This is a genomic window from Ramlibacter sp., from assembly GCF_035554825.1.
In the GTDB taxonomy this organism is placed as follows: domain Bacteria; phylum Pseudomonadota; class Gammaproteobacteria; order Burkholderiales; family Burkholderiaceae_C; genus Ramlibacter.
Window position 1 is genome coordinate 1 of record NZ_DATMHS010000060.1, and the last position, 41,709, is coordinate 41,709.

The window sequence follows — 41,709 nt, forward strand, 5'->3', positions numbered from 1 at the left end:
AAGAGCTACACCATCGAGGTCACCGGCAACCAGAGCAAGAACGACGCGTTCCTCGAGGCGATCGACCGCACCGCGATCCTGGAGACGGTGCGTACCGGCGCCAGCGGCATCGGCCGCGGCGAGCGGATCCTGCGGGTCTAGCTGTCATCCCCGTTCGCGCGGCGCCCGCGACGGCGCCGTGCGGACGGGTCCTATTCGGGGCTCAGCCGCTGCCCGTTCGGGCTGAGCTTGTCGAAGCCCCCGCTCGCGCGGGGAGTGTGTTGAGCAGGCTTCGCCAGGCTCAGGACGAACGGCACATTTGCAATCAAGGAGAAAACCATGAAGGTCTATTACGATAAGGACTGTGATCTGAGCCTGATCAAGGGCAAGACGGTCGCCATCATTGGCTACGGCTCGCAGGGCCACGCGCACGCGCAGAACCTGAACGACAGCGGCGTCAAGGTCATCGTCGGCCTGCGCCGCGGCGGCGCCTCCTGGCCGAAGGTCGAGAAGGCCGGCCTGAAGGTCGCCGAGGTGGCCGAGGCCGTCAAGTCCGCCGACGTCGTGATGATCCTGCTGCCCGACGAGCAGATCGCCGAGGTGTACAGGAAGGACGTCGAGCCGAACATCAAGCAGGGCGCCTCGCTCGCGTTCGCGCACGGCTTCAACGTGCACTACGGCCAGGTCGTGCCGCGCGCCGACCTCGACGTGTGGATGGTGGCTCCGAAGGCGCCCGGCCACACGGTGCGCAGCACCTACGCGCAAGGCGGCGGCGTGCCGCACCTGGTGGCCGTGCACCAGGACAAGACCGGCAAGGCGCGCGACCTGGCGCTGTCGTACGCGATGGCCAACGGCGGGGGCAAGGCCGGCATCATCGAGACGAACTTCCGCGAGGAGACCGAAACTGACCTGTTCGGCGAGCAGGCCGTGCTGTGCGGCGGCACCGTGGAGCTGATCAAGGCCGGTTTCGAGACCCTGGTGGAAGCCGGCTACGCGCCCGAGATGGCCTACTTCGAGTGCCTGCACGAGCTCAAGCTGATCGTGGACCTGATCTACGAGGGCGGCATCGCCAACATGAACTACTCGATCTCCAACAACGCGGAGTACGGCGAGTACGTGACCGGCCCGAGGGTCGTCAACGAGCAGACCAAGCAGGTGATGAAGCAGGTGCTGCGCGACATCCAGACCGGCGAATACGCCAAGAGCTTCATCCTGGAGAACCGCGCCGGAGCGCCGACGCTGCAATCGCGCCGCCGCCTGATGGCCGAACACCAGATCGAGGTGGTCGGCGAGAAGCTGCGCGCGATGATGCCCTGGATCAAGGCGAACAAGCTGGTCGACAAGAGCCGCAACTGAGCGCCACGGGCGAATCACCGGAGGCCGCCCCTGGGCGGCCTTTGTATTTGCTCTTACACTTCGCGCCATGCATCCTGGCCACGATCCCGAATCCGTCTCGCCCCAAGGCATTGCGGTGCGCAAGCGGCGCAAGGGAATCTACATCCTGCCCAATCTGTTCACGCTCGCGGCGCTGTTCGGCGGCTTCTACGCGATCGTGATGGCGATGAACGGCCGCTTCGACCTGGCCGCCGTCGGCGTGTTCTGCGCGATGGTCCTCGACAGCCTGGACGGCCGCGTGGCGCGCATGACCAACACGCAGAGCGCGTTCGGCGAGCAGATGGATTCGCTCTCCGACATGGTCTCGTTCGGCGCCGCGCCGGCGCTCATCGCCTACGAGTGGGCGCTCAAGGGCCTGGGCCGCTGGGGCTGGGTGGCGGCGTTCGTCTACTGCGCCTGCGCCGCGCTGCGCCTGGCGCGCTTCAACGTGAACACGGCGGTCGTCGACAAGCGCTACTTCCAGGGCCTGCCCTCGCCGGCGGCGGCGGCGCTGGTGACGGGCCTGATCTGGGTGATGAACGACCTGGGCTGGCCGGGCGCCGACCTGTCGTGGGTGATGTTCGGCGTGGCGCTGTATTCGGGCCTGACGATGGTCACCAACGTCCCGTTCTACAGCTTCAAGGACCTGCACATGAAGCGCAGCGTGCCGTTCGCCGCCATCGTGCTGATCGCGCTGATCATCGCGGTGATCAACATCCATCCGCCGATCGTCCTGTTCGGCGTGTTCGTGATCTACAGCCTGAGCGGCTACGCCGTCTATGCGTGGCGCAAGGCCAACGGCCTGCACTCGAGCGTCATCAGCACGTCGACCGACGAGCCCGACGAGCGCGGGTTGCACAAGTAGCCGGCCCGTGCCGGCCGGCCGCCGTGCGCGAACCGTGCGCCCGCCGCCGCCCCCGCCGGACTTGGGGAAACCACCATCCGCAGTTGTGTTAAAGTGATCCGCATGTCCCTGATTTCGCTGGCCCTACTGCTATCCACCCACGGGCGGAGACGGTAGCGCACGCGCATTCCTTCCAACGGCCCGTTTGCACCAGCAGCGGGCCGTTTGCTTTTGGGGCTGCTGGTTCACCGAAACACGACAGAGAGAAGATCATGTTGAAGAACCCTGCCGGCAAGTACCGCGCCTTCGCCCCGGTCCGCCTCGCCGACCGCACCTGGCCCGACGCCGTGCTGGCGCGGCCCCCGCAGTGGTGCAGCGTCGATCTGCGTGACGGCAACCAGGCGCTCATCGAGCCGATGGACGTCGCCCGCAAGCTGCGCCTGTTCCAGACGCTGGTCGACATCGGGTTCAAGCAGATCGAGGTCGGTTTTCCCTCGGCGTCGCAGACCGAGTGGGACTTCGTGCGCAAGCTGATCGAGGACCGGCTGGTGCCCGACGACGTCACCATCCAGGTCCTCACGCAGGCGCGCGAGCCGCTGATCCGCCGCACGTTCGAAGCGATGCGCGGTGCCCGCCGCGTCATCGTGCACCTGTACAACGCCACGGCGCCGGTGATGCGCGAGGTGGTGCTGGGCCTCGACCAGGACGGCATCGTCGAACTCGCGACCAGCCAGGCCCGCCTGTTCCGCGACATCGCGGCCGAGTACCCCGGCACCGAGTGGATCTTCCAATACTCGCCCGAGATGTTCTCCAGCACGGAGCTGGAGTTTTCGCGCCGCGTGGTGGATGCGGTCACCGAGGTGTGGCAGCCGACGCCGCAGCGCAAGTGCATCGTCAACCTGCCTTCGACGGTGGAGCATTCCACGCCCAACATCTTCGCCGACATGATCGAGTGGATGCACCGCAACCTGGCGCGCCGCGATTCGATCGTGCTGTCGGTGCATCCGCACAACGACCGCGGCACCGGCACGGCCGCCGGCGAGTTCGCGCTGATGGCCGGCGCCGACCGGCTCGAAGGCTGCCTGTTCGGCGGCGGCGAGCGCACCGGCAACCTGGACCTGGTGAATGTCGCGCTGAACCTCTATTCGCAGGGCGTGCATCCGGGCCTGGACTTCTCCGACATCGACGAGATCCGCCGCACGGTGGAGCATTGCACGCAGATCGCCGTGCATCCGCGCCATCCGTACGCGGGCGACCTCGTGTACACGTCGTTTTCCGGCTCGCACCAGGACGCGATCAAGAAGGCCTTCGCCGCGCGCCGGCCCGACGCCGCCTGGGAGATGCCCTACCTGCCGCTCGATCCGAAGGACCTGGGCCGCAGCTACGAGGCGGTGATCCGCGTCAACAGCCAGTCGGGCAAGGGCGGCATTTCCTACCTGCTCGAGAGCGAGTACGGGCTGGAGCTGCCGCGCCGCCTGCAGATCGAATTCAGCCAGGTCGTGCAGGGCGTGATGGACGCCACCGGCAGGGAGCTGACCGCGCAGGACCTGTTCGAGCTGTTCGAGCGCGAGTACGGCGTGCGCAGCATCGCGGCGCCCCGGCACCAGGTGCTGGAAGAGCGCGCGGGCGGCGCCGGCAACCTGGTGCGCCTGGCTGCCGAGATCGAGGTGGGCGGGCGCGCGATTTCGGTGCAAGGCGCCGGCACCGGCCCGATCGACGCCTTCGTGCAGGCGCTCGGCGCGGCCTGCGGCACGCCGATCCGGGTGCTGGACTACCACGAGCACGCCATCGGCGGCGGCGCGCACGCCCAGGCAGTGGCCTATCTCGAGCTGCGCGTGGGCGACCGCACGCTGTTCGGCGTGGGCATCGACGCAAACATCGTCTCCGCGTCGCTGAAGGCCATCGTCTCGGGCCTGCAGCGTGCCGAAGGCGGCAAGGCATGGGAACGGGCGTTCAGCTCGGTCCCGGCAAAATGAACAACCCATTGCGGGGGCTTCCCATGGCAGACAAGCTGATCATTTTCGACACCACCCTGCGCGACGGCGAACAGTCGCCCGGGGCCTCGATGACGCGCGACGAGAAGCTGCGCATCGCCCGCCAGCTCGAGCGGCTGAAGGTCGACGTGATCGAGGCCGGCTTTGCCGCCAGCTCCAACGGCGACTTCGAGGCCGTGCAGACGATCGCCAATGCGATCAAGGACTCGACGATCTGCTCGCTGTCGCGCGCCAACGATCGCGACATCTCGCGCGCGGCCGAGGCGCTCAAGGGCGCCGCCCGCGCGCGCATCCACACCTTCATCGCGACGTCGCCGCTGCACATGGAAAAGAAGCTGCGGATGACGCCCGAGCAGGTGCTGGAGCAGGCGAGGCAGTCGGTGCGCTTCGCCCGCAACCTGTGCGGGGACATCGAGTTCTCGCCGGAAGACGGCTACCGCAGCGAGGTCGACTTCCTGTGCCGGGTGCTGGAGACCGTCATCGCCGAGGGCGCGACCACCATCAACGTGCCCGACACGGTCGGCTATGCCGTGCCCGAGCTGTACGGCGAATTCATCCGTACCTTGCGCGAGCGCGTGCCCAACTCCGACAAGGCGATCTGGTCGGTGCATTGCCACAACCACCTCGGCATGGCCGTCGCCAACTCGCTGGCCGGCGTGAAGATCGGCGGCGCGCGCCAGGTCGAGTGCACCATCAACGGGCTGGGCGAGCGGGCCGGCAACTGCTCGCTGGAAGAAATCGTGATGGCCGTGAAGACGCGGCGCGACTATTTCGGCCTCGATGTCGGCATCGACACCAAGCACATCGTCGCGGCCAGCCGCATGGTCAGCCAGACCACCGGTTTCGTCGTCCAGCCCAACAAGGCGGTGGTGGGGGCGAACGCGTTCGCCCATGCGAGCGGCATCCACCAGGACGGCGTGCTCAAGGCGCGCGACACCTACGAGATCATGCGGGCCGAGGACGTGGGCTGGAGCGCCAACAAGATCGTGCTGGGCAAGCTGTCGGGCCGCAACGCGTTCAAGCAGCGGCTGCAGGAACTGGGCGTGGCGCTGGACAGCGAGGCCGACGTCAACGCGGCATTCGCCAAGTTCAAGGAACTGGCCGACCGCAAGAGCGAGATCTTCGACGAGGACATCCTGGCCCTGGTGGCCGACGAGTCCGTGACGCATGAGCACGAGCAGTACGGTTTCGTCTCGCTCTCGCAGCACAGCGAGACCGGCGAGCGGCCGCATGCCGCGATCGTCTTCACGGCGGCCGGCAAGGAAGTTCGGGGCGAGTCCGACGGCAACGGTCCGGTCGACGCTTCGCTCAAGGCCATCGAGTCGATCGTCCGGAGCGGGGCGGAGATGGTGCTCTATTCGGTCAACGCCATCAGCGGCTCGACCGAGAGCCAGGGCGAGGTCACGGTGCGGCTGCAGAACTCGGGGCGCGTGGTCAATGGCGTCGGGGCCGACCCCGACATCGTGGTGGCGTCGGCCAAAGCTTATCTCAGCGCGCTGAACAAGTTACAAAGTAAAGCTGATCGGGTGGCTGCACAAGGATAGGGGGGTTACATATAATTGCGGTGACAGCTGAAGAAAGTTACATAAGTGATTGATGTTGTGTAATATTTTCAGTTCTCGTAAACTTCGCGCCCAGCCCAGCGTTCTAGGAGTTCTATCGATGCACCCCACAGCACCCGCGATGAGCAAACCCTGGATACGTCTCTGCCACTCCGTTGCCATCGCGGCCCTCGTCGTGGGGCTGGCTCCCGCCGTCGCCGATGCCGCGCCGCGCAAGGGGCAGGTGGCCAAGAAATCGGTGGTGGCCAAGAAGCGCGTGGCGCGCTCGTTCAGCGCCCGCAGGTCGCACCCGGTCGTCCTGCGCGCCACCGCGCCGGTCCCCGGCAAGCCCTCCTACGGGCAGCTCGCCGGCCTGCACTCGGTGCAGGACCAGCTCGATCTCAAGTCCAGCGTCGCCCTGGTCGTCGACCAGGACACGAGCGAAGTGCTGTTCAGCAAGAACGACTCCGCGGTGCTGCCGATCGCCTCGATCACCAAGCTCATGACGGGGCTGCTGGTGAGCGAAGCCAAGCTGCCGATGGACGAGACCATCACGATCACGCAGGACGACGTCGACACCGAGAAATTCACCGGCTCGCGGCTGCGCGTCGGCGCCCAGCTCACGCGCGGCGAACTGATGCACCTGGCGCTGATGTCCAGCGAAAACCGGGCGGCCCACGCCCTGGGCCGCACCTATCCGGGCGGCCTGCAGGCCTTCGTGTCGCTGATGAACGGCAAGGCCAAGATGCTGGGCATGAACGACACCCATTACGTGGAGCCCACCGGCCTGTCGAGCAAGAACCAGTCCAGCGCCAAGGACCTGGCCACGCTGGTCAACGCCGCCTACAGCGACGAGCGCCTGCGCGAGCTCACCACCTCGCCCGAGCACCAGGTGGTGGTCGGCAAACGCACGCTGCAGTACCGCACCACCAACCGGCTGGTGAAGAGCCCCGAATGGGACATCGGCCTGCAGAAGACTGGCTTCATCAACGAGGCCGGGCAGTGCCTCGTGATGCAGGCCAAGATCGCCGGGCGCAAGCTGATCATGGTGTTCCTCGACTCGGCCGGCAAGCTGGGCCGGATCGGCGACGCCGAGCGCGTGCGCAAGTGGGTCGAGTCGAACCCGGCGGTGGCCAGCCCGCTCAAGGCGTCGAACGGGTAAGCCCCTCACAGCAATGAAATAGCCGGCCCGAGCGCCGGCTTTTTCGATTTCGGCGGCGCTCAGGCGGCCGCGCGCTGCGGTGGCGGCCTGTGTCCCAGCGCCTGCGAGATCTCGTTCGCCGTCGCCTGCAGCTTGCTCAGCCAGCCTTCGTCGAGGCGGTCGGCCGGCGCCGAGATCGAGAGGCCGGCGATCAGTCGATTCTGGTCGTCGTAGATACCGGCGGCCATGCAACGCACGCCCAGCTCCAGCTCTTCGTTGTCGCGGGCGATGCCGTACTGGCGCGCCTTGGCGAGTTCGCGCTCCAGCACCGCCACCTGGGTGATGCTGTTCTTGGTGTGCCCGGGCAGGCCGGTGCGCGCGGCGTAGGCGCGCACCCGGGCCGGCTCGTCGGCGGCCAGGAACAGCTTGCCGGTGGACGTGAGGTGCAGCGGCGCGCGGCCCCCGATCGCCCGCACCACCTGCATGCCGGAACGCTCGCTGTACGCGCGCTCGATGTAGACGATCTCGTCGCCCTGGCGCATCGAGAGGTTCACCGGCTGCTGGATCAGCTTGTGCAGTTCGCGCATCGGGCCCAGCGCCGCGTCGCGCACGTTCAGGCGCTGCTTCACCAGGTTGCCCAGTTCCAGCAGGCGCATGCCCAGCCGGTAGCTGCCGGCCTCGGGGCGGTCGACGAACCGGCCGCTGGCCAGGTCGTTCAGGATGCGGTGGGTGGTGGAGGGATGCAGCCCGGTCTTTTCGCTGATCTCCTTGAGCGACACCGCGTCTTCACGCGAAGCCAGCACGTCGATCAGCGCGAACATGCGTTCGATCACCTGGATGGTGGGGGTCGTGTGGGCCCCGGGCTCAGATTTTCTCATGGCGATCTCGGGAACGAGGTATGCCGTATTTTATCATGTGAAAAGGCGGGGGTCCGACCCGCCCGAGCGGCTCACTCGGACGATTCGAGCGCCGAGCCGGGCTGCCAGTGGCCGTCCAGCAACACCTCGTTGGGCCGGAAGCGCGACTTGTAGTTCATCTTCGGGCTCTGGCCGATCCAGTAGCCCAGATACACGTGCGGCAGGCCGAGGCGCTTGGCCTGTTCGATCTGCCACAGCACGCTGTAGGTGCCGTAGCTCGCCGCGGCGTCGGGCTCGTAGAAGGTGTAGACCGCCGACAGGCCGTCGTTCAGCACGTCCAGGATCGACACCATCCGCAGTGCCCCGCCCGAGCCGTCCGCGGCCGGATCGCGGAATTCCACCAGGCGCGAGTTCACCCGGCTTTGCAGCAGGAACTGGGTGTACTGGTCGATGCTGTCGTGGTCCATGCCGCCGCCGGCGTGGCGGCCGGTCTGGTAGCGCAGGTACAGGTGGTAATGCTCGGGCACGAAGCACAGTTTGAGCACGCGCGCCTGCAGGTCCTGGTGCCGGGCCCAGGCCCGGCGCTGGCTGCGGTCGGGCGTGTACCGGTCGGCCAGCACGCGCAGCGGCACGCAGGCGCGGCAGCCGTCGCAGTAGGGCCGATAGGTGAACATCCCGCTGCGGCGAAAGCCGCTGGTCACCAGGTCGGAATAGGCGTCGTTGTGGATCAGGTGGCTGGGTGTCGCCACCTGCGAGCGGGCCTGTTTGCCGGCCAGATAGCTGCAGGGGTAGGGTGCCGTCGCGTAGAACTGCAGGGTCTGGAGCGGCAGGTCCTTGAGGTGTGTCACGCTGTCGTCGGGGGCGGCAGGAGTTGGTTCCAGTATACGGGGTCGAACCGCCACGCTGGGGCCGGCTTGTCCGTGTTCCGGCTGACATGGGTCACGAACCGGGCCCGCGGAATCTCGCGGGCGCCCAGCGAGGCCAGGTGCTGGGTGTTCTGCTGGCAGTCGATCAGCTCGACGCCGTTGGCGCGGCAGAACGCCACCAGCGCCGCCAGCGCGATCTTCGAGCCGTCCGGCACGCGGGTGAACATCGACTCGCCGAACACGGCGCGGCCGATGCCCACGCAGTACAGGCCCGCTTCCAGCCGGCCGTCGATCCAGGTCTCGAAGCTGTGCGCGAAGCCGGCGCGGTGGAAAGCCTCGTAGGCGCGAACCATGCGAGGCACGATCCAGGTGCCCGACTGCCCGGGCCGCTCGCTGCCGGCGCAGGCACGGATCACGTCGCCGAAGGCGCTGTCGATGCGCAGCTCGCAGCGCGGATCGGCGATGAATTTGGCCAGTGTCTTGCGCAGGCTGCGGTGCAGCTTGAACTCGGCGGTGAACAGCACCATGCGGGGGTCGGTGCTCCACCACAGGATCGGCTGACCCTGGCTGAACCAGGGAAAGATCCCGGCGCTGTAGGCGCGGTGCAGGCTGTCGATGTCGAGCGCGCCGCCGGCGGCCAGCAGGCCAGGGGCGGGTTGCGTCTCGTCCCAGGCCCGTGCCACGTCGGGGAAGGGCTCACCGGCGTCGAGCCAGGGCAGGTTCATGCGAGCTTCGGCGCGCCGGACGGGAAGGTGGGCGCCGGCCGCGGTGTCTTGGTCATGGATCCTTTGCGCTCCCGGTCGTTCAATGCTCCCGCGAGTATGCAGGAACTGCACGGTCGCGCTTGCCGGCCGGCGCCGCCCGTACGGGGCGCCGATCGGCATCGCTGGTAGCATCACTCAGCCTTGCGGGATCCATGCTGTACGTCCATTTCTCCAACCGCTACGAGACCCTCGCCCGGCTGCTGATGGCGCCACTGGGCGGAACCCGGGGCGACGTGTTCGCCAGGGACCAGGTCGTCGTCCCCAGCGCGGCGGTGCAGCGGCAGCTGACGCTGGCCCTCGCGGACCGGCACGGGGTCTGCGCCAACATCGAGTTCGTCTACCTGGCGCGCTGGCTGTGGCAGCAGGTCGCGCGGGTCGTGCCGGGCGTGGCCGCCGAGTCGCCGTTCGACCCGGCAGCGCTGGCGTGGCGCGTCCATGCCGCATTCGGCGATGCCGCCTTCGTCGGCGCGCACCCGCGCCTGGCCGCGTACCTGCAGGCGGCCGGCAGCGACGACGTGATGCGCTACGAGCTGGCCGTCCAGGTCGCGGCGCTGCTGGAGCAGTACGTCACCTACCGCACCGACTGGCTGGCGCGGTGGCAGGACGGGCGCGTGCCGCAAGCAGCGTCGGCCGGCGCCGTCGCCCTCGAGGACGAACGCTGGCAAGCGGCCCTCTGGCAGCGCATCGCCGGCGAGCTGGACATGCGGGCCGACCACCCGCTGGCCTTGCTGGTGGGCGCGCTGGAGCAGGGCGGCGACACACTGGCACGCCAGGCCGGCCTGCCGTCCTCGGTCCATGTCTTCGGCCTTTCCGCCATGCCGCCCCTGCACATGCAGGCGCTGCAGGCGCTCGGCCGGTGGATGGACGTGCAGGTCTACGCGCTCAACCCGTGCCGCGAATACTGGTTCGACCTGGTCGACCTGAAGCAGCTCAGCCAGCTCGACGCTGCCGGCCAGGGCGCGGCCTTCGAAGTCGGCCACCGCCTGCTGGCCTCGTGGGGCAAGCAGACGCAGGCGTCGCTGGCGCTGCTGACCGGCAGCGCCGATGGCCCCGGCGCGCAGACCACGGAGCACTACGAGGAGGCGCACGGGCCGAGCGTCCTCGCGCGATTGCAGGACTCGATCCTGGACCTGCGCGAGCTGGAGCCGGCCTCCATCCGGCGCGCCGCCGGCGACCGCAGCATCGAGGTGCACGTCTGCCACTCGCTCACGCGCGAGCTGGAAGTGCTGCACGACCATCTGCTGGGCCTGTTCGCGGCGGACCCCGGGCTGCAGCCTTCCGGCATCCTGGTCGTCACGCCCGACCTGGCGGCGGCCGCGCCGCTGATCGAGGCCGTGTTCGGCACCGCGCCGAGCGAGCGCCGGATCCCGTTCGCGATCACGGGCCTGGGCCGCAGCACCGTCAACACGCCGGTGCGCGCGTTCCTGCAACTGCTCGCGCTGGCCGCCTCGCGCTGCGCCGCCAGCGACGTGTTCGGCCTGCTGCAGCAGCCGGTGGTGGCGCGCAGCTTCGGCCTCGACGACGACAGCCTGCAGCAGGTGCATGACTGGATGCGCGAATCGGGCATCCGCTGGGGCATCGACGACGGGCAGGTGGCCGCGCTCGACCTGCCGGCGCAGGTGTCGCACACGCTGGCCGCCGGCATGGAGCGGCTGTATCTCGGCTACGCACTGCCGGACAGCGTGGACGAGCCGTTCGAAGGCCTGTTGCCGGCCGGCGGCGCCGAAGGCTCTTCGGCCGTCGCGCTGGGCGCGTTCTGGAATTTCATCCGGGCCCTGCAGGAGCTGCGCGACGCGCTGGGGCAGGCGCGCTCGCCGGCCGAGTGGCTCGCGTACCTGCACGCGACGGCCGACACGTTCATCTCGGCCGAACGAGCGGAAATCGAGGATCTGCTCGAACTGCACGCGACACTGGACGAGCTGGCGGCGGCCATGGAGCGCGGCGGCTTGCAGGAGCCGATCGCCTCCTCGGTCGTGCGCGCCGCGCTGGAGCGCGCGTTCGAGGAGCCGGCGCGCGGCGGCGTGCCCACCGGCCGCGTGACCTTCGCCGGCATGTCCAGCCTGCGCAACGTGCCGTTCCAGGTGGTCTGCGCCATCGGCCTGAACGACGGCGCGTTCCCGACGGCCGACCGGCCGCCGGAGTTCGACCTGATGGCGCAGGTCCCGCGCCTGGGCGACCGGCAGCGCCGCACCGACCAGCGCACGCTGTTTCTGGACCTGCTGCTCGCCGCGCGCGACGGCCTGTATCTCAGCTACGTCGGCCGCAGCATCCGCGACAACGCGCCGCTGCCGCCGTCGGTGCTGATCGCCGAACTGCTCGACGTGCTGGTGCCGGCGATCGCCGCGTCGGGCGACTCGGAAAGCGATCTGCAGGCCGCGCGCGCCCAGCTCGTGGTGGCGCACCCGCTGCAACCGTTCTCGCCGCAGGCGTTCAGCGGGAACGACGAGCGCGTGCGCAGCTTCGACGCCGAGCTGGCGCAGGCGCTGCGCGAGAGCCTGCAGGCGAGGGCGGGCGCCGCGATGCAGCCGCAGGCAGCCGTGGCCGCCGCCGACGACGCGGACCAAGAGGAAGTGCCGGCGCAGGCCGCCTGCTTCTTCACCGCGCCGCTGCCCGAGCCGGGCGCCGAATGGCGTGCGGTGCCGATCGCGCGGCTGGTGGAGTTCTTTCGCAACCCGAGCCAGTATCTCCTCAAGCGCCGGCTGCGGCTGGACCTCGGCTGGGACGAGGAGCCGCTCGCCGACGACGAGCCCTTCCTGCCCGACCTGCCGGCGCGTTCGCAGCTGGCGCAGCGGCTGCTGCCGCTGCTGCTCGAGGGCGCGGACCTCGCTGCGGCACGCCGCCTGGCGCAAGCCGGCACCGAGCTGCCCGACGGCGTGATCGGCACGGCGGAGATGGAGCGCGAACTGGCGCGCCTCGATCGCTTCGCCCAGGCGGTGCGCCGCGCCAGCGCGGGCCACACCCTGCCGCCGCACCAGGCCAGCATCGCGCTGGATGTCGCCGGCGAAGCCTGGACCGTCGAAGGCGCTTTCGCCGACCTGCGGCCCACCGGCGCGGTGCGCTGGCGCTACGACGACGAGCGCGCCAACGACGTGCTCGCCGCCTGGATCCATCACCTCGCGCTGTGCGCGCACCCGCATCCCGAAGGCGAGCCGGTCACCCGCAGCGTCACGCGCCAGGGCACGCGCACCTATCCCGCGTTGAGCCCGCCCGACGCGAAGGCGCAGCTCGCGCGCCTCGTCGCTGTCTACCGCCAGGGGCTGGCGCGGCCCGTGCACTTCTTTCCCAAGAGCGCCTGGGCGCTGCGCCAGGGCGGCGAATCGGCGGCGCGGCAGAAGTGGAGCGGCGGCAACTCGGCGTTCGGCGGCGAGCGCGACCACGCGGCCCACCAGCTCGCCCTGCGCGGCGTCGCCGATCCGCTGGACGGCGAGTTCGTCGCGACCGCCAACCTGGTGTTCGGCGGCATTCCGGACGAGTGGCTGCCGCACGTCTCTTCGGAGGAGCAGGAATGAGCGCCGCCGGGCCAGTGAGCCACACGCGATGTGGGTGCGTGGGGGCATCCACGTGAGCGGCCGCCAGCCCGAAGCGCTGGACGTCTTCCAGTGCCCGCTCCAGGGCGTGCGCCTGATCGAGGCCTCGGCCGGCACCGGCAAGACCTGGAACATCTGCGGCCTGTACCTGCGCCTGCTGATCGAGAACGGCCTGGAGGTCCAGCAGATCCTGGTCGTCACCTTCACCAAGGCCGCCACGGCGGAGCTGCGCGAGCGGGTGCGCGAGCGCATCACCCAGGTGCTGGCGCGGCTGGAGGAGCGCGGGCCCGAGTCGGCCGATCCGTTCGTCACCGAGCTGCTCGCGGCGTTGCACGACAAGGGCTTCGAGAACGGGGCGCTGATCAAGCTGCTGACGCGCGCCGCCCGCAACTTCGACGAGGCCGCGATCTTCACGATCCACGGTTTTTGCAAGCGCGCGCTCGACGACACGCCGTTCGCCGCCGGCCTGCCACTGGCGCAGGAGATGATCGAGGACGACGGCGAGCTGCGCCAGGAGGTGGCCAACGATTTCTGGCGGCGCGAGGTGGCCGGCGGCGGCATTGCGCCCCAGCTCGCGGGCTGGCTGCTCGAACGCAAGGATTCGCCGCAGAAATTCGCCGAGATCCTCAAGCGCCATGCGGGCAAGCCGCTGTCGGCAGTGGTCTGGCCGGAAGGCACGGGCGACGGCATGCCCGACCTGGACGACAGCGAGTTCCGCCACGCCCACGCGCAGGCCCGCGCGCTCTGGCGCGCCGGCCGCAGCGGGATCCTGGCGTGCGTCGCCGAGGCGCTGCCGCGCCTGAACGGCAACCTCTGGCGGCCGGGCTCGCTGGAAACCGCGGCCGAGCAGTGGGACGAGGTGCTGGCGGCGGCCGATCCGAACGAGTGTCCGCCCACCAAGAACAAGCTGAAGAACCTCACGCCGGAGTGCCTCAAGCCGAAGGCCAGGCTCGCGGCCTGCGGACACCACGACTTCTTCGTTGCCGCGCAGACCGTGCTCGACGCATGGAAGTCGCTGCAGGCGCGACTCGAACAAGCGCGCTGGGTCCTGCTGCGCCGGCTCGCCGAGGAAGGCCCCGAGCAGCTGCGCCGGCGCAAGCGCGAACGCCGCGTCGTCGCCTTCGACGACATGCTGTTCAACCTGCACGAGCGGCTGCACGGCGAGCGCGGCGCCGAGCTGGCGGCCACGCTGCGCCAGCGCTTTCCGGCGGCGCTGATCGACGAGTTCCAGGACACCGATCCGCTGCAGTTCGAGATATTCGACTCGGTGTACGGCGGCGCCGACGGGCTGCTGTTCCTGGTGGGCGACCCCAAGCAGGCGATCTACAGTTTCCGCAACGCCGACCTGCACACCTACCTGCAGGCGCGCGGCCGCGCCCAGGCCGAGTACACGCTGGCCGAGAACCAGCGCTCGACGCCGGCCATGCTCGCTGGCCTGAACGCGCTGTTCGAAGCCAACCCGCGGGCCTTCATGCTGGAGGGCCTGGACTACCACCCGGTGCGCGCCGGCAAGAAGCCGCGCAAGCCGCTGGTCGATCGCACCCGGCCGCGCGCGGCGCTGCAGCTGTGGCGCCTGCCGTCCGACGGGGACGAGGACGGGGCGGTCGACAAGAAGGATGCGAAGCACCGGGCCGTGCGCGCCTGTGCCGGCGAGATCGCGCGCCTGCTCGGCGCGGCCGAGCGCGGCGAGGTCACGCACGACGGCCGGCCGCTCGCGGCCGGCGACATCGCGGTGCTGGTGCGCAGCCACGCCGAGGGCAGCCTGATGCGCCGCGAGCTGCAGGCGCTGGGCGTGGGCAGCGTCGAGCTGTCGCAGACCAGCGTGTTCGACAGCGCCGACGCGCAGGAGCTGGAGCGCATCCTCACCGCCGTGCTCGAGCCCCGGCGCGAGCCGCTGCTGCGCGCCGCGCTCGCCACCGAACTGCTTGGCTGCACTGCGGCGGACCTCGAGGCGCTGTCGGACCACGAGCGCGCCGTCCTGCGGCGCATGGCGCAGTTCAGCGACTACCGCGACACCTGGCTGCGGCACGGCGCCGGTCCGATGCTGCGCCAGCTCGTCGCCGCCGAAGGCATTGCCGCCCGGATGCTGCTGCGCGCCGACGGCGAGCGGCGCCTGACCAACCTGCGGCATCTGTCCGAATGCCTGCACGAGGCGGCGCGCGAGCACCCCGGCCCCGAGGCGCTGCTGCGCTGGCTGCAGCGGCAGCGGCGCGAGCACGAGGGCGGCGAGGCGACGCAGGTGCGGCTGGAGTCCGACCAGAACCTGGTGCAGATCGTCACCATCCACAAGTCCAAGGGCCTGGAGTACCCGATCGTGTTCTGCCCGTTCCTGTGGGACGGCAGCGCCGGCGGCGGCGGCGAGGCGATCCCGCGCGAGTACCACGACGAGGCCGGCCGGCCGGTGATCGACTACCGCGATCTCGCCGACGACCCGGACGTCAAGCGCCGCATGAGGATGGAAGCCGACGCCGAGCGGCTGCGGCTGATCTACGTGGCGCTGACCCGGGCGGTGCATCGCTGCTACCTGGTGGTGGGCGCGTATTCCGTGAAGTCGTTCGGCCGCCCCTCGACCTCGGAATGCAGCGGCAATCCGCTGAACTGGCTGGTGGCCGGCGCCGGCATCGCGCCCGACGCCTGGCGCGAGCGCAAGGCGCCGGCGCAGCGCATCGTCGACGCGTGGAGCACGCTGGCGGGGATGAATTCGCCGCACATCGCGATCGAAGCGCTGCCCGACGCGGCACCGCAGCCGGTGGACATTCCGCGGCCCGCGCCCGACTCGCTCGCCGCCCGCCCGCCGCCGGCTCACATCGCATCGGGCTGGCGGATCGGCAGCTACAGCAGCCTCGCGCACGGTGCGAAGAGCGAAGCGGCGGCCGACCACGATCTGCGAGTGGAGGCGGCGGCGGGCGAGCACGCGGAGGCCGCGCCGACCCCGCGCGAGTCGCGGGACCGGGCGCTGGCGACGCTGCCGGCCGACGACATCCTGCGCTTTCCGCGCGGCGCGCGCGCCGGTGAGACGCTGCACGCCGTGTTCGAGCGGGCCGACTTCGCCGATCCGTCGCAGTGGCCCGAAGTCGTCGTGCAGGCGCTGCGTTTCAAGCCGCCGCAGGGCTCCGGCGACAGCGAATCCTGGGCCGCGATGGTCCTGCGGCTGCTCGCCGACGTCACCGGCACGCCGCTGCCGGCGGGCCATCGCCTGGCCGACGTTGCGCGCGACCGGCGCCTGGTCGAACTCGAATTCAGCCTGCCGGCGGCGGGCCTGGACGCGCGCGCGCTGGCGGCCACGCTGCGCCGGCACGGCTATCCGGTCGCCGGGCTGGCGTTCGGTCGGCTCGAAGGCTATCTGCGCGGCTTCATCGACCTGGTGTACGAGCACCAGGGGCGCTTTCACGTGCTGGACTGGAAATCCAACCACCTGGGCTGGAATGCGGCGGACTACGCCGGCGCGAAGCTCGCGGACGCGATGGCCCGGCAGGGCTACCACCTGCAGTACCTGCTGTACGCGGTGGCGCTGCACCGCTACCTGCGGCAGCGCCTGCGCGGCTACGACCACGAGCGTCACTTCGGCGGCGTGAGCTACCTGTTCGTGCGCGGCGTGCGTCCCGCGTGGACCGATGCCGACGGCTCGGCCGCCGGCGTGTATTTCCACCGGCCCTCGCTGGCGGTCATCGAAGAACTCGATGCGCTGCTGGGCGAGCGCGACGGGGCGATGGCATGAGCGGGATGGACGACCTCCCGTTCGAGCGCGGCGACGGCGAGGCGCAGCGGCTGGCCGCCGGCTTCGCCGAGCACGTGGTCCGCTGGGCGCAGCGCGCAGGCGGCGACGCCGCGCATCTGGAGACGCTGCGGCGCGCCGCGCGCATGACCAGCCTGGCGACGAGCGACGGCCACGTGTGCATCCTCCTGTCGGAGCTGGCGCGGGAGGGCGGGGACGCGGCGGCGCTGCGCGGCGCGCTGCTGGCGAGCGGCGTGGTCGGCAGCCCCGCCCGCCCCGCCTCCCTGCCGCTGATCCTCGACGAGGACGGCCGCCTGTACCTGCACCGCTACTTCGACTACGAAGTGCGCCTCGCGCGCCGCCTGGTGCAGGCCGCGAAGACGCCGCCGCGGGAAGTCACGCCCGCCTCACGCGACCTGCTCGACTCGCTGTTCGCGCCCCAACCGGACGGCGTCGTCGACTGGCAGAAGGTGGCCGCGGCCCTGGCGCTGCGGGGCGGCCTCACGGTCATCAGTGGCGGCCCGGGCACCGGCAAGACGACGACGGTGGTCAACCTGCTCGCGTGCCTGCTTGCGCAGGAGCCGCACCTGCGGATCGCGCTCGCCGCGCCCACGGGCAAGGCCGCGGCGCGCATGGCCGAGGCGATCCGGCAGCGCGCCGACCACCTGCCGCCGGAGCTGCGCGCCAGGCTGCCGCAGGAGTCCTTCACGATCCACCGCCTGCTCGGCGCGAACCCGGGCCAGGGCCGCTTCACCCACGACGCCGCCAACCCGCTGGCGATCGATGCGCTGGTCGTCGACGAAGCTTCGATGCTCGACCTGGCGCTTGCGGCCAGGCTGCTCGAAGCCGTGCCCGCGCCTGCGCGCATCATCCTGCTCGGCGACAAGGACCAGCTCGCCGCCGTCGAGGCCGGCGCCGTCTTCGCCGAATTGAGCGCCGACCCGACCCTCACCGACGCATGCCGGCGCGATCTCGCGGGCCTGTGCGGCTACCCGCCCGAGCGCATCGCGCCGCCGGCTCCGGTGCAGGCGAGCCCGCTGCCCGATGTCGCTGTGTGGCTGACGAAGAACTATCGCTTCGCCGCCGATTCCGCGATCGGCAAGCTGGCGCGGTACGTCAACGAGGGCCGGGCGCAGGAGGCTCTCGCGCTGTTGCGCGCGTCCCGTGTGAACGGGGCCCGTCCGCCTGGAGCGGCGCCGCAGGCGGTGGGCGCGAACGGGCCGACGGCGGCGGTGGCCGGCGCGGCGCCGAAAGGCAGGAGTGCCAGGAAAGCCAGCGAAGACGGCGCCTCGCTCTCGCTGTTCCCCGAACTGGATGCCGGGCGCGGGTCCACCACGACCGTCGGCTCGATGCCGGCGCAAGGCGACGCATCGGTGCGATGGCTCGACCCCGAGCAGGGTGACGACGTCCTCGACGCGATCGTCGACGGCTACGCGGATTACTTCGAGACGGTCCGGCGCGATCCGGCCGATGTCCACGCGATCACGCGCGCCTTCGCCGAGTTCCGCGTCCTGTGCGCGGTGCGCGAGGGCTCCAGCGGCAGCGTGTGGGTCAATGAGCAGGTGACGCGCCACGCCCGGCAGGCCCTGGCCGGGATCATGGGCGACCGGGCCCATGACCCGCGGTCGCCCTGGTACGCCGGCCGGCCCGTGATGGTCCTGCGCAACGACTACGTCAACAAGCTGTTCAACGGCGACATCGGGATCGCATTGCCCGCCGGCGATGACCTTGCCGTCGTCTTTCCCGATGGCGAGGGCAGCTGCAGGGCCGTGCCGATCGCCCGCATGCCGCCGCACGAGACGGCGTACGCGATGACGGTGCACAAGGCGCAGGGGTCGGAGTTCGACGCCGTCCTCCTGCTGTTGCCGCCGCAGCAGACACGGGTGGCCGTGGGCGAACTTCTGTATACGGCTGTCACCAGGGCGAAGCGCCGCGTAATGCTTTCGGCTCGTTCCGAATCAGTCGCGCAGGCCATTCGGTCTCGCCTGACGCGGCATTCCGGCTTGATGCGGCGGGTGGATGCCGGCCCCGGTGGCATGGCGGTCCGCTAACCTTGGCCAGACGCTGGTTTGCCCAGGTTGGCCGGCCAGCCGCCTCCCTCTAGAATGCCGCCCAGAGGAAGGGCATGACGCCGGAAGCAAAAGCGCGGGTCGACATCGACAAGCTGCTCGTGCAAGCGGGCTGGCATGTCTGCGGCATGGCCGACCTCGACATCCATGCCGCCCAAGGGGTCGCCATCCGCGAGTTTCCCCTGAACAACGGCTTTGGGTTCGCCGACTACCTCCTGTACGTCAACGCCAAGGCCTGCGGCGTGATCGAGGCGAAGAAGGCCGGCGCCACCCTCTCGGGCGTCGAGGTCCAGTCCGCCCGCTATGCGCAGGGCTTGCCCGCGAATCTGCCGGCATGGCACCGCCCGCTGCCCTTCCTGTTCGAGTCCACTGGCGTCGAAACCCACTTCACCAACGGCCTGGACCCGCAGCCACGCGCTCGCGGCATTTTCGCGTTCTACCGGCCTGAGCTGCTGGCCGAATGGCTCGCGTATCTGCCGAGTGCGCCCGGCCAGCCGGCGGCCAACGACGAGGCCCGCACCTTCCTGCATCGCATGCGCAACATGCCGCAGCTGGTGACTGAATGGGGCACCGGCGGCGCCGCATTCCAGCTCTGGCCGGCGCAGATCAAGGCGATCGAAAACCTCGAGAAGAGCCTGGCGGCCAACAAGCCCAAGGCGCTCGTGCAGATGGCCACCGGCAGCGGCAAGACCTTCACCGCCATCAGCGCGATCTACCGGCTGATCAAGTTCGGCGGCGCCCGGCGCGTGCTGTTCCTGGTGGACCGCGGCAACCTCGGCCGGCAGACCAAGAAGGAGTTCGACGCCTACGCGTCGCCGTACAACAACTTCAAGTTCGGCGAGGAGTACATCGTCCAGCACCTGCAGAACAACCGGCTGGACAGGAACGCGCGCGTCGTGATCTGCACCATCCAGCGCATGTTCAGCATGCTCAAGGGCCGCGAGCTGCCGCCCGAAGCGGACGAGGAATCGACCGAAGGCCTGGAGAACCTGTTCAAGGAGCCGGAGCCGATCGGCTACCAGCCGGCCATTCCGATCGAGACCTTCGACATCGTCGTGACGGACGAAGCGCACCGCAGCATCTACAACCTGTGGCGGCAGGTGCTGGAGTACTTCGACGCGTACCTGATCGGGCTGACCGCCACGCCCAACAAGCAGACCTTCGGCTTCTTCAACCAGAACCTGGTGATGGAGTACGGCCACGCGCAGGCGGTGGCCGACGGCGTCAACGTCAACTACGACGTGTACCGGATCAAGACCGAAGTGACCGAGGCCGGCGCCAAGGTGGAGAAGGGCTACTGGCTCGAGACGCTGGACAGGGCGACGCGCCGGCGCACCGCGTGGCAGCTCGACGAGGACTTCGAGTACGAGCCCGCCGAACTGGACCGCGCGGTGCAGACGCCGGACCAGATCCGCACCGTGGTGCGCACCTTGCGCGACCGGTGGAACGCGGACCTGTTCCCGCAGCGGGAGGAACTGCCCAAGACGCTGGTGTTCGCCAAGGACGACAACCACGCCGAGAAGATCGTCGAGATCCTGCGCGAGGAATTCGGGCGCGGCAACGAGTTCGCGCAGAAGATCACCTACCGCACCACCGGCACCAGCCCGGAGCAGCTGATCAAGGACTTCCGCACCGCGTATTACCCGCGCGTCGCGGTGACGGTGGACATGATCGCGACCGGCACCGACATCAAGCCGGTGGAGATCGTCGTCTTCATGCGCAGCGTGAAGAGCCGCAGCTTCTTCGAGCAGATGAAGGGCCGGGGCGTGCGCATCTGCAACCGTACCGACCTGGCGCAGGTGAACCCGGGCGGGCACGTGGTCAAGGACCACTTCGTCATCGTCGACGCGGTCGGCGTGTGCGAGCGCGACAAGACCGATAGCCGGCCGCTGGACCAGAAGAAGACGGTGCCGCTCGACAGATTGCTGCAGGCCGTGGCGCTGGGCAACGTGGAAGACGAAGTGCTGTCCAGCGTGGCGGCGAGGCTCGCACGACTGGATCGCGACAGCAGCGACGAGGATAAGGCCAAGGTGGTTGCCACCAGCGGCGGCCGCAGCCTGCGCGACCTGGCGACCGGCATCGTGGAGGCCTTGAACGTCGATTCCGACGGCAGCCCTGGCGCCGATGCCGCGGCGCAGGCCGCCATTCGGAACGCCGCACGCCCGTTCAGCAACCCGGCGCTGCGTGATCTGATCCTGAAGCTGCGCCAGAAGGCCGACCAGGTCATCGACATCGTCACCAAGGACACCTTGATCTCGGCGACCTTCACCGAGGGATCGGACCGCGCCAAGGAACTGGTGCAGACCTTCGAGCAGTTCATCGAGCAGCACCGGAACGAGATCACGGCGCTGCAGATCATGTACAGCCGGCCCACGCGCGCGCCGCTGAAATTCGACGAGATCAAGGCACTGGCCGACGCGCTGCACGCACCGCCGCACTTGCTGGACGAGAGCGAGCTGTGGCAGGCGTATGCGGCGATCCGCAAGGACCGCGTCAAAGGCGCGAGCCAGCGCCGGCTGCTCACCGACCTGGTCAGCCTCGTGCGCTTCGCCATGCACCAGGACAACGAGCTGGTGCCGTATCCCGAACGCGTGCAGGCAAATTACAAGGCCTGGCTCGCGCAACATGCTTCATTCCCTCTCAATTTGGGAGAGGGTAGGGGCGAGGGCGTCCCCTTCACCCCCGAACAACTTCACTGGCTTGAAATGATCCGCGACCACATCGCCGCGAACCTAGGCATCGAGATCGAAGACTTCGACTACGCACCCTTCAACACAGAAGGCGGGCTGGGCAAGGTGCATCAGCTCTTTGGCGCGCAGTTGCCGAAAGTGATTGAGCAATTGAATCGGGAGTTGGCGGCGTGAGCGGTGTCACACTAGTCGCGCTGCGAGAGCTCGGGGAATGGTCTGGAGGCAATACGCCACCCAAAGCCAACGCCGCGTATTGGAGCGACGGCACCGTGCCCTGGGTCTCGCCGAAGGACATGAAGGTCGACGAGATCACCGGGTCGGAAGACGCTATCTCTGAGGTCGCTCTCGAAGAGGGCCGAGTGGCCCTGTTGCCATCCGACTCGGTCCTGATCGTGACGCGCAGCGGAATCTTGGCCCATACACTGCCGGTCGCGGTCACAAAGCTGCCTGTAACGATCAACCAAGACTTGAAAGCGCTACGTCCTAAGCCTGGCGTCTTTTCCAAGTACGTCGCTCACGCCTTGCGCGGCGCCAGCCGCACCATATTGAATCGCTGCTCCAAACACGGGACGACCGTTGCGTCAGTCGATACCAACGCGCTCCTCGATTTCAAGATACCAATGGTGGACATTGACGCGCAACACGCCATCGTCGCCGAAATCGAAAAGCAGTTCTCGCGCCTTGACGAAGCCGTCGCCAGCGTCAAGCGCGTCAAAGCAAACCTTGAACGTTACAAAGCAGCCGTTCTCAAGGCGGCTGTAGAGGGGCGCCTCGTCGAAGCAGAAGCTGTCGTCGCGCACCGTGAGGGCCGTGATTACGAGACGGGCACGGAGCTTCTGCGCGGCATTCTCGACAAGCGCAGGCGAGGGTGGAGGACGAGGACGCGTTATGAGGAACCGCGCGGCTCTGCGTGTTCAGGCCCGCTGCCGGCAGGGTGGGCTTGGGCAACAGTTGAACAGCTGAACCCAGCGGATCGTCCGTGCGCATACGGTGTACTTCAGCCCGGCGAGCACGTTGAAGGCGGGGTCCCTTTCGTTCGGGTAGGCGATGTGAAAGATGGGCGGATTGAGCGGAGTGAGATGAAGTGTATTGACGTTGACATTGCGGCGGCGTATCCACGTACCCGGTTGAGGGGGGGCGAGGTCGTATTGACCTTGGTCGGTGCCATTGGGCGGACCGCTGTTGTTCCCGCTTCGCTTGCCGGGGGAAACGTGGCCCGCGCGGTCGGGGTGCTGCCTGTTGCACCAGACCTGAACGCAACGTGGGTGGAGGTTTGGTTCCGCAATCCCGCAAAGATTGCGGAGATGACGAGCAAGTCTCATGAGGTTGCGCGGAAGACACTGAATCTGGAAGATGTGCGGTTTGCGGACGTCGCGCTGCCGCCATTAGGGGAGCAGCGCCGCATCGTCGCCGAAGTCGACCGCCGCCTCTCGATCGTCCGCGAGCTCGAGGCCGAGGTCGACGCCAACCTGAAGCGAGCCCAGGCGCTCCGGCAGGCGACGCTCGCGAAGGCATTTTCCGGCGGTCATGCCTGATTTGGGTATGAAGATACCCAGAGTGGGTATTAAAATGCCCAAAATGGGTACAGTCAGCTCCCGCAAACGTGCACCGGCGCAGGTCAGTCTCGCTTCGGCGCTCTTCGGCACCGCCCAGCAGCGTGTGCTGGGGCTGTTGTTCGGCCAGCCGGACCGCAGCTTCTACGCCACGGAGCTGATCGCGCTCGCCCGGGCGGGCTCGGGCGCCGTGCAGCGCGAAGTCGAGCGGCTCGTGCAAAGCGGACTCGTGACGGTCCGGGCGGTCGGCAACCAGAAGCACTACCAGGCCAACCCCGCGTCGCCGATCTACGAAGAGCTCTGCGGGATCGCGCGCAAGACGGTCGGAATCGCGGAGCCGCTGCGAGCGGCGCTCGTACCACTGCAGGCACAGATCGAGGCGGCGTTCGTGTTCGGCTCCGTCGCCAAGCAGTCCGACCACGCGGCGAGCGACATCGACGTGATGATCATTTCGGACACGCTGGAGTATGCGGATGTGATTCTCGCGTTCCAACCAGTGGCCGAGGGCCTCGGACGCGAGATCAATCCGGTCATCTACACGGCCAAGGACCTCGCCAAGCGCGTCAAGGATGACAGCGGGTTCGTGAGCCGCGTGCTGTCGGAGGCGAAGGTCTGGCTGTTCGGAGGCGAAGATGACCTCCGCGTTTGAGAACCTTTGCGGCCCCGGCAAGCCGCTCCAGCCGGAACCCGCGAACGCCAAGGAGTTCGAAGGGCTGTGCGCCATGGGTCTGGACAAGCTGGCCGATGCTCACCGGCAGGGGCTGAAGCTCGCCAGCCAGTTCGATCTGGCCTACAACGCAGCGCACGCGCTGTGCCTCGCCGCGTTGCGGTGGCACGGCTATCGTGCCGGCAACCGCTACATCGTCTTCCAGTTGCTGCCGCACACGCTGCAGCTCGGCCCGGAGGTCTGGCGCATCCTCGCGAGGTGCCACGATGTTCGCAACCTCGGCGAATACGAGGGCATGCTCGACATCACCGAGCGGCTGGTAACGGACCTGCTTGGCGCGTGCGACAAGGTCGCCGAGAAGGTGCGGGCGCTCAAGCCACCTTCCACATGAACGCACCCGGTTCCCAGCCGGCTTGCACACCTGGCGCATCGTCGATTTCCGCGATCTGTGGACGCGATGCCAGTGATCTGTTAGAGTAAGGATTCCTTACTTCCGGAATTTTCCATGCTGGCCAAGATGACCTCGAAAAACCAGCTCACGCTGCCCAAGAGCGTCACGCAGGCGGTCGGGGCGGCGGAGTACTTCGACGTGGAAGCCCGGGCCGGGCAGATCATCCTGACGCCGGTGCGCATCCAGCGCGGCGACGCCGTGCGCGCCAAGCTGGCGGAGCTGAACCTGCAGGACTCGGACGTTGCCGCCGCGGTGGCCTGGGCCAGGGCGCAAGCGCCCGGCCCCGCGCCCGCATCAGAGCCCGGCGCGGCGTACGAGGTTCGAGCCAAAGCGAAGAAGGCCCCCGCGAGCAAGCGCGCGCGCAAGACATGAGTGCGCCGTTGCGCGCGGTGCTCGACACCAATGTGGTGTTGTCGGCGCTGGTGTTCGGCGGCGGTCCGGCCGGCCGCCTGCGGCTGGCCTGGCAGCGGGGGCTGGTGCTGCCGCTGGCGAGCACGGCCACGGGGCAGGAGCTGGTGCGCGTGCTTGCGTACCCGAAGTTTCGCCTGAGCCGCGAGGAGCAGGGCGAACTGGTGGCCGACTATCTGCCTTACGTGAAGAGCGTGCGCATCCCGAATCCCCCGCCAACCGTGCCCGCCTGTCGCGACCCGATGGACGTCGCATTCCTGCATCTGGCCGTGGCCGGCAAGGCGCGAGTGCTGGTGTCGGGCGACGGCGACTTGCTGGCGCTGGCGAACGTGTTCGAGCGCGCCGGCGGTTGCCCCATCCTCGGCCTGGAGGCCTTCCTGCGCCTCCACTCTTTCGATCAACTTGCCCCATGAACACCAGCACCCTGGTCCAGAAGCTCTGGAACTACTGCAACGTCCTGCGCGACGACGGCATGAGCTACGGCGACTACGTCGAGCAGCTCACGTACCTGCTGTTCCTGAAGATGGCCGATGAGCGCACCAAGCCGCCTCATAACCAGAGGAGCATCGTTCCCGCGGCCTCTTCCTGGCCGACCCTCCTGAAGAAGGATGGCGACGACCTGTTCGACCACTATCGTCACGTGCTGGAGGAACTCGGGAAGGAGAAGGGCACGCTGGGCCTGATCTTCGGCAAGGCGCAGAACAAGTTCCAGGACCCGGCCAAGCTGCGCCGCGTGATCGCCGACCTGATCGACGCCGAGACCTGGACCATCCTCGGCGCCGACGTGAAGGGCGACGCGTACGAAGGATTGCTGGAGAAAAACGCGCAGGACACCAAGAGCGGCGCCGGCCAGTACTTCACGCCGCGCGCGCTGATCCAGGCGATGGTGGACTGCATCGCGCCGAAGGCCGATGAAACGATCTGCGATCCTGCCTGCGGCACCGGTGGCTTCCTGTTCACCGCGTACAACTACATCGTTCATCACAACAAGAACCTGACCCGTGAGCAGACCAAGCACCTGCGGGATGCCTCCTTCACGGGCTACGAACTCGTTCCGGCGACGGGGCGCCTCTGTGCGATGAACCTGATGCTGCACGGCATCGGCTCCGAGAAGTCGGTGCCGGTGGTGGTGGGCGACGCGCTGGCGGCCGATCCCGGCAAGCGCTACGACGTGGTGCTGGCGAATCCGCCGTTCGGCAAGAAGAGCAGCACGGTGATCCTCGGCGAGGACGGCCGCGCCAGCACCGAGAAGGACATCGTCGAGCGCGACGACTTCTGGGCCACCACCAGCAACAAGCAGCTCAATTTCGTGCAGCACATCAAGACGCTGCTGGACATCCCCGGGCGCGCGGCTGTGGTGGTGCCGGACAACGTGCTGTTCGAGGGCGGCGCCGGTGAGACGATCCGCCGCAAGCTGCTGCACGAGTGCGAGGTGCACACGCTGCTGCGGCTGCCCACGGGCCTGTTCTACGCGCAAGGGGTCAAGGCCAATGTGCTGTTCTTCGACAAGAAGCCGGCCAGCCAGACGCGATGGACGAAGACGCTGTGGATCTACGACCTGCGGACCAACAAGCACTTCACCCTCAAGACCAACCCCCTGCGCCGCGAGGAACTCGACGAGTTCGTCGCGCTCTACAACCCGGCCAACCGCAACAAGCGCAAGGCGACATGGAGCGAGGACAAGCCGGACGGCCGCTGGCGCGGGTATTCGTACGACGAACTGGTCGCGCGCGACAAGGCGAGCCTCGACATCTTCTGGCTCAAGGACGACTCACTCACGGACAGCGACAACCTGCCGGCGCCCGAGGTAATCGCGCAGGAGATCGTGGAGGACCTGCAGGCGGCGCTGGAGCAGTTCAAGCTGATCGCGGGCGATCTGGGCGCGGACGTGGACGCGTGAGGCCTGAGCGCACCGTGTTTCGCAGCTGCCTCTGCGCGAGGACTGAATCCGAGAGCTTCTCACGAGGAAAGGGGTCAGACGATGAGTGCAATGTCGAACGTGATCACGATGGCAGTCGTGGTCGGCGCGGCAGCCATTGGTGTCGCTGTCTTGAAAGCCAAGTTAGCTGGCACAGAGGGTGCCGCAGGCAAGTTCAAGGCCAAGCCGCTGCTGACGGCCAACGAGTTGGAGTTCCTGGCTCGCCTGGAAGCAGCGGTACCGGAGCTGCGCTTTTGCCCCCAGGTGGCCATGGGTGCGCTGCTCGACCCCGCCGTTCCGCGAAGCGATAGGAAGGCGTATTACCGGTTGCGCGGCATGTTCTCGCAGAAGATCGTGGATTTCGTTGCGCAGGCGCGGAGCGATGGCTCCATCGTCGCGATCATCGAACTTGACGATCGCACGCACGAGTCAGAGAAGGATTCGAAGCGAGATGCCATGCTCGTGATCGCGGGTTACCGTGTGGTGCGCTGGAATTCACGGTCGAAACCGGACGCTGCAGCCATCAGGGGGGCGTTGTCTCCCAAGTCAACCGAGCCCGCCGTTGGCGACCTGGCTGCGGCGAGCCATCGCCGACCAACAGCGCAGGCGTGACGCGCTTGCCTCGGGAAAGCCCGCGGGCCCCGCCGCTACTTCGCCTTCACCGCCAGCACCGGACAAGGGACGGAGAGCAGCAGCTCCTGGGCCACACTGCCCATGATCAGCTTGCCCACCGGGGAGCGCTTGCGCAGGCCGATGATCAGCAGCGATGCCGGCAGCGATTCGACCAGCGCCTGGATTTCCTCTACGGCATCCTTGCCGCGGACGAACTGCTTGAACTGCGCATCGAGGCCGGCGTCGCGCAGCAGCTGTTCCACCCGCTCTACGTCCGGCACATCGGCCATCGACGCGTCTTCCTTCTGCCCGCCGGGACTGGCATTGACCACGATGAGCCGCTCGTTGCGGCGCTTGGCGATTTCCATTCCCTTGTCCAGTGCGGCTTGGCCTTCGGGACGCGGGACATAGGCGACGAGGATGGTCATCGGTTCGCTCCTTGTTGAGTTTCCATAAATACTACGCCCCTGGCGCCCGTCCGTCCGAAAGGCGGATCGCCGGTCGACTATCCTTCTGGTGATCGGCGGCTGGAGCCGCGCGTTGCAGGTCCGCATCGCTCGAAGGCACAACATGCAGTTCATGTCCTTGCGTTGGCAGCGCTGGCTCGCCGTGGCGGCCGGCCTGTTGGCGGCCTACGCGGCGCTGGGCTTCTGGCTGCTGCCGCTGCTGGTCAAGGATCAGCTGCCCCGGCTGGCCCAGTCACAGCTCGCGCGCCAGGCATCGGTCGGTGCGGTCGAGTTCAATCCCTTCACCTTGCGGCTGGCGGCCACCGACCTCCGGCTGGCGGAAGCCGACGGAGCACCGCTGTTCTCCGTGGGCCGGCTCGACGTCCAGCTGCTGTGGCGTTCGATCGTCCGGCGTGCCTGGACCTTCGCCTCCGTCCGGGCGGCGGCGCCGGCCGCCAACCTGGTGATCGCACCGGACGGCCGCTTCAACGTGGCGGAACTGCTGGCCACGCTCTCGCGCCATAGCCAACCGGCGTCCGGCGACTCCCGCCTGCCGCGCATCGTGATCGAGCGCTTCGTGCTGGAGCAAGGGCGGGTGGAGATGCACGACCGCCGCGCCGGGTACGACAACCTGTTCTCGCCGATCGACTTCACGCTGGCCAATTTCAGCACGCTGCCCGACCAGGCCGATGCGCACACGCTCAGCGCCGAGTCGGCCGGCGGCGGCACGCTGCGCTGGAAGGGAACCGCGTCGGTCAACCCGATCCACGGCAGCGGTGAGCTGACGCTGGATCAGGTCGCGCTGCCAGCGGTCGGCGTTTACCTCAAGTCGTACACGCAGGCCAGGGTGGCCGCGGGTCGGCTCTCGGCCACGCTGCCGTACCGCTTCTCCTATGCCGACGGCACGTTCGCCGCCAGACTCGCGGGCGCCAAGCTGGCATTGGCCGACCTCGCGTTGGCGCGCGAGGGCGCGACCGATTCGTTCGCTGCGTTGACGCGCCTGGAAGCCAACGGCATCGATGCCGATCTGGCGGGCCGGCAAGCCACCGTCGCACTGGTGCGGGCCGATGGCGGCAAGCTCACCGTGCGGCGCGATGCCAAGGGCGATGTCGACCTGGCCAACCTCATGATCGCCAGCGCCGGGCCGGCAGCGGCTCCGGGCAACGGCGCCGTGGCGCCGAACAACTGGAAATTGGACGTTCGTCAGCTGCTGTTCGACCGGATGGCGATCGCGGCGATCGACGAGTCCGTGAGCCCGCCGGTGAAGCTGGACGCCGGCACGGTGCGGCTGCAACTGCGGGTGGCCGCCGAACGGCAGGGGCCGGACTTCCGGTTGAAGCTGGACGATGCCGCATGCACGGCCGCCGATCTGACGGTGGCCGGCGGCACGCAGCCGCCGTTCAAGCTGGCGGAGGCGGGCTTCACCGAAGGCACGGTCGATCTCGCTGCGCGGCGCGTCGTGATCGAGCGCCTGTACGCGCAGGGCGGTCAGGTGCAGGTGACGCGCGATCGGCAGGGCGCGATCAAGGTCCCGGGGCTGTGGCCCAGGCCGGCTGCCGCGGCGCCTCGGGACCCGACACCAGCGGCAGCGCCGGGCGCGCCGTGGAGCGTCGTTGCGCGCAGCGTGGAACTGGGCCGCTTCAGCGGTGACGTGCAGGACGAGGCGCTGCGCGTCAAGGTGCACGTGAACGATCTTGGCGTGAAGGTGGCCGGCGCCGGCAGCGACCTGATGCAACCGGTCAAGTTCGACGCCGGCCTCGTCCTGCGCGAGGGCGGCCAGCTGTCGGCCCAGGGCAGCGTGGTGCCTGAGAGCGGCGCGGTGCAGGCCAGCGTGCGCCTGCAGAAACTCGCGCTGGCGCCGCTGCAGCCGCTGCTCGCCCGGCACGTGAAGCTGAAGATCGCCGGCGGCCAGGTGTCGGCGCAGGGGCGGCTCACCAGCGGGGCCGGCACGGCCAGGAGCGCCGCGCTGCGCTACGTCGGCGCGGTCAGCGTCGCCGGACTCCGGTTGAAGGAAGACGACGGCGACCTCTTCGCCGAGTGGCGCAACGTCAGTGCCGCGAACCTCACCGCCACCTTCGGCCCGAACCGCCTGGAGATCCCGGAGCTGCGGGTCGTGGATGCCGATGCCAAGCTCGGCATCGAGAACGACCGCAGCTTCAACGCGGCGCGGCTGCTGGTGCGTCAACCGGCTGCCACGTCGCCTGCGCCGAGCCCTGCGACCGCGCGTGCGGCGCCGGCCGTGGACGATGCCTTCCCGGTGCGCATCCGCCGCCTGCGCCTGCAGAACGCCAAGCTGGATTTCACCGACCTCAGCCTGCGGCCGCAATTCAGCGCCAAGATCTACGAGCTCAATGGCGTGGTCAATGGGCTGTCGTCCGACCGCAAGGCGCGCGCCCGGATCGAGCTGGACGGACGCGTCGACGAGTTCGGCTCGGCGCGCGTGCGCGGCGAGCTCAACCCGTTCGCGCCGCGCAACAACACCGACGTGAACGTCGTGTTCAAGAACGTCGACATGGTGCCGACGTCGCCGTACGCGATGAAGTTCGCCGGCTACCGCATCGCCGAGGGCAAGATCTCGCTGGACCTGCAGTACAAGGTGCGCGACGGGCAGCTCGAAGGGGCCAACCAGATCGTCATCGACAAGCTGCGGCTCGGCGAGCGCGTCGACAGCCCCGATGCGTTCAAGCTGCCGCTGGAACTGGCGATCGCGATCCTGAAGGACAGCGACGGCCGCATCGACCTGGGCCTGCCGGTGTCGGGCGACATGAACAATCCGCAGTTCAGCTACGGCGCGCTGATCTGGAAGGCGGTGGGCACCCTGCTCACGCGCATCGTCACGGCGCCGTTCCGCGCCATCGGCCGGCTGCTGGGCGTGAGCGGCGAGAAGCTGGAAGGCGTGGAGTTCACCGCCGGCAGCGAAACACTGGCGCCGCCCGAGCGCGAGAAGCTCAAGCAGATCGCGCAGCTGCTGGCCAAGCGGCCGCAACTCAAACTCACGGTGCCGGCGCAGTACGGCGAAGCGGCCGACGGCGCCGCGCTGCGCGCGCGCGCGGTGCGTATCGAGATCGACCGCCGCGCCGGCGTCAAGCTGCAGCCGGGCGAGGAGCCCGGGCCGGTGGACTTCGGCAATCGCGCCGTGCGCAGCGCGATTCGCGAGCTCTACGCCGCGCGCTTCGGCGAGGCGGAACTCGACCAGCAGAAGAAGGCGGCCGAGACCGCGGCGCCGGCGCCGGCCGCGGCGGCGAGTGCGGCCGGCGAGCGCCAGATCGAGGCCGCGCCCGGGAAACTGGCCTTGTGGCAGCGCGTGGGCAAGATGATCCAGGGCGAGCCGCAGGTGGCCGACGCGAGCGCGTTCTACACGGCGCTGCTGCAGCGGCTGAACCAGACGCAGCCATTGCCCGAGGCCGAACTGGCGCGGCTGGGAACCCAGCGCGCCGACGCGGTGCTGGCGGCGCTGAAGGAGGCGGGCGTCGATGCGTCGCGCGCCGCGGCCGCGGCGCCCGAGAAGATCGAGTCCGCTGCCGGCAAGCCGGTCTCGCTCAGGCTGGCACTGGGAGCGAGGTGACCCGCCCGGGGCTGGTGCCCCGCGCGGGGCCGTCTCCCTGTTTGAAGCGTCGGTTCACGGCGGTGCGGCTCACTTCAGGCGCATGTCGTTGGCGACCGAAGTCACGCCGCTGACGCCCTGGGCCACCGCGACGGCACGGTCGCTGCTGGCGCGCGAGCTGACGAAGCCGCTCAGTTGCACGCGGCCCTTGAAGGTTTCGACGTTGATCTCGGCCGACTTGAGCGCCGGGTCGTTGAATATCGCCGTCTTTACCTTGGTGGTGATGGCGGTGTCGTCCATGTACTGGCCGGTGCTTTCGCTCTTGTTGGTGGAGGCGCAGCCGGCCAGGCCGGTGAGGGCGATGGCGGCGACGACGATGCTGGTGCGGGTGAAATGGGTCATGGATGCCTTGGATGTGACGTGCCCGTGGAGGGTGGATCGCTGGTGGGCCGGACAGTGCCTGCAGCGAGCGGTGAATGGGCTTTGGGGTGTCCCCGCATCCGCGGCGTTGTTGTTCTGGGGTGGACGAATGGTTACGTACTCAACGGTTTCCGTCTGTAGTCCGCCAAGCCGCGTGGCGGACCCGCAATGGCTGGGCCGGCGTAGGACATCGCGCTGCAACGCGACCGTGGAAGGCGCCGGCGTGTTAGAAGCTTCCATTGGCTGGCTCAGCCGACTACCCTTCGCATACCCATGACGCTTTCGCGCTTCATTACCGACAACATGGAGGCGATCGTGCGCGAGTGGCAGACCTTCGCGACCACCATGGAACCGGCCGCCTCCACCATGAGCGAGCTGGCGCTGCGCGATCACGCCAAGCCGATCCTGCTGGCGATCGCCAAGGACCTCGAATCGAGCCAGACCGCGCTGGCCCAGGCCGAGAAGTCCAGGGGGCTGGCCGCCCCGCTGTCGGCGCGCGAGACCGCGGCGGCCACCCACGGGGCGCTGCGCCACGTGAGCGGCTTCGACATGAACCAGCTCGGGGCCGAGTACCGGGCGCTGCGGGCCAGCGTCATCCGCATGTGGACGCTGGCCCATCCCAGCGCGATTGATTCCTCGGTTCTGGAGGACATGATCCGCTTCAACGAGGCGGTGGACCAGGCGGTGGCGGAGTCGACCTCGCGCTACGCCGCCGAGCTGGCGCTGTCGCGCGACACGTTCATGGCGATCCTGGCGCACGACCTGCGCAGCCCGCTCAGCGCCATCACCATGCTGTCCCACCTGCTGGAGCGGGGCGCCAGCACCGACAGCGCGCGCAAGCAGTCGGTGCAGATCCAGCGCAGCGCCAAGGAGATGGCGGGCATGATCCGCGAGCTGCTGGAATACAGCCGCACGCAGCTGGGCAAGGGGCTGCCGGTCACGCCCAAGCCCTGCTCGATGCTGGCGATCTGCCGCGCGGCGATCGACGAAGTGCGGTCCGCCCGCCCGGACCGCAGCTTCCGCCTCGAGGTGCCGGACGACCTGGTGGGCCTGGTCGACGACGCGCGGCTGCGGCAAGCTCTGTCCAACCTGCTGAACAACGCGGTGCAGCACGGCGATGTCGAATCGCCCATCGGCCTGCGCGTGCGGCGTGAGGGGATGGAGGTGGTGATCGAGGTGACCAACCTGGGCACGCCGATCCCGAGCGAATCGCTGCAGGTGATCTTCGACCCGCTGGTGCAACTGTCCACCAGGTCGGCGGCGGCGCCGGAGCGGCCATCCACGAATCTCGGGCTCGGCCTGTTCATCGCCCGCGAGGTCGCGCTGGGGCACCACGGCACGCTGGGGGTGACCTCCGACGCCGAGCATGGAACGGTGTTCACGATGCGGCTGCCGACCATGGACGATCCGCTGCTTCCGCCGGCCCGCTGAATCGGGGCATCCATCAGCAGCGGTGCCGCTGGGCCACCCTACCAGCCCGGACCCGTCACGACTGCGGCGGCTCCGCGTGGATCGCGGCGGCAATGGCGGCGATGACGGCTTGCGCGGCCAGCCGGTCGCGCTCCGTCACGTCGCCCAGCGCCGCGGCCACGGCCGCTTCCACCGACACCGAGCGTGCCGCCTGGGCACAGCGCTCGCGTTCGGCCAGGACGGCGTCGCGCACGTGGATGTTGGTCGAGTGGCTCCCGTAACGGCCGGGCCCGAGCACCGGACTGTGCGTGGAACCCGCCGAATCCTGCTGCGCCGAGCGCGCCGCGGCCTCGTCCCGGTTGTGTTGTTCCCATTCGAGTTCCTTGCGGTTCGCCATGGCGTTCTCTTTGTCCGGTCGGCTCAGCCGACTCATTCGGTGAGCGTCAGCAGGATATCGGCGTACCAGGCGCAGTTCAGGCCCAGCGACTCGTCGACGCCTTCTTCGCGGGTGCCCATGTCGAGGCGGGCCGAATGGATGCCCAGCAGCGTCCACGGCAGCTGCGGATCGCCGTTCGGGTTGCGGATCACGACCGGCGCGCCGCTGCTGCCGCGATGCAGGCGCGCATCGGTCAGGAAGAATCCCTGGCCCTGGAACCGCACGCCGAAGGCCGACGCCACTGCTGCCTGCCGCGCCACCGGCAGGCGGTAGACAGTGTCGTAGAAGCCCAGCGGAAAACCGACCACCAGCAGGCTGGCGCCGATGCCGATTTCCTCCAGTGCCTGTTGCAGGTGCGCCGGGGTGAACGGACGGACGGCGGTCTGCCGCGGCACCACGGCGCGGTCCAGTTCGACCACGGCCACGTCGATCGGGCCACCGGCGTCCTTGCCCTCGCGCCACACGCTCCTGCCGTCGCAGTACAGCGGGATCGAGATGACGGTGGTGCGGGTGAGGTCGACCGCGTCGTCGTGCAGGGTGATCTCGATGCGGTCGGGATGGTGTCCGCTGGCGTCGTCCATCAGCACGTGCCGGCTGGTGACCACGAACAGGCGCTCGCCGCGCTGGAAGAAGAACCCGCTGGCGGCCGTCAGCACGCGAGTGCCGTCGAAGGTGGCGACGCGCGTGGCCGCCAGCAGGAGAGGTTCGATCGCCGGAGAGTCCATGCCCGCAGTCTCGCACGTTCGCGCCGGCAACGCGCGCCGTTCGCCGGCCGGCTTCGCCCCTGCCTCAGCCGTTCTCGGCCTGCAAGATCTGGCCCACGGCGGCCAGAAAGCGCGTGGCCAGCACCGGCAGCGGCGCCAGGTTGGAGGATATGGCCCAGATCCCCACCGGCGTCGCCGGCTCGATCGCCCGCACGACCATGCCGGGCGGCAGGGTCGGGGGCAGGCTCCAGCGCACGACCAGCGCGGCGCCGAGCCCCTGCTGGGCGAACGCGATCGCGGTCACCGGCGAATGGACGATGACCTGCGCCGACGCGGCGGCCTCGGCGCCGAGCAGCCCGGACACCAGCTGCCCCAGCGGCGCGCCCGGCGGATAGCCGATCCACGGGCTGGAGCGCAGGGCGTCGACGCTGAGCACCGGCTGGCCGGCCAGCGGATGGTCGCCGGGCATCAGGCACACCAGCTGGTCCTGTCCCAGTGGCGTGGCCTGGAGATTCGCGTGCACCGGCGCCAGCATCGAGATGCCGACGTCGGCGTCGCCCGTCAGAAAGCGCGCCGCGACTTCGTCGTAGGTGACGTTGCGGCAATCGATCTGCACGTTCGGGTGGCTCTGGGCGAACCGCTGCAGGGCCAGCGGCACCAGCCGCTGCGCGTAGCTGGCGCTGGTGACCACGCGCAGGCTGCCGGTGCCCGAGCGCGCCAGGTTGACCGCCAGGTCGTTGACCCGCCGGATGCCGCGATACAGGCCCTCCACCTCGCCGAACAGGCGCTGCGCCTCGGGCGTGGGCACCAGGCGCGTGCGTTGGCGCTCGAACAGCTTGAACCCCAGCCTGCTTTCGGTCAGCGCCAGCACCCGGCTGATGGCGGGCTGCGAGACGTGCAGCATGCGGCCCGCGCCGCTGACCGAGCCGGCGACCATGATGGCGCGGAAGACCTCGATCTGCCGCAGGTTGAGCGGGCTGCGCGGCTCGCCGGCGCCCTCGGCCTGGCTGACGAACGATTCGTCCTCTGCCCGTCGCGACCCGGAACCCGAACCCATAACCATCCCTTATTGGCTGTGCACATCAATCGATGATGCGATTGTGCGGCACGCCCGTATCCTCCCCGGCACAGCCTTTCTCCCTTCAGACCATGCGCAACTTCAAGCCGACCCAGTGGCTCGCCTGCATCGCGGCGGGTGCTTCCATCCTCGCCGCCGGCCCGGCGGCCGCCCAGTGGCCCGAGCGGCCGATCAACTTCGTGGTGCCTTCGGCCGCCGGCGGCTCGCCCGACGTGCTGTCGCGCGTGATCACCAACGAATTGGCGAAGGTGCTCAAGACGCCCGTGGTGGTGGACAACAAGCCGGGCGCCGCCGGCAACATCGGCCTGTTGCAGATCATCAACAAGCCGGCCGACGGCTACACCATCGGCTACGGCAACGTGAACACGCTGGCCGTGAACCGATCGCTGTTCAAGAAGCTGCCCTACGACGTGGACCGCGACCTGGTGCCGGTGGCGCACGCGTTCGACCTGTACAACGTGATGATCGTCCGCGCGGACTCGCCGTACCAGACCGCGGCCGCCGTGATCGATGCCGCCCGCAAGTCGCCCGGCAAGCTGTCGTTCGGCGCTCCCGGCGTCGGCACCACCGGCCACATGAGCGGCGAGCTGTTCCGCAGCATGGCCAAGATCGACGTGCTGTACGTGCCCTACAACGGCGGTCCCGCCGCGCTGCAAGACCTGCTGGGCGGCCGCACCGACTACCTGTTCGCCAATTCATCCGAAGTGGTGCCGCTGGTCGCCGCCGGCAAGGTCCGCGCGCTGGGCGTGACCAGCCTGAAGCGCCTGCCGCTGCTGCCGAACGTGCCGACCCTGGACGAAGCGGGCCTGAAGGGTTACCAGACCGTGAGCTGGGGCGGCGTCGTCGCCGCCAGGAACACGCCGCCGGAGGTGGTGACCAAGCTCAACGCCGCCATGCAGCAGGCGCTCAAGGCGCCGGCGGTGCGCGAAGGGCTGGCCAGGCTGGGCGCGGTGCCGGCCGGCGGCACCCCGGCCGAATTCAAGCAGATGATCGACCGCGAGACCGCCCGCTGGGCGAAGGTGGTCGAGGACGCCAAGATCGAGAAGCTGGACTGACGTGAAGCCGCTTTCCGCGACCGGCCGCTGGGCGCTGACCGGCGGACTGGTGGTCGACGGCAGCGGCGCGCCGCCGCGGCTGGCCGACGTGCTGATCGAGGACGACCGCATCGCGGCCGTCGGCCCGGCCGGCAGCATGCCGGCCGATGTGCCGGCGCTCGATGCCGCCGGCCGCGTGGTGGCGCCGGGTTTCATCGATTCGCACACGCACGACGACGGCTACCTGCTCGCGCATCCCGACATGACGCCCAAGGTGTCGCAGGGGATCACCACGGTGGTCACCGGCAACTGCGGCATCAGCCTGGCGCCGCTGGTGCGCGAGCAGCTGCCGCAGCCGCTCGACCTGCTGGGCCCGCCGGACCTGTTCCGCTTCGCGAGTTTCCGCGCCTGGATGGACGCGCTGCGGGCCACCCCGGCGGCCGTCAACGTGATCCCGCTGGTGGGCCACACCACGCTGCGCGTGGCGGTGATGGCCGACACCCAGCGCGAGGCGACCGCCGACGAAGCCGCGCGGATGCAGGCGCTGCTGGCGCAGGCGCTGGAAGCCGGCGCCTTCGGCATGTCGACCGGCACCTTCTATCCGCCGGCGCAGCATGCTTCGACGCAGGAGATCGTGAGCGTGGGCGGGCCGCTGCTGCAGTACGGCGGCGTGTACGCGACGCATCTGCGCGACGAGGCGGACCACATCGTGCCGGCGATGGAAGAGGCGCTGCTGATCGGGCGCGCTCTCGACTGCCGGGTGGTGTTCTCGCATCACAAGCTGGCCGGCGGCCGCAACCACGGCCGCTCGCGCGAGACCCTGCGCCTGCTGGAGCGCGCCGCCACGCTGCAGCCGGTGTGCCTGGACTGCCATCCCTATCCGGCGACGTCGACCATGTTGCGGCTGGACCGGGTGCGCATCGCGCGCCGCACGATGATCACCTGGTCGCAGGGCGATCCCCAGGCGCGGGGCCGCGACTTCGCCGACCTCCAGGCGGAACTGGGGCTGGACGACGAGCAGCTGCTGGCGCGCCTGTCGCCGGCCGGCGCGATCTACTTCCTGATGGACGAGGCCGACGTCGAGCGGATCATGCGCCACGAGCTGGCCATGGTCGGCTCGGACGGGCTGCCGTTCGACCAGCATCCGCACCCGCGCCAGTGGGGCACCTTCACCAACGTGCTGCGCACCCTGGTGCGCGAGCGCGGCGTGCTGCCGATCGAGACCGCCATCCACAAGATGACGGGACTGGCCGCCGGCAACTACGGCCTGGCCGACCGCGGCCTGCTGCGGCCCGACCAGCGCGCCGACATCGTGGTGCTGGACCCGCAGCGCGTGAGCGACCGGGCGACCTTCGAGGAGCCGATCCAGGCGAGCGTCGGCATCGACGGCGTGTGGGTCAACGGCCGCTGCGTCTGGGACGGCGCGCAGGCCACCGGCGCCTTGCCCGGCCGGGTGCTGACCCGAGGCGCCAGCCATGGCTGAACCGCGCGACAGGCCGGTGCTCGGCGTGCTGGGCGGGATGGGCCCGCTGGCCGGCGCCACCTTCGCCGGCCGGCTGGTGGCGCTGACGCCGGCGGCACGCGACCAGGACCACATCCCGGTGATCCTGCGCAACGACCCGCGCGTGCCGGACCGCTCGTCGGCCCGGCTGGGGCAGGGCGAGGACCCGCTCGAAGCGATGCTGCGCGGCATCCGGCTGCTGGAGCGCGCGGGCGCCGACCTGATCGCCATTCCGTGCAACACCGCCCATCTGTGGTTCGACCAGCTGGCCGCGCAGGCCAAGGTGCCGCTGCTGCACATCATCGAGTCGGTGTGCGACGACCTGGAGCGGCTCGGCGCCGGCGGCTGCCGCGTCGGCCTGATGGGCACGGCCGCCACCTTGCAGCTCGGGCTCTATCGCGGCCCGCTGCAGCGGCGCGGCTTCGACGTGCTGGAGACCGCGCCGGAAGACGTGCGCTTGTGCACGCAGGCCATCGACGCCGTGAAGACGAACCACCCGGAGCGGGCCCTGGCGCCGGCCGCCGCCTGCATCGAGCGGCTGATCGAACGCGGCGCGCAAGCCGTGGTGCTGGGCTGCACGGAGCTGCCGCTGGCGGTGCCGCACGCCGGTCGCCGCGCCTTCGGCGTGCCGCTCACCGATTCGATCGACGCACTGGCGCGGGCGGCCATCGCGCGCTGCACCATGGCGGCGGCGCCGGCCGAAGCGTGAGCCGCGCGGCGGGCCGGCCGGTCCGCCCGCGCACTTGATACATTGCGACTGAAACTGGAGAGCGAACCTTGACTCAGAAACGGACGATCGGCCTGGCCGTGGCCCAGTTGGGGCCGGTGCACCTGAGCGACAGCCGCCAGGCCGTGGTGCAGCGGCTGCTGGAGATGATGCGCGAGGCGAAGGGCCGGGGCGCCGAGCTGGTGGTGTTCCCGGAGCTGGCGCTGACGACCTTCTTCCCGCGCTACTGGATGGACGAGCAGGAAGCGCAGCAGAAGTTCTTCGAGACGGCCATGCCCAATCCGGCGGTGCAGCCGCTCTTCGACGAAGCCAGGAAGCTGGAGATCGGCTTCTACCTCGGCTACGCGGAACTGACGAAGGCCGGCAAGCCGTTCAACACCGCGATCCTGGTGGACCGCGGCGCCAACATCGTCGGCAAGTACCGCAAGATCCATCTGCCAGGGCACTCCGACCACAAGCCGCAGGCGCCGTTCCAGCACCTGGAGAAGAAATTCTTCAACGTCGGCGACCGCGGCTTCGGGGTCTGGGACACCATGGGCGCGCGCATCGGCATGTGCATCTGCAACGACCGGCGCTGGGCCGAGACCTACCGCACGATGGCGCTGCAGGGCGCCGAACTGGTGGTGCTGGGCTACAACACGCCGTCGCAGAACATCCACTGGAACGAGCCGGTGCACCTGCGCACCACGACGCACCTGCTGGCGCTGCAGGGCAACGCGTACATGAACGGCGTGTGGGTCGCCGCCGCCGCCAAGTGCGGCAGCGAGGACGGCTTCCACATGATCGGCAGCTCGGCGATCGTGGCGCCCACCGGCGAGATCGTCGCCCGCACGCTCGGCGAGGAAGACGAAGTGATCGCCGTGCAGGCCGACCTGCGCCTGGGCGAGCTGTTCCGGCAGAACGTCTTCAATTTCGCCAAGCATCGCCGGCCGGAGCACTACGGCCTGATCACCGGGCGCGTCGGCGCCGGCGAACCGCTGCCCCAGCCGCCGCTCGAGGATTGACCTTCCGGGCCGGCCCGGCGCGCCTCAGAACTCGAAGCCGCCCTGCTTGCGGATCGCCGCCGAGGCGGGGCCGGCGACGAGCGCGGCCAGCTGCTGCGCCAGGGCCGGCTGCTGCGCCTTGCTGCAGATGCCCAGCGTGTAATCGGTCGCCAGCTCGAACTCCTTGGGCAGCGAGCCGGCCAGCTCGACGCCCGCCGTGTAGTTGATCTCGGTCTCCTGGGTGCAGCCGATGACGTTGCCCTCGTTCGATTTCGCCATCTCGGCCATCGCGGTGGCGCCGTTGGGATAGGGGCGCAGCGCCGCCTTCAGCTCCTGGTCCAGCCCCAGCGCCTTCAGCACGTTCATGAAGTGGATGCCGGCGGTGGCCTTCTCCGGATCGGGGTAGTAGATCGCCTTGGCGGCGCGGAACGCCGCGGCGAGCTCGTCGCGATTGCCGATCTTCGGATGCGGCCGTCCCGCCGGCACCGCGACGCCGGTCTTCACCAGCCCCAGCGACCGGGCCGAGCCGGCCACCACGTGCCCGGACTCGACCAGCTTGGTCACCAGCGGCCGGGTCAGGATCACCAGGTCGCACGGCGCCCCGGCGAGCAGCTGGTCGCGCATCTGGCCGACGGCACTGAAGGTGCCGTTGACCGTGGCGCCGCTCTCGCGTTCGAACTGCGCCTGCACGCCCTTCACCACGGCCGCCGCGGCGCCGCCGCTCAATACGTTCACCACGCTCATTGCTTATTCTCCATTCGATCAGTCATTCTGTGCCGCGGCCATCAGCGCATCGGCCGTGAACGGCATGGTGCGCAGGCGCACCCCCAGCGCGTCGTGGATGGCATTGGCGATTGCTGCCGCCGTCGGTCCCGCGCTGCACTCGCCGGCGCCCAGCGACGGCAGGTCGGGGCGGTCGATCAGCGAGATCTCCACCGGCGGCACGTCGCCGAAGGTGAAGATCGGATACGACTCCCAGTCGTCCGAGCGGATGCCGGCCCCACCGATGTCCGACGCCTCGCGCAGCGTCCAGCTCGCGGCCTGGATCGCGCCGCCTTCGATCTGGTTCCTGGCGCCGTCGGGATGCACCACCAGGCCCAGGTCGGCCGCGATGTACAGGCGCGTCAGTTTCACTTCCTCGTGCAGCACGAGGTCGGCCACCACCGCGCAATAGCCGCCGGTGTTCTTGTAGCGGGCGAAGCCGATGCCGCGCCCGAAGCCTTCCTCGCCGCTCGCCGGCCGCCCCCAGCCGGCCAGGCGGGCCGCCTCGCGCAGCACGGCCTGGGCCCGGCCGTCCTCGAGATGGGCGAGCCGGTATTCCAGCGCATCGCGGCCCAGGGCCCTGGCGATCTCGTCCATCATCGATTCGGCGGCCAGCACGTTGGCGTGCGCCCCGAGCGAGCGCAGCGCCGAGACCCGCAGCGGCATCGCCAGCACGCGATGGTTGACGACCAGTCCTCGCGGGACGACGTACGGCGGCACCGCGTTGCGGTCCGAGCCGCCGCCGGTGTCCGGCGGCTGGTTGACGGCCATCGTGACCGGGAACGCATTGGCGGTCTGCCAGGCGCCCAGCAGCGCCGGCGTCTTGCCGCGCCCGGGGCGGGTGCCGTGGCCCTGGCTCCAGACCTCCTGCTTCCAGGACAGCAGGTGGCCTTCGCCGTCGACGCCGGCTTCGACCGCCACGCTCATGGCGCAGCCCAGCGGGGCGTTCGCCATCTCCTGCCGGCGCGTCCACTGCAGGCGCAGCGGCCGGCCGTCGGCATGCCGGGCCAGCCACGCCGCGTCGAAGGCCACGTCGTCGGCGCCGTTGTGGCCGTAGCATCCGGCGCCGTCGGCATGGCACACCGTCACGGCCTCCACCGGCAGGCCGAACGCCAGCGCCAGGTCGCGCCTGAGGTTGAAGATGCCCTGCGTGTGGCTCCACACCTGCAGTGCGGCGCCGTCCCAGTGCGCGATCGCGCAGCACAGCCCGATCGACGCATGCTGCAGGTAGGCGCGGCCGTACTCGGCGCGGAAGACCCGCGCCGGCGGCGGCAGGGCCTGCGCCGGCTTGCGGTCCAGGATCGGCGTGCTGTCGAGCGGCTGCGACCGGAGCCAGGCGGCCAGCTGCCCGGCGGCGGGGACGGACGGTCCCTGGCTCGTCCCGGCGGCAGCCGTCGGCGTCCAGGGCTGCGCTTTCTCCACCATCTTCGCCGCCTTCGCCAGCAGGTGCTCGGCCTCGGCGATCACGCCGACCAGCAAGCCGTCGCGCACGACCGTGACGACCCCGTCGAGGGCCGCGAGCCGCGGCTCCAGCTCGGCCCAGGCGGCCTCGTCCGGCTGGGCCTGCAGCACCTTGGGGCGGAACACCGCGCCATGCCGCATGCGTGGCAGCACGAGGTCGTTGATGAACTCGAACTCGCCGAACACCTTCAGTTCGACGTCGCTGCGGCGCAGATGGCCGAGCGACGAGGGAC

General features: G+C 69.3%; 32 protein-coding genes and 1 pseudogene. 23 read left to right on the forward strand and 10 right to left on the reverse strand.

The features are described from left to right. The 6 genes and pseudogenes from VNT59_RS06845 to pbpG all read left to right on the forward strand — a co-directional run. Window positions 1-141: pseudogene (locus tag VNT59_RS06845) on the forward strand (acetolactate synthase small subunit); the annotation flags it as partial. A 177-nt stretch (window positions 142-318) separates the two neighbouring features. Next, on the forward strand, window positions 319-1,335 hold the full coding sequence (gene ilvC, locus VNT59_RS06850) for a ketol-acid reductoisomerase (protein WP_325497577.1): 1,017 nt from the start codon (window positions 319-321) through the stop codon (window positions 1,333-1,335). Between the two features lie 67 nt (window positions 1,336-1,402). Further along, window positions 1,403-2,218, forward strand: a complete 816-nt coding sequence (gene pssA / locus VNT59_RS06855) for a CDP-diacylglycerol--serine O-phosphatidyltransferase (RefSeq protein ID WP_325497578.1) — start codon at window positions 1,403-1,405, stop codon at window positions 2,216-2,218. Window positions 2,219-2,469: 251 nt separating this feature from the next. Next, entirely contained in the window at window positions 2,470-4,173 is a 1,704-nt protein-coding gene (gene leuA, locus VNT59_RS06860) for a 2-isopropylmalate synthase (protein WP_325497579.1), read from the forward strand. A 23-nt stretch (window positions 4,174-4,196) separates the two neighbouring features. Next, window positions 4,197-5,735: a 2-isopropylmalate synthase gene (locus VNT59_RS06865; protein ID WP_325497580.1), complete on the forward strand. Its 1,539-nt coding sequence runs from the start codon at window positions 4,197-4,199 to the stop codon at window positions 5,733-5,735. 118 nt (window positions 5,736-5,853) lie between these two features. Further along, window positions 5,854-6,894, forward strand: coding sequence for a D-alanyl-D-alanine endopeptidase (gene pbpG, locus VNT59_RS06870; protein WP_414708357.1), 1,041 nt, complete (start codon window positions 5,854-5,856; stop codon window positions 6,892-6,894). A gap of 59 nt (window positions 6,895-6,953) precedes the next feature. Here the strand turns inward: pbpG and VNT59_RS06875 are convergent, their stop codons facing one another. The 3 genes from VNT59_RS06875 to aat all read right to left on the reverse strand — a co-directional run bounded on the left by VNT59_RS06875 (window position 6,954) and on the right by aat (window position 9,321). Then, complete coding sequence (locus tag VNT59_RS06875; protein WP_325497582.1) at window positions 6,954-7,751, reverse strand: IclR family transcriptional regulator; 798 nt, start codon at window positions 7,749-7,751, stop codon at window positions 6,954-6,956. Window positions 7,752-7,822: 71 nt separating this feature from the next. Further along, window positions 7,823-8,578 (reverse strand): arginyltransferase, encoded by a 756-nt coding sequence (locus VNT59_RS06880; RefSeq protein ID WP_325497583.1) that lies wholly within the window; start codon window positions 8,576-8,578, stop codon window positions 7,823-7,825. Beyond that, a complete protein-coding gene (aat, locus tag VNT59_RS06885; RefSeq protein ID WP_325497584.1) occupies window positions 8,575-9,321 on the reverse strand; it encodes a leucyl/phenylalanyl-tRNA--protein transferase in 747 nt (248 codons plus the stop codon). Before aat ends, VNT59_RS06880 begins: the two co-directional genes overlap by 4 nt. 191 nt (window positions 9,322-9,512) lie before the next feature. Between aat and recC the strand changes: the two genes are divergently transcribed. From recC to VNT59_RS06940, 11 genes are all read left to right on the forward strand, one after another. Continuing rightward, a complete protein-coding gene (gene recC / locus VNT59_RS06890; protein WP_325497585.1) occupies window positions 9,513-12,869 on the forward strand; it encodes an exodeoxyribonuclease V subunit gamma in 3,357 nt (1,118 codons plus the stop codon). A 28-nt stretch (window positions 12,870-12,897) separates the two neighbouring features. Next, the gene (gene recB / locus VNT59_RS06895) at window positions 12,898-16,605 is read left to right on the forward strand and encodes an exodeoxyribonuclease V subunit beta (RefSeq protein WP_325497586.1); all 3,708 of its coding nucleotides are present in this window, start codon (window positions 12,898-12,900) and stop codon (window positions 16,603-16,605) included. A 5-nt stretch (window positions 16,606-16,610) separates the two neighbouring features. Further along, the gene (locus VNT59_RS06900; RefSeq protein WP_325497587.1) at window positions 16,611-18,653 is read left to right on the forward strand and encodes an AAA family ATPase; all 2,043 of its coding nucleotides are present in this window, start codon (window positions 16,611-16,613) and stop codon (window positions 18,651-18,653) included. Window positions 18,654-18,727: 74 nt separating this feature from the next. Beyond that, entirely contained in the window at window positions 18,728-21,535 is a 2,808-nt protein-coding gene (locus VNT59_RS06905) for a type I restriction-modification enzyme R subunit C-terminal domain-containing protein (protein ID WP_325497588.1), read from the forward strand. Beyond that, the gene (locus tag VNT59_RS06910) at window positions 21,532-22,896 is read left to right on the forward strand and encodes a restriction endonuclease subunit S (RefSeq protein ID WP_325497589.1); all 1,365 of its coding nucleotides are present in this window, start codon (window positions 21,532-21,534) and stop codon (window positions 22,894-22,896) included. The genes VNT59_RS06905 and VNT59_RS06910 overlap by 4 nt, the downstream gene beginning before the upstream one ends. A gap of 43 nt (window positions 22,897-22,939) precedes the next feature. Beyond that, complete coding sequence (locus VNT59_RS06915) at window positions 22,940-23,563, forward strand: transcriptional regulator (protein WP_325497590.1); 624 nt, start codon at window positions 22,940-22,942, stop codon at window positions 23,561-23,563. Continuing rightward, window positions 23,547-23,972: a hypothetical protein gene (locus VNT59_RS06920; RefSeq protein WP_325497591.1), complete on the forward strand. Its 426-nt coding sequence runs from the start codon at window positions 23,547-23,549 to the stop codon at window positions 23,970-23,972. Before VNT59_RS06915 ends, VNT59_RS06920 begins: the two co-directional genes overlap by 17 nt. Window positions 23,973-24,086: 114 nt before the next feature. After that, window positions 24,087-24,404 carry an AbrB/MazE/SpoVT family DNA-binding domain-containing protein gene (locus VNT59_RS06925; protein WP_325497592.1) on the forward strand — a complete coding sequence of 106 codons (318 nt, stop codon included), beginning with the start codon at window positions 24,087-24,089 and terminating at the stop codon, window positions 24,402-24,404. 17 nt (window positions 24,405-24,421) lie between these two features. Next, entirely contained in the window at window positions 24,422-24,853 is a 432-nt protein-coding gene (locus VNT59_RS06930) for a putative toxin-antitoxin system toxin component, PIN family (RefSeq protein WP_325497608.1), read from the forward strand. Then, window positions 24,850-26,340, forward strand: a complete 1,491-nt coding sequence (locus VNT59_RS06935; RefSeq protein WP_325497593.1) for a class I SAM-dependent DNA methyltransferase — start codon at window positions 24,850-24,852, stop codon at window positions 26,338-26,340. Before VNT59_RS06930 ends, VNT59_RS06935 begins: the two co-directional genes overlap by 4 nt. Window positions 26,341-26,430: 90 nt before the next feature. Further along, window positions 26,431-26,970, forward strand: coding sequence for a DUF2726 domain-containing protein (locus VNT59_RS06940; RefSeq protein ID WP_325497594.1), 540 nt, complete (start codon window positions 26,431-26,433; stop codon window positions 26,968-26,970). A 35-nt stretch (window positions 26,971-27,005) separates the two neighbouring features. Here VNT59_RS06940 and VNT59_RS06945 read toward each other — a convergent pair whose 3' ends face one another. After that, window positions 27,006-27,398 (reverse strand): universal stress protein, encoded by a 393-nt coding sequence (locus VNT59_RS06945; protein ID WP_325497595.1) that lies wholly within the window; start codon window positions 27,396-27,398, stop codon window positions 27,006-27,008. A gap of 151 nt (window positions 27,399-27,549) precedes the next feature. Between VNT59_RS06945 and VNT59_RS06950 the strand changes: the two genes are divergently transcribed. Beyond that, window positions 27,550-30,981: a DUF748 domain-containing protein gene (locus tag VNT59_RS06950; RefSeq protein WP_325497596.1), complete on the forward strand. Its 3,432-nt coding sequence runs from the start codon at window positions 27,550-27,552 to the stop codon at window positions 30,979-30,981. Between the two features lie 69 nt (window positions 30,982-31,050). Here VNT59_RS06950 and VNT59_RS06955 read toward each other — a convergent pair whose 3' ends face one another. Beyond that, a complete protein-coding gene (locus tag VNT59_RS06955; RefSeq protein WP_325497597.1) occupies window positions 31,051-31,362 on the reverse strand; it encodes a BON domain-containing protein in 312 nt (103 codons plus the stop codon). 291 nt (window positions 31,363-31,653) lie between these two features. On the opposite strand from VNT59_RS06955, the gene VNT59_RS06960 reads away from it, so the two are divergent. Further along, window positions 31,654-32,811: a sensor histidine kinase gene (locus VNT59_RS06960; RefSeq protein WP_325497598.1), complete on the forward strand. Its 1,158-nt coding sequence runs from the start codon at window positions 31,654-31,656 to the stop codon at window positions 32,809-32,811. Between the two features lie 55 nt (window positions 32,812-32,866). Here VNT59_RS06960 and VNT59_RS06965 read toward each other — a convergent pair whose 3' ends face one another. The 3 genes from VNT59_RS06965 to VNT59_RS06975 all read right to left on the reverse strand — a co-directional run bounded on the left by VNT59_RS06965 (window position 32,867) and on the right by VNT59_RS06975 (window position 34,987). Then, window positions 32,867-33,187: a hypothetical protein gene (locus VNT59_RS06965; protein WP_325497599.1), complete on the reverse strand. Its 321-nt coding sequence runs from the start codon at window positions 33,185-33,187 to the stop codon at window positions 32,867-32,869. Window positions 33,188-33,219: 32 nt separating this feature from the next. Then, the gene (locus VNT59_RS06970; protein WP_325497600.1) at window positions 33,220-33,951 is read right to left on the reverse strand and encodes a serine protease; all 732 of its coding nucleotides are present in this window, start codon (window positions 33,949-33,951) and stop codon (window positions 33,220-33,222) included. 64 nt (window positions 33,952-34,015) lie between these two features. Beyond that, window positions 34,016-34,987 carry a LysR family transcriptional regulator gene (locus VNT59_RS06975; RefSeq protein ID WP_325497601.1) on the reverse strand — a complete coding sequence of 324 codons (972 nt, stop codon included), beginning with the start codon at window positions 34,985-34,987 and terminating at the stop codon, window positions 34,016-34,018. Window positions 34,988-35,079: 92 nt separating this feature from the next. Between VNT59_RS06975 and VNT59_RS06980 the strand changes: the two genes are divergently transcribed. From VNT59_RS06980 to VNT59_RS06995, 4 genes are all read left to right on the forward strand, one after another. Then, entirely contained in the window at window positions 35,080-36,063 is a 984-nt protein-coding gene (locus VNT59_RS06980) for a tripartite tricarboxylate transporter substrate binding protein (protein ID WP_325497602.1), read from the forward strand. Window position 36,064: 1 nt separating this feature from the next. Continuing rightward, the gene (locus tag VNT59_RS06985) at window positions 36,065-37,525 is read left to right on the forward strand and encodes a D-aminoacylase (RefSeq protein ID WP_325497603.1); all 1,461 of its coding nucleotides are present in this window, start codon (window positions 36,065-36,067) and stop codon (window positions 37,523-37,525) included. Further along, window positions 37,518-38,252 (forward strand): aspartate/glutamate racemase family protein, encoded by a 735-nt coding sequence (locus VNT59_RS06990; RefSeq protein ID WP_325497604.1) that lies wholly within the window; start codon window positions 37,518-37,520, stop codon window positions 38,250-38,252. Before VNT59_RS06985 ends, VNT59_RS06990 begins: the two co-directional genes overlap by 8 nt. An 86-nt stretch (window positions 38,253-38,338) precedes the next feature. Further along, window positions 38,339-39,274, forward strand: a complete 936-nt coding sequence (locus tag VNT59_RS06995) for an N-carbamoyl-D-amino-acid hydrolase (RefSeq protein WP_414708358.1) — start codon at window positions 38,339-38,341, stop codon at window positions 39,272-39,274. Window positions 39,275-39,298: 24 nt separating this feature from the next. Here the strand turns inward: VNT59_RS06995 and VNT59_RS07000 are convergent, their stop codons facing one another. Both VNT59_RS07000 and VNT59_RS07005 read right to left on the reverse strand, forming a co-directional pair. Further along, window positions 39,299-39,997: a substrate-binding domain-containing protein gene (locus VNT59_RS07000; protein WP_325497606.1), complete on the reverse strand. Its 699-nt coding sequence runs from the start codon at window positions 39,995-39,997 to the stop codon at window positions 39,299-39,301. An 18-nt stretch (window positions 39,998-40,015) separates the two neighbouring features. After that, on the reverse strand, window positions 40,016-41,709 hold a 1,694-nt coding region (locus tag VNT59_RS07005), incomplete at its 5' end, for a xanthine dehydrogenase family protein molybdopterin-binding subunit (RefSeq protein WP_325497607.1).

Bases quoted from the DNA above. Each gene is read 5' to 3' on its own strand.
- VNT59_RS06960 (WP_325497598.1), top strand. From the start codon at position 31,654: ATGACGCTTTCGCGCTTCATTACCGACAACATGGAGGCGATCGTGCGC.
- VNT59_RS06950 (WP_325497596.1), top strand. From the start codon at position 27,550: ATGTCCTTGCGTTGGCAGCGCTGGCTCGCCGTGGCGGCCGGCCTGTTG.
- pssA (WP_325497578.1), top strand. From the start codon at position 1,403: ATGCATCCTGGCCACGATCCCGAATCCGTCTCGCCCCAAGGCATTGCG.
- VNT59_RS06980 (WP_325497602.1), top strand. From the start codon at position 35,080: ATGCGCAACTTCAAGCCGACCCAGTGGCTCGCCTGCATCGCGGCGGGT.
- VNT59_RS06875 (WP_325497582.1), bottom strand. From the start codon at position 7,751: ATGAGAAAATCTGAGCCCGGGGCCCACACGACCCCCACCATCCAGGTG.
- VNT59_RS06975 (WP_325497601.1), bottom strand. From the start codon at position 34,987: ATGGGTTCGGGTTCCGGGTCGCGACGGGCAGAGGACGAATCGTTCGTC.
- VNT59_RS06900 (WP_325497587.1), top strand. From the start codon at position 16,611: ATGGACGACCTCCCGTTCGAGCGCGGCGACGGCGAGGCGCAGCGGCTG.
- VNT59_RS06865 (WP_325497580.1), top strand. From the start codon at position 4,197: ATGGCAGACAAGCTGATCATTTTCGACACCACCCTGCGCGACGGCGAA.
- aat (WP_325497584.1), bottom strand. From the start codon at position 9,321: ATGAACCTGCCCTGGCTCGACGCCGGTGAGCCCTTCCCCGACGTGGCA.
- VNT59_RS06955 (WP_325497597.1), bottom strand. From the start codon at position 31,362: ATGACCCATTTCACCCGCACCAGCATCGTCGTCGCCGCCATCGCCCTC.
- VNT59_RS06990 (WP_325497604.1), top strand. From the start codon at position 37,518: ATGGCTGAACCGCGCGACAGGCCGGTGCTCGGCGTGCTGGGCGGGATG.
- VNT59_RS06965 (WP_325497599.1), bottom strand. From the start codon at position 33,187: ATGGCGAACCGCAAGGAACTCGAATGGGAACAACACAACCGGGACGAG.
- VNT59_RS06915 (WP_325497590.1), top strand. From the start codon at position 22,940: ATGGGTACAGTCAGCTCCCGCAAACGTGCACCGGCGCAGGTCAGTCTC.
- recC (WP_325497585.1), top strand. From the start codon at position 9,513: ATGCTGTACGTCCATTTCTCCAACCGCTACGAGACCCTCGCCCGGCTG.
- VNT59_RS06940 (WP_325497594.1), top strand. From the start codon at position 26,431: ATGTCGAACGTGATCACGATGGCAGTCGTGGTCGGCGCGGCAGCCATT.
- leuA (WP_325497579.1), top strand. From the start codon at position 2,470: ATGTTGAAGAACCCTGCCGGCAAGTACCGCGCCTTCGCCCCGGTCCGC.
- VNT59_RS07000 (WP_325497606.1), bottom strand. From the start codon at position 39,997: ATGAGCGTGGTGAACGTATTGAGCGGCGGCGCCGCGGCGGCCGTGGTG.
- ilvC (WP_325497577.1), top strand. From the start codon at position 319: ATGAAGGTCTATTACGATAAGGACTGTGATCTGAGCCTGATCAAGGGC.
- VNT59_RS06905 (WP_325497588.1), top strand. From the start codon at position 18,728: ATGACGCCGGAAGCAAAAGCGCGGGTCGACATCGACAAGCTGCTCGTG.
- VNT59_RS06970 (WP_325497600.1), bottom strand. From the start codon at position 33,951: ATGGACTCTCCGGCGATCGAACCTCTCCTGCTGGCGGCCACGCGCGTC.
- VNT59_RS06920 (WP_325497591.1), top strand. From the start codon at position 23,547: ATGACCTCCGCGTTTGAGAACCTTTGCGGCCCCGGCAAGCCGCTCCAG.
- VNT59_RS06935 (WP_325497593.1), top strand. From the start codon at position 24,850: ATGAACACCAGCACCCTGGTCCAGAAGCTCTGGAACTACTGCAACGTC.
- pbpG (WP_414708357.1), top strand. From the start codon at position 5,854: ATGCACCCCACAGCACCCGCGATGAGCAAACCCTGGATACGTCTCTGC.
- VNT59_RS06945 (WP_325497595.1), bottom strand. From the start codon at position 27,398: ATGACCATCCTCGTCGCCTATGTCCCGCGTCCCGAAGGCCAAGCCGCA.
- VNT59_RS06925 (WP_325497592.1), top strand. From the start codon at position 24,087: ATGCTGGCCAAGATGACCTCGAAAAACCAGCTCACGCTGCCCAAGAGC.
- recB (WP_325497586.1), top strand. From the start codon at position 12,898: ATGTGGGTGCGTGGGGGCATCCACGTGAGCGGCCGCCAGCCCGAAGCG.